Source organism: Pirellula sp. SH-Sr6A (assembly GCF_001610875.1).
GTDB lineage: Bacteria > Planctomycetota > Planctomycetia > Pirellulales > Pirellulaceae > JBKCUI01.
In genome coordinates this window covers 1,317,091-1,374,761 of record NZ_CP011272.1, presented here as the reverse complement: position 1 = coordinate 1,374,761, position 57,671 = coordinate 1,317,091, and the positions used below count along the sequence as shown (strand labels likewise).

The window sequence follows — 57,671 nt, the reverse complement described above, 5'->3', positions numbered from 1 at the left end:
GATAGTCTTCAGACTGCACCATCGATCGCATTTCGGAGCGTTCCGTCGCAGTCATTTGCCCTGGCAAAGATCTGGGACAAGACGAGACATCATCGAGTCCACATTCTTGCGCGTTCTTCCAATCGTAGTAGCGTGAAGAAGAGAGTCCAATGCAGGCAAGTAATCTCGGCAATCGAACGAAGAGGCTTGCATGGTCGATGACTCGGAGGAGTTTTTCTTTGTCGCTCCCCTGAGGCAAGCGTTGGTAGGTAAGCGAAAAACCCCATAGCCGAAACAAGACAACGCATAGTCGAAGTAAAGCTCTCAATCGTGCTGTGCGCCGCTCGAGAAGGTAGACCCGCCTTTCGAGGCTCGCGACATAATCATCTTTTGCAACCAGTGTCACGACCGGTCGAGGTCGAGCCTTAGTCCAGCCATGGATGGTAGATCGCGGCACACCGATTCGTTTCGCGGTCTCCGTTCTTCCAGATTGAAAGACCAACTCCCGCAGACGATGGTCATACGAGTTCTGTTGGCGTTTAGGTGCGATCACAGCAGAGGAAGTTGGTGCGACGCTGAGGTCGCACGGAATGGAGTTGAAGAAGACAGCTGTAACTGTCTTTTGAGCTATTTCTTTTCTGTCCATCCTTTACTTGGATGCCAGAGTTTCACAAACAATCTGCCGTGACATGCAGCTTCGGCTGGCGGTATGAACCACACTCAGGGGAGTAGCTCAGTCTTTGTTCCGGCGTTCCCGATTTAATCGAAGCTGCACGAGTTCTTCCTTGAGTGGCTTCCAATATAGTTCGTCTGCACGTCGCTCCATCTCCTCTTCTTGCCTCAGGTACTTTTCGATCTGTCCGAAATCAGTCGGTTCAACCAACGACAACCATGGACGCGATGAAGTCAGCGACATCGCGGATTCGGGAAAGCGTTGCATGAGCTGGCTTAGCATTTCTGGCGTGCGCGACTCTCGCAGCCAGAATTGAACCATCGCGTCATTGTGATCATCTTGATTCTCATCATAGTGAGCCTCGACTAAGCGGCGGATCATGGGCCAGTCTTTATCGCGTTGCGTCTTTTTTGCACAAACGAGATCTTCAATCGCGAGAACCTCATAGGCAGCGCCTGCGATCGGATCTTGGATCGTGGTTCGCCGTTCCCACAGGCGATCAAATGGGTCGCAACCACGTAGTTGGGTCATTACATCGATTCGCAAGCCGTTCACGTCGGAGTGTTTACACCGAAAGTGAACCGCGTGTCCGCGTCGGAGATACTCCGCCTTGAATTCGGGAACCGCTATACATTCTGCCTGCAATTCGGCCAAGGCCGCGTTTAGATTCTTGAAGTTGTCTTCATCGGCCAAAATCACGACATCGCAGTCGCGGCTAAACTCCGCTGCGCCGTACAACACGCATGCCTGACCGCCGATAAGCAGGTGGCGTACTTCGTGGCATGACAGCGTCGAAAGGACTTTGAGAATCGGGTTCGGGATCAAGTGAGCCTCCGGCCTCCAAGTAGAACCGCCAAAGTTTTGTGGATTCCTGCATTCTCTCAAGCGGGGTGAGGCGATACCACTCCTTCCACGAATCCGAGTCAGATCGTGCTTCTTCCAGTCTAAGGAGTCGTTCTTGTTCGGTCACTTGTCAAACTCGACATGGAGATACGGAGAACAATCGTCGGTCACTCCATCTTACCAGGGGGTTTGGATTTTTCCAAGATTGAGGGCGAGGTTGGGGCGCCAGGACTGGCTGGTTCCAGCACAGTGCAGAAACGAGATTGTGCAAGTAGTGGTTATTTCGCAGGGCGAAAAAATGGCTGATTGAATCGATCGCGGAACGTTGATTGGGAAAGTCGATACAGCAGACGTTCCATTGCAAATCGAACGAGAACCAAGTCGAAAGCTTCACTGTTCCTTTTGGAGATGTTCAGTAATCGCGCGCGAACCACGCGGATACGTCTCGCGGTGACTTACTGGTCAAGCTATTGCCTCCAGGTAAGGTCGTATCACGTTTGCCATGCGACCAACCTTGGCGGCCTCCCAGATTTCATCCATGGTGGCCTTGCGTGAACGAAGACAATCTTTGAGAGCCTCTATAGCAACGTCGAGGCCGATCTTATTGCGATACTTGAAGCAGTCCGCAATCGTCTTCGCTGGTGAGTATACCGTAATCGTCACGCCTTCGATCGTTCGATACTGTACTCCGAATCGTTTCGACTCCCCAGAGAATCGCGCCACGCGAATTGGGGGATAGCTCATCTGGGGTTTGCGGTCTTTCGCCCCAATTGCCAACCAAACTTCATGAGGTGACTGCGTTGTCATGTCGTGCATTCGCAGGGCACTTAGCAGGCAGACCGTAGCATGGGGCGAGCGTTTGCGCTTCGGCGCTGCAGAACATTTTTGGAAAAAAGCGTTCGAAAACTCGGCGCTATTAGGCGAGTTGATGGTGCGGCGAGAGTTTCTCTGAGGCCCAGTTCGTGCAATCGATGTGCTTGGACTCACTTCGGTGTAAACGGGCTATTTGTTGGGGTGTTTCTATGGTTTTGTGAGATGGTTCGACCTCGATTTTCTATCTCGCGACAGTCAATCAGTCATCCATCGATTCTTTTCGCTCGCTTGGTTGTCCTCGTTTCTTGGTACAAATCACCGGTGCGCAAGGCTCAGCTCGTTTTGTTTTGGAGTGATATAAGCGCTGGTTCGCTGGTTTTTGCTCTGCATAAATCACAGCTTAGAGCGCTGGCGGGCGAGTTCTCTGTCCGTTGCCCCGGCAGTGGCGAGCAAGAGGGTTGTGTAAACGTTGCGGAAGCTTGCCATCGTCGAAACAGTGGATTTCCTGAGAAAAGCTCGGGCGGGGCAGAATATTTGCACAGGGACGCTAGGCTTTGAGATTAGTTCCCAACTGCCCACATTCAAGTTTAGCGACCGCCGTCACGTCTCTAAAAGCGTGACAATGAAGTTCCCAGTCGCCTGTAGATGTCGCCTGAGTGGCGACCAAGACGTTTGCGATTCCGCAGACCGCGCCTTCGAACGTCGTGTTTCCGTATACCGGTTTCTACCGTCTGAAAAGAATCGGAACAAACAAATCTCTGCTTACCCCGCAATTGCCGTGTTAGCTGCAGCATCTCCAACCATTCAAGCTCCCCATGACGTTTTCGCACGGGGAGCATCGGAATCCTCCTAAGATCAGGTTATGTTAGCCTAATCAGCGGGAATTCCACTTTCTAGAGAGGCAAGACAGGTGTTGTGCCTGGAAGCTTCTCATGTCCTAAGGACCCAAATCGATTTCCGTTTACCGAATGCGATCATGGCGCGACGTATGTTCTTTGCCATTCCGGTCCAGCTGCAGACGAACCTGGAGTTATTCACGCTCCTTCGTTTCCGACATGTCATGTTTGTCAGATGTACGCACCTTGGAACGGAGGAGGTGGCTATGTACTTTTGGGTGATGGCAGCGTACGGTACGTTGCCACAACGATAAATCTTGATACGTGGGCTGCGATGAGCAGTTGTGGCAAGGGGGAGGTGTTTGCTCATGAGGATTAGTAATCGCGGTTCCATTCCATTATGGAGGCATAGTGTATTGCTGGTTATTGCTGCGATACTGCTCGGTGGGTGCAGTCAGCATCCGAAAGCAACCTCAAAAGAATCACTTGAGTTCATCAAGCAGGTTTATACCGCGTGCAACACGAAAAACCAAAAGCGACTCGCTGAATGTGTTGAGCGATTGGCGGAACTTGAGTCGGAAGGCAAGGTCAGTGGTGAAGAAATCACATCCTTCAAGAAGGTCCTTGAGATGGCGGGCGAAGGCGAGTGGGAGTCTGCGCAAACGATGGCATTGAGGTTCGCAAGCGATCAGGTTCGTTAGCTTTCTTCCTCAGAAATGAGTGATTGACTAGCGAGTTGGTTTTCGTATATTGATGTTGTTCAAGGTGATCTTGTTGGATGCCAACAAGGTGAACAGGGAACTCCGGTGCGTCTTCTTCCCGAAGGCAATTCCGGGACGGTCCGGCCGCTGTGTGCCACCCGTGATCTTAACTGATTGCAATCGTTGCTCCTTTCTTTGGAATGAGCCATTGTCCGCCTGACTCAAATCAGGGTTGAAACGGATGAGAAGGCTGTGAGCGAACGATACGGTGGTGAGTCAGAAGACCTACCTTGAGCTAGACGATGTCGTGCCTTCCTGGATTGAGGCAATCGTTGCAGTTGATCGATGCTGTTTGTCTCGTTGGGGTCGACGCCCCAATTGCCTTCTTCATTGATCTTCTGACCCGTTTATTCAAAGCCAGTAACAGCCATTCGTTGGCTAGTCCATTCGCTCAAAAGCCCCCGTGATCTGGTTGCATCAATTTGGTGCGGTCCGGATTCCGCTAGCGACTGCGCGCATGGAATGAAAGGCGTGCCATGATCCAAAAACACAAGACGCTTCTTTTAGCGTCCATCTTCGCAGTCGTTAGCATTCAAAGCGGTAGAGCAAAAGCTGATCTTGTTTTCTCAGGCCCCACTGAGACCACTCACGCGATCGATCCAGCCATTGCAGCCAATGACAGCCGATTTCGGGAGTGGGCAAATTTCATCGATCCAACTCGAACGTCATTCGCGCCCCGAGGCAGTTCGGTCATCAATCAGACAGGTGGATTCAACAGCCTCGGAGACCTAGACGCCACTCAAATCGCTAATGGTCTCTCACCAGGATTTCTAACAGTCACGTTCCCGACCGGAATCAGGAACGGTCTGGGGCACGACTTCGCAGTATTCGAAAACGGCTTTACCTTTGGCACTAACTCGAATGGTATTCCAGGCTTGTTCGCCGAGTTCGCCTACGTCGATGTTTCAACTAACGGCATTGACTTCGCAAGGTTCAGTAGCATCAGTCGAAACACGGGTCCGATCCAAGGGAGCGGAGCATTCGCTGGTTACGACGTCACGAACGTCTACAACCTGGCAGGCAAACATGCTGGAGGTTTCGGTACGCCGTTCGATCTCGCTGAATTGACCTCGCACACCCTGGTGTCTGGCGGTCTGCTCGACTTGAACAACATTCAATATGTCCGACTCTTTGACATACCAGGTAACGGAGCGTTCGTCGACAGCTTAGGCAATCCAATACGCGACAACTGGCTAACAACGGGATCAGGTGGTTTTGATTTCCGATTGGGCACTGGACTTGGCGTTGGAGTTATGAATGTCTCAGCAGTCCCAGAGCCATCGAGTCTAGCATTGCTCACCATTGCGGGCATGGGGGGCTTTGCCTTTCGTAGGCGTCGGCATTCTAGATCACGCGACACGGAAGGCAAAGCTACAGAAAGCGTATAGGGATCGTCATGGAGGGGTCAAATATGGTCCACCAAGTTGCATCGCCTTGCAATCGCCAGTGCCAACTATCGGAGATGGAAGTCTGCGTCGGTTGCGGTAGAGATCGATCGGAGATTGCACTCTGGTCATGCAGCGATGATTCGGTGAAGCAGCAAATTGTTGAGCGAGCTTTGGTCCGGCTTCGCCTTCTATGCTCGCGAGATCGCTCGGATGGCTTCACGCTTGTCGAGCTGCTTGTGACGATCGGCGTTATCGGGGTTCTTGTTGCTCTATTGCTGCCCGCAGTGCAAGCCGCCCGAGAGGCCGCTCGAAAGGTGCCTTGCAAGAATAACCTAAGGCAGGTCGGTATTGCACTTCATAACTATCACGACACGCACAAATCGTTGCCTACTGGATGCGTTGAATGGAGAGCGTGGAACGCTCCTCCGAACCGACGCCAATTCGCATGGTCTGCAATGCTACTGCCTTTTGTGGAGCAACTGAATCTTCATCAGCAGATCAATTGGAATAAGCCATTCGATGCGCCTGAGAACTCAAGCGTAGCCAAAACTGACTTGTCCATCTATTTGTGTCCGACGGAACCAGACCTCACACCCAATAAGGGCCAAATCAGCTACGGCGGCATCTTCGGTGAACTGATTGTTGATCGAGAGCAGGATGACGGGCTCTTTGTTAACGAACGAGCATTCCGTTTTAGCGACGTCATCGACGGTTTGAGCAATACGCTTGCCGTCTCAGAGGACGTTGGTGGACCAGACCGTCAGTGGATCAACGGTCGCAATATCTTTGCGGTCGCTCATGGCATCAACGACCCAACCGCTTGGGTTGGTGATAACGAAATCCGCAGTGCTCACGAAGGTGGCGCGATGTTTCTATTCGCGGATGCTCGAACGTTATTTGTTTCTGAATCAATCGATAAACAACTTCTTGGCAAGCTGATCACACGAGCCAAGCAAGAGGTTGTGGAATTGCCTTAACCATTTTTCCAACTTGGAGTACCAATATGCGTTTAGCCTTTGCAATGATACTCGTTGTGTCCCTGACGCAACTAGGTCGAGCGGACATTGTCGTCGATTTTGAGGGATTTCCGCTCAATGGATCTGGTGTTTTTAATGGCCCCACAAGCAATGCAATTTCCACACCTGGGCCCTTCGGTGGAAATGATCGAAATGGCACGTTCGCCGTCAGCGGTGTTGAATTCTTCAACAGCAACAATGATCTCTATGGCAGTTGGAGGGGTTTCGCAGTTTCCAATCACACTGACACCACGACCCCAGGTTTTTCGAATCAATACAGTTCCTTCGCTGGAACAGGTGCGAACGGCTCGTCTAAGTATGCGGTGGCATATGCCGACGGAGCATTCTTTAACTTGCCGTCCAGCACACTCTTGTCCTCTGTTTCACTGGCCAACACGACCTATGCAGCGTTGTCGATGCAGACCGGAGATAGCTTCGCCAAAAACTTTGGCGGAGTCTCTGGGAACGATCCCGATTTCTTTCGCGTCTCGCTCAGTGGATTCGACGGGCTAAACGGTACGGGCAATTCCATCGGTTCGGTTACGGTCAATCTTGCCGACTTCACTTTTGCGGATAATAGCCAGGATTTCATTCTATCGAATTGGTTAACTGTTGACCTTTCATCAATTGCGAACTCTCGATCTGTGTCATTGTCGTCCGCCTCGTCAGATGTCGGTGCCTTTGGCATTAATACACCGACCTACGTTGCATTCGACAACTTGACCATCACCGCCGTTCCTGAACCGTCGAGCTTTGCATTACTAGGCATCGCTGGAACTGGCATTGCTTTGTGGCGACGACGCCGATGCAAAGCAAATTCGCGAAGATTGTTAGAAGGACCAACGTCATGATTATTTCGAACCGAATTGCGGTCATTGCTACACTGATCGTGTTAGCTGTTCTCAGTCGCCTAATTCCGCATCCACCGAATTTTGCGGCGGTGGGAGCTGTCGGGCTATTTGCGGGCGCATCGCTGGGGAATCGTTGGTTATCGTTATTGATTCCGATTTGCGCCATGATCATTAGCGACGTTGCCATTGGATTTCAGTGGATCTGCATTGTCATTTACCTATCAATGGCTCTGTACGTCGTGGCTGGCTGGTGGGCGGGCCATCAAATCGACGCTAAGCGACTGATAGCCGCTTCGTTGGCGGCTTCGATTGGCTTTTTTGTCATTACGAATTTTGCGTGTTGGCTAACGATGTATGAGAGATCATGGGCCGGCTTTGCAAGCTGCTATGTCGCAGCCGTGCCATTTTTTCAAAACACGTTGTTATCGGATTTCGTGTTTGGTTTGGTTTTATTTGGGGCATTGCGTTTCGCAGAGTGGCGATTACCGGCCTTGCGACCGGTAGTTGCCAGTGAGGTGATCGCATGAGGTTTGTTTGACGTCAATTTAACACAGGAACTAAAGACATGGGTTGGACGGTCGAGAGTGCCGCATTGATGCGGGTCAGGAAGAGAGATGGTCGCGATGCCGAGTTCGACAGACGTCGAATTGAACAGGCAATCGAGAAGGCTTTTCGTTCGGAACTGAATCTGGCGGACGGGCAACCGCTGCCTGCGGATTCTTACCAGGACATCTTAAGCATCGTTGAGCAGGTCATTGAGCTTGCCACTGCACCGGGACGAACCGAGCCACTGCACGTTGAGCAAATTCAAGACATCGTCGAAATCGGTTTGATGCAACGGCAGCACTTCAAAGTGGCGCGCCGCTACATCCTCTATCGTTCCGAACATGCCAAGCTTCGGGCTGTTCGACAGGAAGAGTCAGTCATTGCGGACAGCCGGTCAGAGCCGGTTCAAGTCGTTCCGCAGGTTGAAATTGAGCCCGGCGTCTTTGTTCGTTTTGACGCGGGGCGAATCCGGACGTTCTTGTTGTCTTTGCCTGAGTCCAGAAGGGATGCCATTCGTCTTGAGGAACTCATCGATGAAGTCATCAAGGGATCGTTCTCCGGAATGACCACGAGTGACATCGCCCGCTCGTTGGTTCTTTCCGCGCGCAGCCGTATCGAAGTCGATCCAGCCTACGATCGCTTGGCGGCCGCACTCCAGCGAGCGATCGTTTACCGACAGTCGCTGGGATTCGCTCAGAATCGCGATGACTTTCAAGCGATCTATCGTAACAAGTTTGAACACTACATCATCGAAGGCATTCGGCACGAACGTCTTTCCCCAGACTTGCGAGGATTCGATCTCCAGCGTTTAGCCGACGCACTGCACATCCAGCGCGACAACGAATTTCGCTATCTGGGAATCCAGACGATTTACGATCGCTACTTGCTTCACATTGATGGGCGACGTATCGAAACGCCGCAGTATTTCTGGATGCGAGTCGCGATGGGCTTGGCCCTGGCAGAGCCTGGCGATGTGCAAACCGATCGAGCAATCGAATTCTATGACCTGCTCTCATCATTTCGTTATACCAGTGCAACGCCGACGCTATTCAACTCAGGCACGCGCCATCCGCAGCTTAGCAGTTGCTATTTGACGACAGTCCAAGACGATCTCGCGCACATATTCAAGAGCATCGGCGACAATGCTCAACTCTCCAAGTGGGCGGGTGGATTGGGCAACGATTGGACGAACGTAAGAGCCATTGGTGCTCGCATTCATGGCACCAATGGAGAAAGCCAAGGAGTCATCCCATTCTTGAAGATTGTGAACGACGCGGCCATTGCTGTGAATCAAGGCGGAAAGCGCAAAGGAGCGGTGTGTGCCTACCTAGAACCATGGCATTTGGATTTCGAGGAGTTTTTGGACCTTAGGAAGAACACGGGGGACGATCGCCGTCGAACACACGACATGCATACCGCCGCATGGATTCCCGATCTGTTCATGCAGCGAGTTCGAGAGGGAGGCACGTGGACGCTGTTCTGCCCGAGCGAGGTTCCCGATCTGCATGATCTCTATGGCACCGCGTTCAACACGAGGTATGAACATTACGAATCCCTGGCTGCAACAGGTAAACTTCGACAAAACCGAAAGCTACCAGCAGTTGATCTTTGGCGCAAATTGTTGACGCGATTATTTGAAACAGGGCATCCGTGGGTAACCTTTAAAGACCCCTCAAACCTCCGCTCACCCCAGGATCACGTCGGTGTAGTTCACAGTAGCAATCTGTGCACAGAAATCTTGCTAAATACCAGTGAGCAAGAAACGGCCGTGTGCAATCTCGGTAGCGTCAACTTGGGATTACATCTGCGAGGCGGTGAACTGGATATGACGCTCCTGGAGCGAACTGTAACCACGGCGGTCCGGATGCTCGACAACGTAGTCGATATCAACTATTACCCAACCCCAGAGGCGCGCGAGTCGAATCTCAAACATCGACCTATCGGCCTGGGTGTCATGGGTTTTCAAGATGCACTTCATCGGCTCGGGATTCCATACGCCAGCGAAGCGGCTATGGAGTTTGCAGATCGAAGTATGGAAGCTATCAGCTATTTTGCGATCCTTGCTTCCTCACGCTTGGCTGCTGAGCGAGGTCGATACTCCAGTTACGATGGTTCGAAATGGTCGCGCGGCATACTGCCTCTTGATTCGATGGAACTCGTTGATCAGGCACGTGGCGAACGAGTGGATATTACACGCGGGACGTCGATGGACTGGCAACCTGTCCGAGAATCGATCGCGCAAAATGGTATGCGCAATAGCAACTGCCTGGCAATTGCTCCGACGGCAACCATTTCGACGATTGTTGGCGCATCACAGTCGATCGAACCAACCTACAAGTACCTTTATGCCAAGAGCAACTTGTCAGGTGACTTCACGCAGATCAATGAGCTATTCGTCGACACGCTCAAGCTGCGGGGACTTTGGAGTCCTGAGATACTGGATGACCTCAAATACCATGACGGTACTCTTGCGGAGATAAATTCGATCCCTCCCGATGTGAAAGAGCTCTTTGCGACCGCTTTTGAAGTCGAACCGCATTGGCTGATCGAAGCAGCGGCGCGACGACAGAAATGGATTGATCAGGGGCAATCACTGAATCTCTACTTGGCAAAACCCAATGGTAAGGCGATCGATTCGATGTACCAGCTCGCCTGGCAAAAGGGACTTAAGACGACTTACTATCTTCGCTGTCTAGCTGCCACGCAGGTTGAGAAATCGACGCTGGACGTCAATCGCCACGGAATTCAACCCAAGTGGATGAAGTCCAAGAGCGAGTCAAGTGCGATTCAACTCAATCGTGTTGATGCTCCTGCGTCTACAAAGACTTGCTTGATCGATAATCCAGACTGCGAAGCTTGCCAATAGGCGGCGTGAAGTATGCATTTTTACTCCCGCGGCTTTTACTACAACTGGGTTGCACGAGGCTTCCGAGTCGTCCATCGGCCCGGAGTGTCTCGGGCGTTCGTACGAGATGAACCTCGCGGAGACTTCTTCTATTTGACTGATCTGGGGGGATTCGATCTTCCCGATCAAAACGGACCATTCCAAATCATCCATTTTTCAGCCGACAACGAAGTTCTTGACGGTCCACGCGATTTTGCGAACCGTCTTGAGCTGGCTGCTTGGCTTAGTCAACGTTCAACCATTCCAATTCCAACAGACCCAAGGACTTAACCATATGTCTATAATTACGAATAGCACCAATCAAAACGTGGCATCTCAATCTACTCCTGCTGTCGAAAGATTCAATGCGTCCGAGAAGCGATTGATCAACTGCGGACAGGTCGATGTCAATCAACTCATGCCGCTCAAGTACCACTGGGCCTGGGAACATTACCAGAACGGATGCGCTAATCACTGGATGCCGACCGAAGTTCCCATGACCAAAGACATCGAGATTTGGCGCAGTAATCGGCTGAGCGACGCGGAACGCCACGTCATCATGCGCAACCTGGGGTTCTTTTCTACGGCGGAGAGTCTGGTTGGCAACAACCTGGTACTGGCCATTTTCAAACATATTACCAACGCGGAATGCCGCCAGTATCTGTTGCGTCAAGCATTTGAAGAGGCGGTACACTCGCATACATTCTTGTACGTCGTTGACAGCCTTGGCCTCGACGAAGGTGAGGTCTTCAACATGTATCACGAGGTTCCTTCGATCGCTGCCAAAGATGCCTTCGAAACGGAACTGACGGCTGAAGTACTCGACCCTAACTTTAGTACCGCCAGCGACGAAGGTGCTCAATCGCTACTCAAGAACCTGATCGGTTACTACATCATCATGGAAGGCGTCTTTTTCTACACCGGTTTCGTGATGATGCTCTCGTTTCATCGACGGAATCTGATGACCGGAATCGGCGAGCAGTTTCAATACATTCTTCGCGATGAAACTACGCACCTCAACTTCGGGATTGATCTGATCAATGGCATCAAGAGCGAGAACCCGCATCTGTGGACGCATGATTTCCAGCAGCAGATGATCGCCCGAGTTAAGCAAGCAGTTGAACTTGAACTTCAGTATGCTGCCGACTGCTTGCCAAACGGCATTCTGGGGCTTAACGCGGATTTATTTCGCGACTACGTCCAGTACGTTGCCGACCGAAGACTTGAGCGAATCGGCTTACCGATGCAGTACGGATCGAGCAATCCGTTCCCATGGATGAGTGAGACAATGGACCTCGCCAAAGAGAAGAACTTCTTCGAGACTCGCGTCACAGAATATCAGTCGGCTGGAAGTCTGAACTGGGACTAGTGCTTCGTGAATGATCGAACCCTGCCCGAACTGCTGAAGTGGGATCGAAGCCGTCGAGTTTACGAATATGATATGAAGTAAGAAAAGTCGAATTTACAACGATTTCAAAGTTACTTCATCGAGTGGCAGCGGAAGTGGCAAATCTCGATGCGGAACGGTCTGAGCCAAGAGATTTGAAGGGTGCAAATTATTGAAAGATTCGTGCATTCTTCTCCTCCTTGCTCCCTGTGAGTTTTGACGAGCGTAAACTTAGCGGTCAATTACTCTTTAGTTACCAGCGAGTGATCAGCTAGAAATCAAAGTTTACTCGGAAACCAAAAATATCGGCGTTGCTTTTCGCTGCGTTGCGATCAAGAAAAGCATGCACATAGTTGGTGGTTACATGTAGAAACGGGTTCATGTACCAAGTCGTTCCCACTGTTAAGTCAGTGATCCGACCACCTACAACATTCCCGTCGTTGAGATCCAAGTGGGATAGTCGAGCTGCGACTTCCCATGCACCAGGACCTTCCGCGATCCTGCCTTTACCGCTCGGCACGAAGTTTCTTTTCGGAATGACGCGATCGAACACCGCATTGCTCTTTTTGAAAGGTCGATGTTCACCAGTCAAGAAATAAGACACTTGACCGTAGCAACCTTGCATCAGTGCAGTTGGCCCATTGATGACATTGACAGGAGCCCACATGTACTCGGCTTGCATTGAGAGTGGTCCTTCAACCCAGGCAGACTCTAGTCCAAATAGTTGAAAGTTCTCAGTCGCAATATTACCCGTGTCTACAAAGTTTGGCACGTTATTGACTAATACTGCTCCTACTCTTGCCTCGGGTTGCGATCGAAATCGTGAGACTCGATTATCGGCATCGCGAAAGCTGTATGAGCCACCAAAATGCAACATGCTGAGTGAATCGCAAGAGTCGTCGTACCGTAGAAGACGCGTTGCTCGACCTGTTACTGCATACTCGCCAAAATCTCCGACGTCATCACCGAATCCGTCGCTATTTGTTCTAAACCCACCGATGGCCCAAGTTCCCATTTCGTCCGACATTTCGTTCTGGGCCATAGCGCCTAGATTTCGGGCTGGGGCGAAAGCGGAATCAATTAGAGAACGTTCAAGAAAGACAGTAAAGCGGTTGGGCGTAACACGTTCGAGACTAAACGGTTCAAAAAAGTGGCCAACACGAATTGAGTCGATTCCCTCGACGTCAGTCATCCCTACCCAAACATCCAAAAAGTTGGGTCTGTTTGCCAGAGCCCAATCAAACTCTACTCGATATTGTGCAGGGCCATAGTCGCCGGTCACTCCAATTCTGGCGCGTCGAAACGCTGAGCCATCTTGGATGTCTCCGACCGTAGCGCGATTATCTGCATCCTGGCTGAACCAATAGAAGTCGGGTTGCAATTGAGTCGTGATCTTGGTGGTTGGGAGTTTCGCCGCTTTGTCTTTGCGATCTTTCTCTGCTTTACTTAATTCCGCAACCTGTTTCTTCAGTTTCTCAATCTCTTTTTCGACATCAGGCTGCTTTTCACTCGTTTTCTCTTTGGTCGATAGTTCGGACTGGCCATCGAAAGTCGACGCAGCATAACTTGCGTAGCTCGAGCCCGTTTCCTCGATTGCAAGCGATGTCGGGTCTTGCGCAGACGCAATTCCTCGCATCGCCAGCACTATGCACGCCGCCATCAATCGGAGGTACGATATGTGGTTTTTAGAAACCAACAGAAGTATCTCCTTCAAAATTGTGGGCCAATGAGTTCGTGCGGAGAGTTCTTATTGGACGAAAGACCAAACCGGCTTCTCGGTGTTTTGTCAGTATCGACTACGCCTATTTCGTCCTTTAGACTGTTTTTATCGGTTAAGATAGAATTTCTGGATTCAGCGATCGGGTAATCTTTGAGGAAAGTTCCATGTGTAGAAGTCGGACTAAGGTGCTTATTGTGATCGTGATGTTCGTTTTGCATGGATGTGCTGAGCGGAATCCTACCGAGCCAGCGGCGGGTCAAACCATGGCTCAGCCGGAAGTGAAAAGCACTACTGCCGATGGAATGGCGTCTGAAGCAGATTCTGCTAACCAGTTCAAAACGGAACGAATAACGACGTCGCTCTTGCCGAATGCTTGGCGCATTCATCCAAAAGTAATCTCAGGTGGGTTGCCCGAAGGAGACGCAGCTTTCAGGGAGTTGGCTGGATTGGGCATCAAGACGATCATCAGCGTGGATGGTGCCAAACCAGATGTTTCGTTAGCGCGAGCACATGGACTTCGATACGTACATATGCCACATGGTTACGATGGCATCTCGAATTCGAGGGGAAAGGAACTGGCGAAGGCAGTGCGCGATCTGCCCGGCCCTATTTACGTACACTGCCACCACGGAAAGCATCGTAGTCCAACAGCGGCGGCTGTAGCATGTATCGGAGCTGGACTAATTGCTACCGGCAGCGGAGAGGCGTTCCTAACGCATGCAGGTACCGGCGAGAACTATCGAGGACTTTATGCTTCTGCACGAGAGGCAATCAGATTCGAAAATGCGGAACTCGATAGGCTTGCGATCGAGTTCGAGGAAACAGTGGATGTATCGCATATTGCGGAAGCGATGGTCGAAATTGAGAATCGTTTTGCTAAACTTAAGAAACTTGAGCAACTCAACTGGGATAGAAGCGCAGTGGCAAACTTAGGCCTTGACGCCTCACACGAAGCGCTCCTACTTCGAGAGAGCTATGCGGAGTTGATTCGCGTTCTTGACTTCGCAAATGAACGGGAAGGATTTGAAGATGCGCTTCGAAGCAGTGAAATTGAAGCGAAACAATTAGAGGAATCGCTCACGGATTGGGAAAAGCAGTCAACTCAATTGCCTCCGGATTCCGTGCGCCAAGCGTTCGCGTTGGTTGCGAAATCTTGCGCCTCATGTCACAAGAAGTATCGCGATGTTCCGTTGTCGGAGAAATGAAGCTACTGCCGTGGTCGGCTAGACCAATTTGTGTGGAGGCTGCCAATATAGTGCGTTTCAATTCATGCAGATGGGTCGAAGATCGGGACAAGGTGTGATATGAAATCTTTGCAGATTGGCTTTGAATTCCCAACCTTTCTTATCCTACTGGCGTTGCTACCGGTTTTGTGGTTGGCATCCAAGCGAAGCCTCGCTGGCCTCGGTCGATGGCGTCATATCACTGCACTTTTGGTTCGCTCAATTGTATTGATGCTGCTTGTTTGTGCCATTGCTGGAATCGAATGGATCTCAATTAGTGATCGCCTGAGCGTCTTTTATCTACTAGATCATAGCGACAGTATTTCGGTGCAGGACAAGCAGAATATGCTTCGATTTGCATCCGGCAATGCCTCGCGATTTCAACAAAATCTGATGCACAGCGAGGATCGAGTGGGGATCATTGCATTCGCTCGAGAAGCGGTCGTCGAGCGGCCAGCCATGCAAGATCCTCTACCGAAGTCTGCATACTTGGAAAGCCATCTAGGTCCCACCGACGCGACAGACCTCGAGGCTGCATTGAAACTAGCAAAGGCTTGTTGCCCAGAAGATAGCGCATGTAGATTCATAGTCCTATCCGATGGGAATGAAACAGAAGGCAGTTTAGCTTCTGCTGCGAAGTCTATTACTGAATCTGGGATAGGGATCGATGTTATACCAATCGAACGCGCTGGGGAAAGTGAGGTTCTGGTTGAAAAGATTGATATTCCGGGTTCTGTTCGCCAGGGCCAGCCAGTCGAAGGTCGCGTGGTCCTGCATCGATACAACGCACCCGGTTTAGCTTCTGAGCGTGTCAGTGGTGAGTTACGAGTTACCCGTCGACTGGGAACTCAGAGTGAATTGATTGTTGATATTCCTGTTACATTAGATCAGGAGATCAATGTGTTCCCAATCCCACACAGGATTGATGTGGCCGGCGGTTACACCTACGAAGCAGAATTCATTCCCGACTCATCTGAAGCAGATGGAAATTCGAAGAACAATCGAGTAACGGCCTTTACGTACGCTCGCGGCAAAGGTCGAGTTCTTTTGATCGAAAATGTAGACCGCGTCGGGGAGTATCAGCCGCTGGTGGACGCTCTCCGTAGGGAAGAAATCGAGGTCGAACTGCGAGACTCAAGCCAACTGTTCACTAGTTTAATCGAATTGCAGGGCTACGATTGCGTTGTGCTGGCTGGTATTTCAAGAACGAGCGGCGGCGGTGATGCCAATTTTGCCAGTTTTTCAGATGCACAAATGGAGATGTTGGTGACCAGTGTTCAGCAGTTTGGCACCGGTCTGCTGATGATAGGTGGACCAGAGGCGTTTGGCGCTGGAGGGTGGTCCAATACAAAGCTTGAAGAAGCGATGCCGGTCGATTTCCAAGTAAAAAACTCCAATGTTTCTGCAGTGGGAGCTTTAGCGCTAGTTGTTGACAAGTCCGGATCAATGGCAGGTGAAAAGATGGCCGCCGCCAAGACCGCCGCGCGGGCAGCAGTAGATGCACTTGGACCACTCGACTATGTTGGGTTCTATGCATTCGACGATGGGCTTTCGACGATGGCGGCACTTGGTCGAAAGGCAGATATTGGGCGGGCGTTGCAACTGAGGATTCGTAGCCTGGCTGCAAGCGGGGGTACCAATATGGAACCTGCCGTGTTGCGGGCTTATCGCGATCTTGAAGGATCACTGGCCTCTGTAAAGCATGCGATAATCCTGACAGATGGCATGACCGCCGGGGATCGCTATTCTCAACTAGCGCGAGAGATGTCATCGAAGGGCATTAGCACTACAACTGTGGCGCTGGGAAAAGATTCGAATCTGAGGTTGCTACAAGACATTGCGTCGAACGGCGGCGGTCAGTTCTACTCGGTTTCGAACCTCCGCGTCTTGCCGAAAATTTTCATGCGAGAAGCACGACGGGTAACTAAGCCTTTGGTATTCGAGCCGGTTGGCGGCGTGCAGCCACAACTGATGAGTTCGCATGAAGCTTTGACCGGTTTCACCCAAAAGGGATTTCCGCGACTTAAGGGCTTTGTATTGACTCAACTCAAAGATAGTCCGCTAGTGGAAGTGCCCCTTGTTTCTCCCAAACCTACTGAGTCAGAGAATGCTACGATTTTGGCCACATGGACGTACGGACTTGGACGGACGGCAGTATTTACCAGCGATGTTGGGCCGAGGTGGGCGAATGATTGGCAAGCATGGAATCAATATGACCAGTTCTTTTCTCAAGTGGTTCGCTGGACAATGCGACCATCTCAAGAGAATGAAGGGTTTCATCTTGCAACTCAGGTTCGCGACGGTAAGATTGAAGTCGTTGTACATGGGATCGATCGAGAAGGACGCTTTACGAACTTTCTAGACATGCAAGGGACTGCGGTTGGACCCGATCTAAGAGTAAAGTCATTCGATCTCAAACAGCAAGCTCCCGGTCGCTACACCGGAAGTATCGATGTGTCCGACGCCGGTGCCTACGTATTGAATGTAGTGCCTTCGAAGCGACATGCTCCGCTCATCAGCGGAGTAAGTGTGCCTTACTCTCAAGAGTATCGTGTCACACACGCAAACATTCCTCTTCTTGAGCAAGTAGCTCGCATGCGTCCCGAAGGCGGTGCGCCAGGACAACTGCTTCCACGGCTCAACCAAGATAATCTGAACCTATTGTTAAATCACAATAGCTTTCGTCGCGATTTACGCGTCACGCGGTCGCAACATCAAGCTTGGCCAACCACGCTGCTACTGTGTGCCATCGCATTTTTTGTGGATGTATTTGTACGTCGAGTTGCGATCGACTTAACATCACCTTGGAATTGGCTGCGAACTCGTTTTCGAGGCGAGTTGTCGGCAGCCGATCTTCAGCGTCGTAGTTCTCTCGAGCGATTGTCGAGCACGAAGGCTGAACTGCATCCTCCTTCGAATGCACAGGGCTATGGGAATTTTGCCAGTGAAATGCCTCCGAGCGAGCGATCGGCATCGGAGATTTCACAATTTCCTGGCGACTTCGGAAACGTTACGGCAACTCGGACGCTACCCTCGACTGCCGCTGACGCTCCGAAACTAACGGATGATGATACGTCGTACACAACGAGACTGTTGCTGGCCAAAAAGCAGGCCAAAAGAACTCAAATTTAACGAGATCTGCTGATCCGCACATACAGAACCATGATCAACCATTCGTTGGCTATGCGAATTGTACAGAAACAGCAGGAATCGGGCTGGATCAATTCGACGCAAGTCGGAAGTGAGACTGAGTTTCAAACAGTCTGCCGATGCTGAATGTTTTGGACTAATTACCACCCTTGATCGGAATCGCAAAATCACCCTTAAGGCTACGCCATACGGAATGAATATGGTTAGCCTTTGTGCCTTCGACGCCGTCTTGATAGTTGACAAACTCTAAGACAAACGTTGGTCCCTGAACCCTGTAGTAGTGACCAATGCCTGGCTCGGTCGCACCCCACCAACCAAAATGAACTCTCCCAAAATTAGCTTGTCGTATCTCTTCGATATTGCCCGCTGCCACATCGTCAGTCAGATGGCTGTTGTAGGCCTTAATGAGATCCCAAAGGATTTCGCTCTGCTCTTTGTTGAGTTCTGATGCTGCAATTCCCTCAGGCGGCGTTAATGGAGGTTGAGGACTCCCGCCAGCGCGATATTCGGCAGGCGATTTGTCAGCCCGGATGGCTACTTGCTTTTGCTTTTCATCGAGGGATTTGACAAGCTTAAAGCCCAATTCTTCTTCATCCTTGAGCGTTCGAACACCAACCTCGGGTCCGCCTGTGATGTAGGTGCGCACGATTGTTGGGTTCGCTCCCCAAAAGCTAGGCGTATCACTGACGACTGCGCCATCACTTACGACGAAATTCAATGAAAGATGATGGCCTTCGAAACTGAATCCCCAAGTACCTTTTGAGGACGGAGTTCCGAAAATGCTGAGGAAGTAACGTTGAGGATCTCGCAATGGAGCTGTCTTCAACTTCTTCTCATCTTCGAAAAGGTTGTTTTCGAGCGACATGATACGAGTTGCTTTCTCATACCCGGAAGCACTGAGGCTTACTTTCAGCAACTCCTGAGTCAGGTCTTTGAGTTCGTTGGACATGTCACGCAGCGGCAGACCTTTGCGTTCGGGCTTGGGAATGTTATGCCAGTCCGTTCGGCGTGGATCATCATAGGCAAGGACAATCTTGGCCTTCTCGGCTGGAGACAAAGCGGCCACGAGAGTCGATGCGGCTTTCACCATGGCAGCACCAGTCTTGGTTTGCGAAGTATCTTCGGTTGCGAAAGATGGAGCGGCAATGGATAACGCAAGCAAGATTACGGTGATGAATCTCATAGGAGTAGCTGACTGGTTGGGAGGCAAAGGCGAGGTGTGTAGCGGAGGTCTTATGATAGTCAAAAATTCGATCTCGCACGACTGCATCGGTGATTTGTTGGTCGAATCGCACCTTTTGTTCAGGTGACCACCGTAAACCTGCGGAAGCTCTGATCTAACTGCCGCTTCAGCACTCGCTGCCAAACGGGTATCATGTGACGTTATTCTTCCGCTGATTTGAACAGCGGGTTTTTCCTTCCAGAGCTACCTTGCTGGCCGTCGTAGGCGTTGCGCAAGTTCAGGAGTCAAATTGTTATGCCTTGGTTTCATTCGGAGTCAGCGTTCATTTCTCGATCAGAGATTGAACTCATGTGTCAGCGATTACTCGATGAAGCTAGGGACCGCCTGGGTTGCGATTTTCGTAGGGTGTTACTTCTTCCGCCAGATCTCACTCGGGCTCACAGCGGCGCGGGATGGATTACCGAATGTCTTTACAAACTGTTGCCAGCCAATTGCGATACCCACGTGATTCCGACGCTCGGTCAGCACGTGCCGCACACGGAGGCAGAAAACAAATGGATGTTCGGATCTATTCCCAATGAACGAATCCACGCCCACGACTGGCGAGGCGGAGTCACACGTGTTGGAGTTATCCCTGGTGACTTGGTTGCAGATACAACTAATGGCATTGCCGATTGGGATATCCCGGTCGATCTAAACTCGATGACTGTCAACGAGCCATGGGATCTCATTATCAACATCGGTCACGTTGTACCTCATGAAGTGCTGGGGTTTGCGAACCACAACAAAAATTACTTTATAGGTTTGGGCGGAAAAGAACTGATTTGCGCTTCGCATATGGCCGCGGGGGTCTATGGAATTGAGAACAACCTTGGGAAACTGATCACTCCCTTGCGAGCATGTTACAACTGGGCTGAAGATCAATTTCTTTCGCGATTGCCAGATGTGTACTTGCAGGTCGTTATGGCGCGCAATGAAGAGAACAAGCTTGTTCACACCGGGGTTTATGTCGGAGACGATCTCGAAACGTATTTGATGGCTGCCCGCGCGAGCAAAGCTCAGAACATCACTGTATTTGAGAAACCGGTAAAGAAGATCGTCGCCGTGATGCAGGAAGATGAGTTTCGAGCCACATGGGTTGCAAATAAGGCTGTCTATCGAACCCGGATGGCCATGGCCGATGAAGGGGAACTGCTGATCATCGCCCCTGGTGTGGAAAGGTTCGGTGAGCAGCCTGAGGTAGACCGACTTATAAGGAAGTACGGATATCGCCCCAGACTCGAGATCTTAGACCTTTACAAGCATAACGCGGACATGCAGGACATTGGCCACGGTACGGCGCACTTGATTCATGGTACGAGCGACGGGCGATTCACAATCAGGTATGCGCCTGGAAAGCTATCGCGATCAGAAGTCGAACAAGTAGGGTATGCGTTCGCGGATATCGCCGAGGTTACACAGCGTTATGATGCGGGCAAAATGAAGGAAGGTTGGAACACAATGCACGATGGAGAAGAAGTTTTCTTCATCAGTACGCCATCAGCAGGACTATGGTCGACACGTGAAAAGCTCGGCCAGCGTGAGTCGATCGTCGCGTAGTTCAATAGGAACACTATTCTCGGTTACGATAAACTTTTACCGAATTACCATCTGAATTAGACTTTTAGGCTGTTGTCGACTCGATAGTACAAAACTAGATGTCGTTGCGTTTAAGATTGTTTTTGATAATTTTGCGTGTTACCAATTCCAACTTTTTTTGAGTTCGCAGAGAATCGACTAAGATTCCGCGAACTCAACTAGAAATATTCGATCAGAGAGTTTTCGGTAAGACAGCGGAGTAAAATGCGATTCAATTCCTCCGATGAACTTGCCTGGTGGATCATTCGTGAATCGGATTTCTAACCAACGTCCCAAATTACTCCCCGATAGCTCGAATCGGATGGCCTCTTGACTCGTTCGTTCAATCGCAACGAACGCTATCTCGGTATCAGGAATCATGTTGATGTTTGAATAAATCAGTAGAGTAGGTTCGTATAGAGGGTATGGATTGCTGGGTCCGACTACGAGCGGTGACTCGCCAGCAACTAATACTTTCCACTGTGAGTCTACGAACACCGCGAACCGTTCAATGGCTGCCGAATCTTTCGAGAATCGAAGTTGCCTACCAAAATCAACAATCGAACACCAGCCCATCCAAATAGACAGGCCTGCCGCCAACGTTGTGATTTGAAGGAGCATGCGCCGAATACCAGATCCAGATTGGACGCCAAGTTGATTTATCGCAAAGTGAAATAACCACGAAACACTAAACACGATCAGAATTGCTATCACCCCTACATACCTGGGCTGAATGATCTCATCGGTAACTGCGAAGCGTTTCATTTTGGTATCTGCAAATAGCACGAGGTGCGTGAGATAACCGTCTGACAAGAGCCAAAGGTAAAGGATAGCAAGCGACGAAAGCTCGCCAAGAAAACTGAACGATTGAACGGCTCGCAAGGAACTTTGCAATCGGGTCGGGTTGTCCGACGCCGTAGGTACGAACTTTTCTGAGCTGGCTCCTAGTAGGCCAAAGATAGAAGTGCGAACGCGGTACATAGATTTTGATCGTTCTCGAACCATTGTCGATTTTCGTTTTTCCAGGAACCTGATTTAGTCTGCAGCCCCGCGAGTTCCTTGGTGAGTTCTTCTCGCCAAGGATGCGCAGTACCGCTGCTATCCTTGAATTCATTAAGACCCGCCGCACTGATACCCGCCGCGAAAGTGTGAAAGTAGTAGTACAGACCCGCGCTCCCCATCCCTGGATTCTCTTTGAGCGTATAGTGTTTGCCGATCCAGTCGATTGCTGCTTTCACGCGAACATCGTCGGCATTAAGGCCTGCATAAATCATGCTCTTGAGACCAGAATAGGTCATCGATCCCGAACTACGTAGTCCACCAGAGGAAGAGGACTTGTCAGCGGATTCCAGTTCCTTCTCAGTTGGAATCTTGTAATAAAAACCTCCATCGTTAACGTTCGCTGAGAGTTCGATGTCATTGTGTTCGCTCTTCAGATTCTGACAACGCGAGATGAAAACAAGAGCACGCTGAATCGCTGGATCGTCTTGTCCAGCATCGAGAGCTTTCAGAGCCTCCATCAAATAGGTCGTATTCGATAAATCGGGGCGACCTTTGCCAGCATAACCCGCACCACCGTAGTCTAAGTTATCAGTCTCTTCACCAACCGCACCACCAAACTGCATGCCTGTGAGAAACGATTTCGCATTGGCAAGAATTTTGTTGTAGCGACCATCGCCGGCAATTTTGTTGGCCTCACTAAAGGCCAGCACCCCGACACAAGTCTCGTAGTTCATTAGGCGACCATTCCCGTAGATGCCTCCATCCGGTTTGACAAAACCTTCAAGAGCCTTTAGACCTTTTGCGAGTGCAGGGTCATCGAGACCGACTTTGTGCCGCAACATTGCAGTGAGCACCAATGCCGTGACGCCTGGGCCAGCTTCAATACTAAAGGTCCCGTCGGCGGCTTGGCCTTCAATTCTGAGATACCGTAGCGCCCTTTCAACAACAGCTTTTTTATCTGGAGTCACACCGGTCGAAACGACAGATTCAGCCGACTCTTGAGCACCTTGGCTGTGCGTTCCAATGTTGGTGATGCTTATCCCAACACCGATCGCTATAAGCATGTACGTCTTAAAGATTGGAAGTCTCAGCATTGGCCGCCCCTCATTTTGCACGCGGAAGATACGTAAAAGTAGTTGATGCGATTCTACGCAAACACGAGATTTATCGTGATGAATGACTGAAAATTGTCCTGACCGCAGTCGTGTGGCGGATTTTTGTCCACCTATAGTTGGCAATGCTGTGCTTCGGCGCTGCAGAACGTTTTGGAAAAAGGCGTTCGAGAGCTCGGCACTATTAGGCGAGGTGATGGTGCAGCGCAAGTTTCTCTGAGGCCTGGAGTGCCCCATTTTTTGTTCAGTTACCATGAGAGTGATGGTTGAAAGCTCTCCGAGTAGCCATTTTCCCAAGGGCTGCCGGGTAAATGTACCGGGGTTGAACTCCAAGCTTGATCAGCCAATCTCGAATCGCCTTGGCAATGAACTCAGGACCGTTGTCGCTGCGCAAATGCTCTGGCGACGTATTGTCAATTGTTGTGTTCTAGGATTTGGATCTAGGCGGCAACCTGCAGGATTCCATTTACGAATTTCTTTCCTTCGAGCAGCGATACGATGTGCTAATGACCATCGAGTCGCCGCCATTTCTTTGCAGCTGCTTCGGCAAGCTTGAACATCATCACCAAGCTCGCTTGACGCGTTCCGCTTCCCTTCGTCTTGCGATGCCTTAACCGTATCGTTGAGAAGGTGGACTCAATTGGGTTGGTCGTGCGAAGGTGCTTCCAGTGCTCAGCAGGGAAATCATAAAATGCCAGGAGCTCCTCCTTGTCTTTGGGAAGACATTCCCATGCCTGCGGGTATTTCGCTTTGTACATTTCTCCGAAGCGATCAAACGCCTTGTAAGCATTCTCTCGTGTTTCTGCCATCCAGATTTCATGGAGGGCTTCCTTGGCGCGTGGCTGCGCACTTTTGGGGAGCTTGTTCAAGATGTTTCCGCTCTTGTGAAACCAACAACGCTGCTCTCGTATCTTGGAAAACACTTTGCGTACGGCAGCCCAAAAGCCCAACGCTCCATCACCGATGGCAAGCTGCGGATCCACTTTGAGGCCGCGGCTTTTAAGGTCACTAAGAAGCTCCGTCCAACTTGATTCGCTTTCCCGATATCCATCTCTCACGGCGATCAGCTCCTTCTCTCCTTCCGCAGTTGCCCCCATCAAGACCAAGAGGCATTGCCTTTGATTTTCTTGGTCTTCCAATCGAACATTGACATGGATGCCATCTGCCCAGATGTACGCATAACGCTTTTCCGAGAGATCGCGGCTGCTCCAAGTTTCATACTCTTTCGTCCAAGCTTCCTTCAAGCGAACGATTGTCGAGGCGCTCACCGAATCCACGGGAGCGCCCGTCAACGATTGCAAGGCTTCCGAGAAATCGCCGGTGGAAATGCCTTTGAGGTAAAGCCATGGAATGAGCTCGTCGATCGCCTTCGAACGACGCAGGTAGGGCGGAAGGATGCTGGAGGAAAATCGAACGCGATCATCTGCCTCGGGCGATCTATCGCGAACACGAGGCTGCTGGATCTCGAGTGTTCCTGCACCCGTCACCAACTCGCGGGAAGGTAAGTATCCGTTTCGGACGACTTGTCGCCTTCCCTCCTCGTCGACCTTGTTCGAGTGCCGTTCGAGGAATGCTTCGACCTCGTTTTCCAAAGCAGCTTGCAGCATCCGTCTCGCCCCGTCTTGGATGATTTGGTCGAGGACGCTTCTGGCGTTATCAACGGGTCCAAACTTCAAAACTTCGTTCCCACCCACTGGTTCAGAAGCATCGAATACCTTATTTTTCATCTCGGCATACTCCTTGTGCCCTCGCTGGGCCGCTAGCGAAACTTGATGTTTACACCAGCAGGATAAGCCACCTTTTTCTCAATTCACAGAATCCAACATTTGGTTATATCTCCTTGCTCATTTGAAAGTCCTTCTGCTCCGAATCGAAACGTTACACTCTCGTAACATATGGACCTGATTTTGGGGAGCACTCCATCTGTCGTTTACGTTGTGGTGTGCTCCAATTCACCTGTTTGACCAGAAACGACCTCTAGATAGTGTGCCGCCAACCCTACAGAGTCAGCAAATTGGCCAGTCTCGAATTTCGAAACCACTTTGCCATCTTTCAGCACCACCACAACATTTGAATAGATGGCCACGCTGGGTTCATGGGTCACTGTAACAATCGTTCGACGTTCCTTTTCAGATATTTTATGCAACAATTCGCAGATTGCTTGGCTATTCTGCGAGTCGAGACTTCCTGTTGGCTCATCCGCAAGGACGATCGCAGGTTGCGTTATCAGCGCGCGTGCAATCGCGACTCGTTGTTGTTCACCACCGCTTAGAGCATCTGGACGATGAAAACGGCGATGTTCAATCCCCAAGTGATCAAGCAATTCTTCTAACTGCGATGAATCGCAGCGTTTGCCCCCAGAAAGCAGCGGAAGTAAAATATTGTCCTCAGCAGTCAATGCCGGGACGAGATTGAAGGATTGAAACACTAGACCAATTCGATCGCGTCGAAATTTGGTGAGCTGGCTATCCGAGAGCGAGAAGACGGATTGCCCGTCGATTACGACTTCACCGCTGTCTGGGCGAGTCAGGCCGGCGATCAGGTGGAGCAACGTGCTTTTTCCAGAACCGCTGGCTCCCATAATGGCTACCGATTCACCTCGGTTTACGGTTAGGTGCAGGTCGGAAAGGGCTCGTACATCTCGATCCCCTTGCTTGTAAGTCTTGGTAAGACTACTGACCTGTAAGACAGTTGAGCTGTCATTCATTATTGGTGCTTTCATCGAGTAGTTGATACTGTCTGTGACAAGTTACTCTGGTACGCTCGCGACTTCGCCGCCGGATTTGGTCCAAATCGCATGCCAAGTAACAGCATCGATAGAATCTGAAACGAAGTGAACACTTCCATCGCAGTAAGCAGCATTGACGCCTCCCGAGTGATTACTTCGAGCCGCGGTAACCTTGGCAGAACCAAACGTAATATCTGGGACCTTAGCATTTGGAACGAGTCGTCCATTCATAACAGGGCCCGTAGGCGACGAGCCGCGCAGCCACATATAGTTACGCGTTGCATCCCAACCTGAGACGGCAGCCACGATGCCGGTTACGTTGCCAGCATCTAGAAGTGCCAAGTTTGCGTCTGTCGCACTGGCACGACCTCGATAGGATTGTATTTCTTTGCGAGTTGGCGTCACCGATGTAGGACTAATTCCATTACCTCGCAAGGTTTCCGTAAACACCAGTGTATTACTGGTACCATCGGTGATATGCGCCAACTTTGTCTTGCCATCGATCCAACACAACCCGTCTGATGCACCGAATCCTGGGTGGAACGCTTTGTCCATTCCACTTCCTTGGTTCATGGAGTAGTTCGATCCAGCTACAGTAATGACTGCTGTAGACGGTAACGTCAAGTTGTGCGTTGGATTTTCGCCATCGCTCGGACAAATGAAAAATGGAACGACTGTAGCTGCGGCAGGTTGTAGCGCGGCTGGCAGATCCGCGGTCCCTGGGTGTCCCATATAGATCGAGAAATCAATTAGACTATGAAGGTTATCCTGCTCGGAATAGGGAAGCACCTTAGCTAATGGCGAGTAATCGTTCGGATACCCTCCCGTGCGACTCCATCCGGCGTTGGGTAGCATTTCACGATAGGTTGATGCGTAGTTGTGCAGCGCTAAACCTAACTGCTTGAGATTATTGCTGCATTGCATTCGACGCGCTGCTTCGCGGGCCGCTTGTACTGCGGGCAGCAGCAATCCCACTAAGATTCCGATAATCGCGATGACAACGAGAAGCTCCACAAGTGTGAATCCACGCTTCCGAGTTTGACTAATTTGTTTTTGCTTCGTCATTGGGGTTCATTCTGTGAGATAGAGTTGAAGTCTTGATCTGTAGTTGAAAGCACTTTGCGATTTCTGCCCGTCTGCTTTGTTCCCTTATGGACCATATGTTTTCATACCTAAAGAGCATCTTTGGTCTGTTGTAGCAGCGATAATGGGGATGCTCGACCAATCACCAAAGCAGGTGCCAGCGCGCACAAAAATCCGATTGCAAGGGCGAGGCCCACCCCAAGAACCACTGGCAATAGAGGGATTACCAACGGTGGATGGAGTCCACCGAAGAAACTAATGTACTGGGCCAAACCGCAACCGCACCAACCAGCCAATACGCCGAACGACACACTGAGAACGCAAGCCACAATCGCAATCAATACTCCTTCAGCTAAGATAGCGCGGGTGATCTGTGATCGATCGATTCCGATCGACCGCAGCACGCCAAATTCCCATCGCCGGGAGCGAACAGAAGCCAACAATACGTTCAAGACTCCGATGGCTGCAATTACGAGTGCAAGGAGCGGAACTTGGCTAAGCATCCACAGCCATCGACTGGCCATGTTTCGAAGTTGATTCCGAATGCTGGCGACCGGGATGACTCTAGATTGAACTGATGACTCACCAGAACTTGACGCGTGCGTCTGGGCAAGCAATGACTTCAATCCATCGCTGATTGCGTCTGGGTCAGATTGCCTTTGAGTGTAATCAAACCAAACGTGGGTCGCTTCCGGCAATTGAAAATCTCGCGAGACCTGTTTCAGGTCGGCGAAAATCAGGGCTGCTGCGCGATGTGTGCGGGGACGCAGTCCCGTCGTCTTGGTTTGCCAATGCCAGCCGTGAAGATCGACGGCACCTACGATAGTGTAGCTCACAGGGGTCGCCGAGGACTCTGGCGGAACGACTTCAATGAGGTCGTCTAACTTCAAGCCAGTTTCTCTGAGAAAGTGGACTGGAACGACACAACTTCTTTCGCTTTGCATTTTCTCAATGGCCCGCGACGGATCTCCTTCAATCCATCGAAGCTTCAAGAGTGGATCGTCGCCTCCAAAGGCCACGCCGGGATCGAGTCCAGCCAGGATGATATTATCTTGACGCGTGATCGTTGCGCGCGTTGCACTGCCAGTAAGATCTTGTAAGAGTCTTGGCTGTTCCACCACGACTAGCGTGGATCGCTGCGTATGGATTCCCTCGATCTCTCTGACGTTATTCAATTGATTGAGGGCAAGCCCCGGAGAAACCGCAGCGAGCGCATCAGGCGCCCACGGACCCGGGACGAATGCCTCCAGCATGGTCCAGCCCCAAACATGAATTCCAAGGAAAAGCCCAAGCCCAAAAGCAAGCGAGACGGAAGCACCCACCGAACGCCACACTCTGGAAGAAATTTGGCTCGAAAGTAATTTTTGATCCGTCGCGAACACTCGAGCTAATAGCGGGCTTCCGAATTGGTCAACCCAACAAACAACTAATGGCGCTAGTAGTGTAAAGCCCACAGCCATTGTTACGAACCCAACAGCCATTCGCACGTAGGTTGCTGGCTCTGAACCAGGAGGAAGGAGAAAAGTCAGAATCGGATTGATGGCCACCAAAATACTTCCGATTAGAAGCGACAAACGAACAAAGCGAGGCTCGTCGACAATTTCGGGCCGAGGTGCCATAGCATCCATTGGACGAAATCGCATCACTCGAATCGCAGGAATTAGTGAGGCAATCAAGGCTCCGCCCAACATCGATATACTTGCCAGCGTTACGCTCCATGTCCCTATGGAAATTCCGTGATAGAGAACCTTGGCGAATAGCCACCCAACAATCGTAAGCAGTAGCCAGCTAGCCAGTAGCCCGAACAACAGTCCTCCGAGCCCCAACAAAAAACCTTCCATTACGATGACAAAAGCTACTTGGATTCGTGAAAAAGCGATTGCTCGAAGCACAGCGTATTGTCGAATTCGCTCATTGACACCCATACTTAACGAACACATGACGACCAATGCTGAAACCAGCAGCGCGATTCCGGTTGCAGCAAACGATTGCATACGCAGATTTTGAGCCGCAGCCGCCTGATCCAGCGCCTCCTCGATTTCAAACGCTTCTTGAAATTGCACGGGCGTTTCATAGCGGTTAAGTCTAGGAGCCCAGCCGAATCTAAATTTGTCTATGTCTGCACCGTTATCTACAGCGACACCGATCAAGCTAATCCTTTCTGATTGTCCAAAAATCTCCTTAGCAAGATCGATCGTCACAAATGCATCTGCCGAACTTGGTGTAAGAAGAGGAATGCCCATCGGCCCAGCCCCCGGCAGGCTTGGACCATTGAAAATCCCTGCGATCTGCAATGTGCGAGCAGTCGAACCGACCTTCACCTCGATCGGATCGCCCAATTTCCAGCCCCGGTCTTTGGCAACATCTGCCCTAATAGCGATGCTGTTCGGGCCACTTTGATTTCCGGAAATGCTGTTGATCCAACTACCACTTTGCATGTCGTGAGGAGGCGAGTCTGCGCTGCTTGCAACCATCAACAGTTCAGGTAAAAAAGGTCGACGTGATCGTGGCCCTGGTTTGCCTTGGTTGGACTCCTCAGACTGCAAGCCGCTAGTATCAGTTGGAACAGATACGGAACCACGCTCACTTTGCGAACCTGGAATTCCTGACTCCCTAGGACCTGCCAATGGAATGACGGCGGATGCTCCTGCAAGCGGCATGCGAACAGCCCACATAGCATCTGCCGAGACCACCGTCGGATCTTTTCGAAGGTCTTCGAGCACTTGTCGTGGCACCTCGAGTTCGCCCTTTGACCCGATCGGCGCAACCGCTAGTTGGTATCGACCCAGCGCCAGGTTCGAATACTCATCAAAGGTCTTGTGCAAAGCATCGTAACTGCTTGCGATCCAGATCACTAAACACGTGGCTGCTGCGCCAGCCGTGGTCGTCAAGATTGCCCGCAACGGATGTTCGGCGAGGAACGAAATCGCGACTTGCAGCACTTTCATACGAGCGATTCCCCAAACAGCGCCTGCTGGTAACGCTCGGTAATCTCATGCGGATGATGCGACCCGGTTGTAGCGAATTCAGTTAGCAGCTTGCCGTCACGCAACACCAAGACTCGGTCCGCCCACATGGCTACAGTCGGCTCATGGGTTACCACCACAATGCTCCGATGCTCTTCATCACACAGCTCGCGAAGCAACTCGCACAGCTTTTGCCCTGTTGTAGAGTCCAGACTTCCCGTCGGCTCGTCAGCAAACACAATCGCCGGTTCGGTAATAAGAGCCCTTGCAATAGCAACACGTTGTTGCTCTCCGCCAGACATCGCACCTGGTTTATGGTTCCTGCGCGGCGAAATCCCCAAGCGATCCAATAACTGCTCGGATCGATTAATTGTCTCTTGATCCGAGTTCGCTGGCAGCAGGATATTGTTTACAGCGGATAGGCTAGGAATCAGATTGAATGATTGAAAAATCAATCCGATCTTTCTTCGACGAAACTGAGTGAGTTGGCGGTCGTTCAGTTGAGCAAGATCCTGTCCACCGACGCGAACGATACCTTCATCGATCTCCGTTAAGCCGGCCATGGCGTGTAAAAGCGTGCTCTTCCCGGAGCCCGACGCACCCATGATGGCCACAAACTCGCCTGAAACGATCTCCACCGACACGCCATCAAGCGCTGTGACCGCAGACCTGCCTTGACGAAAGCGCTTGACGACATTGGACACTTGAACTGGTTTACTATCGGACATTTTTTCCTGATCTTGGTTTGCGATTGGAGAAGAACTCATCTCTGGCTATGTGCTATGAGCGTGCTATCGGCACCTAACGCGCGCTGCGGCCAGCGGCAAGTAGTGACAAGGGTTCAGCGCGGCCGATTCGAAACGCGGGCCAGGCCGCCGCTATTGCGCATAGGCTAAGAGTAATAACGAAGCCAAATCCTAGTTGCTGCCAAGGCACAAGAAATTCAGGCGTGCCGAAGTACTGGCCCCAATTTCCGTATAGCGCCATTCCAACCCCACACCATCCAGCGATCAATCCGAACGACAAGCTGAGCATGCAGGCAGATAGACCGATAAGAAGTGTTTCCGCAATAACTATCTTGACCAACTGTAGTCGGGTTGTTCCGATTGATCGAAGAATGCCAAACTCCCATTGACGGGAACGAACCGACGCGATCACGGCATTCACTACTGCAAGTGACATAATGAACAGAGTGATGAGCGGTAGTTGGCTCATGCCCCAAATCATGTCTTTGGCTCGAATGGTGATTGACCTTCGGACAGTTTCAGTGGCCGTCGCGCGTGCGAAAGGGCGATACGAAGTCACCGTACCTAGTCCGTCCGCTTGAATATTGCCGGTAGCGAACTGCTCGGCTATTTTCTGCATAGCCGCTTCAATCTCGGGCAGCTTTGTACCGGGCTTAAGATTAAGCCAGCAGAATTCGGTTCTGTTTAACTGAAAGTCTTTCCGAACTGTCTGGCGGTCAACGAACATCATGCTGGCGGTTCGAACAAAGTGGCGTCGAACTCCGGAAAACTTCGTTATCCATTGCCAGCCGGGCATTTCTACTACTCCAACGATTTCATATTCAACACGTTGGCTTGGAGCGTTGGGTGGAATGAACTTTACTTTTTGACCGACTCGCAATCCGGAAGTCACTTGAAAATCTCGCGAAACCACGCAAGTTCCACCGCTCTTCAATCGCGAAACTACATCATCTCGATTCCCCTGCACAAAATTAACGGGAACAAGCGGGGCATTTCCGGTGAGAATCTCCTGAGCATCAATACCAAACAGAACAGCATTGTCGTGCGTTATACGCCCCGGAGCCTCGTCGTCTCCCCAATCAAACTTAGCTTGTTCGATCGCGAGCGGCGTTACGCTCGAATTTTCGACTCCCTCAGCCTTGCGCACCGCATCAAGTCCCTGATCATCCAATCCTCCTGGCTGAAAGGAGACAAGCATATCGGGCAACCAATCTCCGGGCATGAACGGCTTAAGCATTGAAAAGCCCCAGGTTTGCGTAGATGCATACAAGCCAAGCCCAACCGAAAGCGCCAATGTGGCCCCTATTGTTCGCCAAAGGTTCGTCGATAGTTGGGTATGAAATAAACGAGGGTCGATTCCGAAGAGTTTGGAGAGCGGACTTCCGAAAAGCCGTTCCGACAATCGCACGACGATTGGCGTCAGTAGCACCATACCGATGAGCAATGCTGGATAGGTCACCATGGAATAGCACCACACTCGCCATTGGTCGGGAAGAGGCAACAAAAAGACTGTAACAGGCGCAGTTATAGCGAGCAGTAACCCCACGACTGTCATTGTGCTGTAGTGCCATGTTCCAGGCGCCGCAACACGGGAAACTGAGATTGCTTCCAGAGGCCTGATGCGCGTTGCACGCCACGCAGGCAGCACGGCAGCTCCGATGGCACCTAAAAGGACAGTTGCAGCCGTTAACTTGAATGTCGTCCAGCCAAGTGTTGCCCCGCTTGCAAAAAGTCCTGGCATCCAACGGCTGCCGATAAACAGCAAGCAGAAACCCAGCACCAGTCCGCAGAACCAACCGATTGCTGCCAGTATGAAACTCTCGATCCCAACGACTCCAGCGATCTGAAGTCGACTAAACGCAACCGCGCGGAGTAAAGCAAACTCGCGAGTACGTTCACTAACTCCCATGCTCAAGAGTGAGAAAATGATGAAGACTGACGCCAGCGATGCGAAACCCGTGGCGGCGTAGGACTGCGATCGTTGTGACGAAACGCTCATGCTGTTCGTCAACCCAGCGCGAACGGTGCTGAAGTCAACGATGGTCATTGCCGGGAGAGCCGCTGCGAGAGGCTCTTTCCACTTGGACGAAAACTGGTACACCACATACGAATCGCGAAGAGCGACCTGTAGAACCGTTGGCTCAGAAGAAAAACCGTTGATCTTTTCAGCAAGCTGCGGACGGACGTAGATAGCATTGGTTGCCACTCCCTGAACAAAAGCTGCAGGGATTCCAAGCTTGGTGGCAGTATTCTCTACCGAATCAGCTCTGTCAGCGACCGTACCCTCGGTTGGACCTGGACCCGCTCCACGTCCACCGCCCTGACCGCCACGACCAGGACCGCCACCGCCAGGACCACCTCTTCCAGATCCGCGCCCACCACTTCTGTTACCGCGACCGCCAGGTCCGCCACCGAGCGACGGAGTCTCCGGCGCTTGCTCGACGACCCCAATAACGGGCAATCGCATTTGATTCGCCATCGTCGTAACTAAAACCTCATCTCCGACCGTGATGTTTAGTCGCTTGGCAGCGCCGGAACTAATAACAACACTGTCATCCTTTAGCCATGCGCCTTGCTGAAGTTCGTATGGCGGCTCTTCGGCAGCTGTCCCGACAAGCACTGGGTCAATCGGCGGCGCTCCATTGACTGGTGGTCGTGTGCCGATGAGCAATCCAAGCGAAGACTCATCCGTGCCTTCGCCTGGCTTACTAACGCGAGCGATCGAAACTCGCGACTGATGAACTGGATTGAGTTCTAGAACGCCTGGATCTTCACGCATCATTTCGATTACCTTAGGATCGACATAACTGACTGCGCCAGGCTGGCCTTGAGGAATCAACAAGATGTCATAGCGCCCTAAGTACTTGCCAGCGTTTTCATCGAACTGGGAAACCAGCGCGTCGTACCCACTAACTACCCAAACAACTGCACACGTTGACGCGATAATTCCAAAGACCGTTACTATCGCTCGGCCTGGATGAATCGCCGTCTGTCGTAGAACCAACTTGAGAATTAGCTTTAGGCTTTGCATGGGAAAAATCGGTCCATCGACGTAACAAACGACAGTATCTTGATTTCGCTGATCTCGACACAGCTGTGCAGAATCGCTGCTGCTACGGTAACTGTACTAGAAGCATTCGATGACTCGATCATAGCGCTAGTAAAGAGAGGCACAAGATGTGAACAAAGATTATCCATATATGAATAAGATTCGATCAGCAGTAAATGAAGTAACGGTATCAACGGAAAATCGTATTGGATACAAAGAAATCGACGTGTTGCTCACCTGAACTTTGAGAGCGTGAAGAGCTGTTCAATTGGTTTGCGATGAAAACTTGACCCGCCCTGAGCAAAAAGTAGATCGCATCGACTAAGGTGATTTTCCTTCCGGCGCTGCAGAACATTCTGGAAAAAAGCGTTCGAGAACTCGGCGCTATTAGGCGAGTTGATTGTGCCGCAAGAGTTTCTCTAAGGGCCACCTCGTGCAATCGATGAGCTTGGGCTCACTTCGGTGTAAACGGGCGATCTGTTGGGGTGTTTCGATGGTTTTGTGAGATGGTTCGACGTCGATTTTCCTGCTTGTGACGATCAATCAGACATCCATCGAGCTTGTCGCTCGCTTGGTGATCCTCGTTTCTTGGTACAAGACGCACTTGCACAAGGCTTAGCTCGTGTTGTTTTGGAGTGATACAAGTGCTGGTTCGCTGGTTTTTGCTCTACAGAAATCACAGCTCAGAGCGCGATTGTGCGCTAACCTCGCAGTTCTCGCTGTTGCACGCTTCTCTTTAAGGTCCACCGGAACATTCGCTCCGGTCCCAAAGTGCATCTCGTCGGGTGTCTGCCCTTGGAAGGCAAAATGGGGCACGACCGAGTTGTGCTGCTCGACGTAAAAGGCAACAAACTTGCGAACCGAATTCGCACTTTCAAGTTCGTTCAAATACAACCACTGGTGCTTCAGCTGACGCCACCATGCTTCGATCATACTGTTCGATTCCACAATATCGACCTGCGCAAGAATGCGCTGGATGGTGCCATCAGAAACAAGCTCATTTACTGCGCCATTCACGTTTTCAACGCCCAAGTCCATGACAGCAGAGGGTACTGTGTTTTCGGGGAGTCCCTTCGCTGCTTCCTTAAGGAGTTCCGCTGTCGTACCTGTTTCAAAGGTGTAATTCAATCTCCATGCGAGAATGCGGCGCGAGAAGTTGTCGAGAATTGCGTGAAGGTACACGCGGCTGCCATCGAGCAATCGAACAATGGTTGTATCGACATGCCAATATTCGTTCGGCTTCGTAGCTCGTAATCCGACGCGCGGTTTCGGTGGGTAGATGCGTTTGCGAGACCGGATCCAATTTCCATTTTGAATTGCTCGGTACCAAGTCGAGGTGCAAGCGTAGACCTTTCCTAAACGTGAGGCCAATCGTGCAATCGATCCGACGCTGAGATGACGATAGTCTTCAGACTGCACCATCGATCGCATTTCGGAGCGTTCCGTCGCAGTCGTTTGCCCCGGCAAAGACCTAGGACAAGACGCGACATCATCGAGTCCACATTCTTGCGAGTTCTTCCAATCGTAGTAGCGCGAAGAAGAGAGTCCAATGCAGGCAAGTAATCTTGACAATCGAACGAAGAGGCTTGCACGATCAATGACCCGGAGGAGTTTTTCTTTATCGCTCCCTTGAGGCAATCGTTGGTAGGTAAGCGAAAAACCCCATAGCCGAAACAAGACAACGCACAGTCGAAGTAAAGCTCTCAATCGTGCTGTGCGCCGCTCGAGAAGGTAGACCCTCTTTTCGAGGCTCTCGACATAATCATCTTTTGCAATCAGTGTCACAACCGGTCGAGGTCGAGCCTTAGTCCAGCCATGAATCGTAGATCGAGGCACACCGATTCGTCTCGCGGTCTCCGTTCTTCCAGATTGGAAGACCAATTCCCGCAAACGGTGATCATACGAGTTCTGTCGGCGTTTAGGTGCGATTTAAAGTCATTCCTGTAAACTTGCATTACCCAGTTCATTCGAGAGCAACTACTTGTTTTTGCAGGGGCTTGGTACTGGTTATTGCTGAGGCGATTCCTTGGAAATAACGTTGACGATATCTTGCGCGAGCCAATCTCGCTCTCGCTCTCGTCCAGTAATCTCTCTGACTATACCGAGACGCTCCAAACGCTCCATGTCCTTTCCTGCTGTCGTTTTGGTGGTTTGTGTATGTTTCATAAGATCGGCAATATTCATTGCTGGCGAAGCAAATAAGGATTCGACGACTGGAAACAACCTAGTTGGTGCCCCATCGGTTTTAAGAAGGTCTTGAAAGCGAACTTGCAGATTAATCAATTCTTCACTTCGCCAGATGGCATCAAGCGTCTGAGTTCGAATAGCCTCCAAGAAGAACCCAATCCAGTCAGACCAAGCTTGACCACCTTGTTGACTGATTCGTAAAAGAAGGTCGACGTATTGCTTACGATTTTCGTTGATGTAAGCACTCATGTAGACAACAGGGTGCTCGAGCAGTTTCTCCTTCACTAGGGATCGTGAAATGAGAACGCGCCCTATTCGCCCGTTCCCGTCACTGAATGGATGGATGGTTTCGAATTGGTAGTGAGTGATTGCAACGGCAAAGAGAGGAGGGATATGGTCATGAGAGTTGTTTACGAAGGCTTCAAGATCGCGAATTGCATTGAGCAACTCATCTCCCGGAGGCATGGGAATAAAGCGAGCGTGTTGAGCTCCAGGTAGCGGCCCGCTCAAGTAAACTCCTTTATCGCGAAACAAACCTGGGCGATGATTTTTGCCGCGAACGCTCTGTAACAATATGGCGTGCATTTCCCGAATGAGTCGTGATGACCATGGCAAGTCAGAATGGATCCCATGTTCGAGCGCTCGGACATAGTTCCAGCTTTCAAGACTGCTATCACGCGGATGCAATAAACGACCAGCCCCAGCCAACACAAGCTCTTCTGCCGTAGTGTGAATATTTTCAACTTCGGAGGAAAGCTTCGCTTCTCGCATCCACAAGGTTCGCAACATTGCTGCCGCATTCCCAACACGCTTGTGCAAACCATTGATCTTCCCCAGCGCCAAGAGCGTTTCGGAATAGCGGTCGAAATGCTCTATCTGCAATGCCTTCCAATCAATTTTGGGAGGAAGAGGGTCGGGTACGAATGCCAACGTTTTTGTCTGAGTTGGGGGCGCCATTGGCCCATTCAAATACTCAGTGAGATAAGTGGCGACCAGTTTTCCAGGGAAACCCTTTTGGTAGTCTGCTTGATTCACTAGTCCAATCCTCGAAACCAACCCGCCTCGCTAGTCCATAAATCTGCGTTTTTGTAGACTAGCGGCTGGGTTTAGTCAAGAAGCCTGGACTTAGCTAAACGTTGCGGAAGCTTGCCATTGCCGAAAGCAGTAAGTTCGAGGGAAATCGTGAGTGGAGCGCACTTTTTACACTCCGAGAGGCACCTTTGAGAAAAATAGCAGCAAGCAGAAACTCCAGTTTGCATTGTCGGCGGCGACTCAGAACGCGATTCACCCGCAGGCTAAAGGTCCATTCCGCGACTCTTTGGCTGGCCCTGGCCGGTCTCGAACTGGCTTGTCTGTTAAGCTGATTTTCCGTAAAGCGGCACGCAGACATGAAAACACCGAGTCGGTCTTGAAAACGCACAACTCCCACGCTAATCCTAGGTTAGCGATCAACGGCTCTCCGAGAAGGTTCCTTATCAGGGTTGATCCGGGGAGCCTTAGTTTTTTCTACGGAAGAAACGCCAAAAAGTTAACGCCGGACGACGAGAGATCGACGCCCGGCGTTTTTCGTGTGCGTCAGGCATGACGCGGAGCGTCATTGACTGACGCTCGCAACTGGCAAGCGAAAGTGAACCAGGAAGTAACTTGTCGGGTGCAAGTCCCGATGGAGGCCTTGATGACAGGAACTCCTAGTCGACTGCAAGGGTGTCAGGGGCAACTCTGAATCTGAAGGAAGCAGCAGGCAAACTCTCGGTTCGAGGTACACGAACCGTATACGAGGCGACGACCCGGTGGGCGAGAAGGCACGAAGATTCAAAGCCCAATGTCATTCGGACCGAGTCGGCGTATATGCGGCGAATATACGAGAGGAAAGTTACGCGTCTTACCCTGAGAGATCTACGGGGATGCTGCAAAGCTAGTTGCCTCGCAAGAGGTTACGATGTCACCGTAGAAGTCAGCAGAGGCCATAGTAGTCGGAGGCTTTAGCTGACGAAGGGCCGAACAAGTTTAACCGTTTGGTGCAAAGTATTCGTGATGTGAGGTAGACGCAGAGATGACGGCTGAGAAGCCTGAGCGGCGAACAAGAGTATGCGGCGGAACCGCTGAGGGTAATTCGTACGCGCGTCAAACACTTCCGGCATGCAATGAGAACACTGAACATTCAGTCACCGTCACGATGGAGGAGGTGCTAAGCCGCAGCAATATGTTGCAGGCGTTGAGCCGTGTTGTCGGTAATAAAGGAGCCGCAGGCGTTGATGGGGTGACCGTCGATGAACTGCCAGGCTACTGCCGAGAGCATTGGGAACGCCACCGGGAAGAACTGTTCAGCGGAACGTATCGTCCGAGCCCTGTGCGAAAGGTAGAAATACCTAAACCCGGTGGCAAAGGGATGCGCATGCTGGGCATACCGACAGTGCTAGATCGCTTGATCCAGCAAGCTTTACTGCAAGTGCTCACGAGGCTCTACGATCCAATGTTTTCGGATTCTAGCTTTGGGTTTCGCCCAGGCCGGAGTACGCATCAGGCGTTGGATCGTGCCAAGGAACACATTGCTTCAGGGCATCGCTGGGTTGTCGACATGGACTTGGAAAAGTTCTTCGATCGCGTCAATCACGACATCCTGATGAGTCGCCTTGCACGTCAGATCCAAGACAAACGCATCCTGAAACTGATCCGCTTGTATCTGCAAGCTGGCATCATGGAAGGCGGCATCGTGAGTCCACGCAGCGAGGGAACGCCGCAAGGCGGTCCCTTATCACCGCTTCTGTCCAACGTCCTGCTCGATGAGCTGGACAAGGAGCTGGAACGCCGAGGCCACAAATTCGTTCGCTACGCTGATGACTGTAACATTTACGTTCGCAGTCACCGCGCCGGTGAGCGAGTGCTTAATGGTGTCGAACGCTTCCTGAGCGAGAAACTGCGACTGACAGTGAATCGAGCCAAGAGTGCCGTGGACCGCCCCTGGAACCGCAAGTTCCTGGGCTATACGTTCACGCACCATCACCAACCGAAGTTTAAGGTGTCTCCTGAATCGGTCAAACGCTTCAAGGGTCGCCTACGCGAGGAACTCCGCAAGGCACGAGGTCGCAATGTGCGTACGGTGCTTGCTCAGTTGCAGCCGGTCCTGATCGGTTGGGTGTCGTACTACCGGAAGAGTGAAGTGAAGAAAACGTTCGAGGAACTTGATAGCTGGTTACGCAGGAAGTTACGCGCCATCTACTGGCGCCAATGGAAGCGTCCGCCCAAACGAGCCCGCGAACTGACTCGCCTTGGCATTGACCGCGTGCGAGCGTGGGTCTGTGCTGGCAATGGTCATGGCCCCTGGTGGAATGCTGGCGCTAGCCACATGAATCAGGCCCTGCCTACTCGCCACCTCACGCAACTTGGGCTGATAAGCCTCGTCCAGAAAGGCACTGAGCTGAATCGTCGTTAGACCTGAACCGCCGTATACGGAACCGTACGTACGGTGGTGTGGGAGGACGGCGGGAGTAATCCCGCCTCCTACCCGATTTCTATCCCACGTTTTGGGCCTTTTCCGCGTCCACAACACCCGCCCCAAATATCTCGGTTAGGAAAGAGAGATACTGGGCAACGACAGAAACGCGAGCCGTCCCCTCCGGCACCCACGATCTCTACTGAGAACTCTCAGGATCTCCGTTTCCAAAGTTGGGTTTGACTAACACAGCGGTAGCAAATCCTAACGCCCAGAAACCTTCTCCAATTTTGGTCCACCCACGCGTCTGATCCCCCACTCCACCAGCGATCCCGTCGCAATGCCGACCGAATAGCAAACGAGATCAGTCCAGAGAAATCCGAACCCCAATACCAGCCCGCCTAACGTGGTCTGCCGAATCGAGTCGATCCACGGGGCGTGATAAAGCTGGCTGATCTCGACTAGGAAAGCGAGAGCCAGCGAAATTCCTGCCCTCGTTAGGATCAGCCGACCAGCCAAAAGCGTGCTGACCAACAAGAACAGCATCAGCGCCCACAGCGTGTCGCCGGCATATTCAGCCAGGAAGGCTGGCAACTGTCCTCGGTTTCTGCGTGATGCCAAGCCGGCAATAACGACAACTATGGCGGCGAGTAGGTAAGCGAATCGAGTTCGAATCAATCAATAGGCTCTTTCTATTTCGGTTGAGCGGGCGGACATTCCTTCGAACGCTTGGCATTCAGTTCAATGTAATGCAGCCACTGCGTTGGCACATTGTCTTCATAGAAAATGGCTTCGACAGGGCACTCAGGAATGCAGGCTTCACAGTCGATGCACTCATCGGGATGAATGTAGACCATATCGGCATCCTCATAAAAGCACTCACATGGGCAAACCTTCAAACAAGCCTTGTCTTTGCAGCCTTTGCATGGCTCAGTTACGACCATAGTCATATTGGAGATCCTCAGCCTAGAATTGTGGAAAACAGAGTGGGTACCGGAGGAGGTGAGAATCTGGACGACAAAGCGGACGTCAAAATTCAAAAAGTTTCGGATTCGAATCTGACGAACCGAGCCAGCCGTGAACTCGTCGAAATGTGGCGGTCGGGTTCACAGGATGCTGCCCGCGTACTTTTGGCCCGGTACGAGGTCCGTTTGGTTGCGTTGGTTGCGTCTAGACTCAATCGCAAGTACCGCGGCGGCATTGCTCCTGAAGATTTGGTTCAGTCTGCTATGGGCAGCTTCTTCCGAGTAACCAGAGCAAATGCCAGTCCATCCATTAAGCTTGAGAGCACGGCGTCCGCTTGGAACATCCTGGCAACATTCGTTCGGAGAAAACTGGCGAGGGCATTGGAACGCGAAACAGCGGCCAAACGCGGTGGCGGACGGACCAGAATATCGCTCGATGATCTTGAGACTGATCTAAGCACGAACCCTTCCGTAACCGAAGCCAATGAATTGTTGGATGAGATCCATTCAATGCTAAATTCGGATCATTCGCGACTTCTCGAACTTCTCTTGGAGAACAAGACTCAAAGGGAAATTGCGGAACAGCTAGGAGTCGACGAACGGACTATTCGCCGACGCATTAAGTCGATGCAAGACATCGTCAGGGGGCAACTCGCTTCCGTCGATCAGCGAAATGGAGTACTGCTCGATCCAACAATTGAGACCATCAATCTTCCCAACATCAGTTACCGACAGTTTGTACTTGGGAAACTCGTTGGCACTGGGGCACTCGGAAAAGTATATCGAGCGATATTGAAGAGCGATGGACAGGTCGTCGCTGTGAAGTTCATGCACAGGCATCTATGGACTAACCCTCATAGCAAACTATCGTTTCTGCGAGAAATCGACCATGCATCGAAGATCAACCATCGCGGCGTTGTAAAATATCTTGGCTGGGGACATTCGCCACATGGTGGGCCTTATCTTGTCAGTGAGTATGTAGATGGACAATCCCTTGCCAACGTTAAGCCAAACGACTCGTCGACCGCAGTGGAATGGCTAGCTCAGATCTGCAAGGCTGTTGCGGCGGCGCATGACGCAGCAGTTGTACACGGAGACTTAACTCCCAACAACATTCTGCTTGATAGCGAAGGACGAATCGTTGTTACCGATTTCGGTTTCTCAACGTACTCGCAAAAACCAATAATAGATGATGCTGAATGTGAGTTGATCGCATCACTTGGTGGAACGCTTGGCTTTGCCGCTCCCGAGCAGATCTCACCAGCCTTCGGCACGATTGGCTTTACTACCGACATCTACGCGATCGGCGGATTAGCCTTCTATCTGCTTGCTGGTCAAAGCCCTCATGATTCCGGCTCACTGCTCGATACTGTTGCCGACGAAGACTTGATACTACCCAACATTCCAGTTACGCCGGCAGAAGCACAGTTGGCAGCAGTTGCCAAAATTACTTTGAAAAAAGCCATCTCTTCCAGGCCTCATTTGGTAGCTGAATTGTTTACGCTGCTTACCGACTAAGTGGAACCTTTTCGAAGTTTCTCTTCGTCCACTCGCCTAGTTTGCGTGTAACCCTACAGATAGCGGCAACTTGGTCCAGCACGTGCTTCGGTTCGAGGTTGTAGGCTCGGCCACCCGCTTCGTTGACTGCGTTAGCTCGCGGCAATCGCCTAGTAAGGATTGCAAATAGCGACTTATTGGCCATGACGGAGTTGTGAAGTTTGAAAGAGTACGATATTCAGCTTTTGGGAAAACCTAAAAGTGAGTGCGATATGAAGAGCGATTTACCTGACCGAACGTTCGCGTTTGCAGAGGGAATAGTGTGACTTTGCGTTTACTTGGATCAGAACGAGCGAGTATGTGTTCCGAAAGTCGTTTTACTCATTCCGCATTTCAAGAAAGTTCAAATCACGAAAATCACCATTGACACATTCCGTAATAGGAATATGATATTGGCATGCCGCCGACATCGAAATCTAACGACATTTTCAGCGCGATCGCTGAACCGAACCGACGAGGGCTTGTATCGCTCTTGGCTCGCCTCGGTCCGATGACCGTTGGTGCCATCGTTGAGTCGACGGAGCTTTCACAGCCATCGGTTTCTAAACACTTGAGCGTGCTTTTCGAAGTCGGCGTAGTGTCGGTCGATCGGCAGGGCAAGCATCGGATCTACAAACTGGAGGCCGCAAAATTAAAAGCCGTATATGACTGGTCCAAGAGTTTTGAATCACTTTGGGATCACCAACTGGCACGAATCAAGACGAAGGCAGAATCCCGCGCCTTTGAGGCTCGAAAGAACAACTAACTGAGACCTTACATTTTTGGAGTATCAATGGTAAGCGGCACTAAACCACAGAATAGCTTTGAGACTTCTGTAATCGAACGAGTTGTCGAGATCGACGCGCCAATTGAATTCGCATTTGCAGCGATTCTCGATCAGTTGGGGCGGGATTGCGAGATGCCGGGCGGAAAGGCGTTTCCGATGCATCTGGAAACTTGGCCAGGCGGTCGTTGGTTCCGCGACCTCGGCGACAACACCGGGCATCTATGGGGGCACGTCCAGGTCATCAAGCCACCGACACTAATCGAAATCACAGGTCCGTTGATGATGTCCTATGCAGCCATCAATCATCTCTCGTATCGACTTAGTAAAGAAGGAATGGCGAGCAAGTTGATCTTTCGCCATCAAGCTGCCGGCCTACTCAATACCGAACATCTTGATGGACTTTCATTGGGGTGGGAGTACTGGATTGACCGCGTCCGCAAACTAGCAACCGTTAAAGCGAAGGATGCATCATGAGTCGCTGTTGCAAAGAACGATCGTCACATCGAAATCGAACTTGGCTAAGTCGAACGAGTGCTGCAATGCAGTGGGTTCTTCCGAGTATTGTCCTCGCGTTCGTTCCGAAGTGCCCGACTTGCGTGGCTGCTTACCTCGTTTTATGGACGGGACTTGGTGTCAGTTTCACTTCCGTAACTTATCTGCGATGGTTCATCATCGGGACGTGCGTGACTGCGTTTGCACTCGCTGCTTGGATGCAATTAGGTGTTCTACGAAAGATTCTTTTGGTGTTTATTCGTCGGGTAACTTGGAGGTAGAGACATGCAACGTGATATCGTAAGTCGGGATGTTTGGATTGAAGCAAGGAAAGGTTTGCTAGAGGCAGAGAAGGAACTTACGCGTCGCAGCGACGAAGTCGCCAAGCTGCGTCTTCAACTGCCCTGCGTACGCATCGATAAAGATTATAAATTCGAAACTGATTGTGGTGCTTCATCACTCGCAGATCTTTTTCAGGGGCGAAGTCAACTGTTGGTGTACCATTTCATGTTCGGTCCCGAGTATGAAGCCGGATGTGTTTCCTGTTCTGCAATTGCTGATTCCTTTAACGGCTTGCACTTGCACCTTGCCGGTCACGACGTAACGTTGTGCGCCGTGTCGAGCGCACCAATTGCAAAGCTTGCCGCCTATAAGAAGCGGATGGGTTGGACGTTTCCGTGGGCCTCCTCAGGTGGTAGCGACTTCAATCAAGATTTCGGTGTTGGATTTACTGAACAGCAGCAGTTTGAAATCGGGCTAAACTACAACTATCGCGACGAACCTGTATGGCTTCAGCGAAGTGATGAAGGCATGGCCAGCCGAATGCAAAACTCGCCCGTTGGAATCAACGCCGCGATGACTGGAACGGACGTTGCAACTTACACACGTGAGCGTCCGGGGATGAGTGCATTTCAAATTGAAAGCGGAGTCCTCTATCACACGTATTCAACATTCGCACGCGGGCTGGATATTCTATGGTCGCAATATCAGTGGCTCGATCGCGCGCCCATGGGGCGTAACGAAACCGCGGTTTGGTGGCGACGACACGATGAATACAAAAAATCTCAAGGCGAAGTCTCATGCTGTTGCGTGTCTTAAAGTTTGTCTTGTCAAGGAACTACGTTCGCTAATGAAAGTGTACCTACGCGTTTAGAGCTGTATTAAGTCCAAGCTGCTTTTTAATCGAGTCACATTGGCTGGACAGAAGGAACGAAAGTGATTCGAATTTGTCCACCCGATTTGCAAACCCGCAGTAGTTTTAATTGTGAAGTTCGAAGTCGGAGAGGGAGTTCATAGTTGGTCCCCCATTTCAAACTTCACACTTCTTAAGCCGATGCGAGCATACATCAGCGTTTGCATGGCAGTAATCACGACCGCGATGCCTCCAAGCAAAGGCACGCTGGCAGGTTCGGTTTTGCGGCGTGTTGGATTCGGGGTGCACAATCGGCTGCGTTTGTCATGCTGCGAGGGAGTCGATTTTTTGCCATGCTGAAGTTGCGGTGGGCGATTCGATCGTTTACGCTTGGCCATCGTTGGCTCTCCCGGGGTCAGTTATGTGTGGTAACTAACTTGTCCCTTGAGGGCCATTTTCGTTTCAAGAGCAATTCTTGCTCAGGCTTGCATTGCTCTCAGGTCTTTGCCTAAAGTGCAGTTACTCTGTTAAAATACGGAAGAGATGAAGAGTTGGCGGCTATGCTGAGGCACGTCTTCCGAAGCGTCGCAGGTCAGTTCGAAGGCAACCGGGCATCGACGTTGCTCGACACGATAAGGAAGTATTTTATGTCCGTGAATCCGATCGTAGGCGAAAACGAAGTCCAAGGGATATTTGCGAAATTCTGGCCGTAAAGCCCGAACCAGGCTCCGTCGCAGACCAATTGCTCACGAAAGGGCGACAGGAGGGACGACGGGGGGGCGAGATCCGAGGCGCGATCAAGGGTGAGATCAAATTGATCCGTATGCTCGAATCGATTCTAGGTGTGCAGCCAGAGGCAACGGACCTTTCTGGTAAGAGCCTTGAGGAACTGCAAAAGATCACAGAGTCCCTCCAAGATCGCATCCACCGGCGTGGCGGGTGAAGATTGATCAAAGGGCTCTTCCACGCAATTGCCTCACTACTAGGAAATCTCCTGGCTCGAATCGAACCTCCCCACTGTTAAGCTGATATTCCGTGACGCGGGACACATAGAAGAAGACACCGGGCCGGTCTTGAAAACGCACAACTCCCACGCGAGTATTGGGTTAGCGATCAACGACACTCCGGGAAGGTTCCTTATCAGGGTTGATCCGGGGAGTCTCTTCTTAACCAAGCGATTGCCGCGTTAGATGCGGCTTCTCCAACCATTCATGCTCCCGATGACGTTTTCGCCCGGGGAGGGTTTAATCGCGTCCACAATTGGCAAAATTTGCCAATTGTGCTAAACTGGACCAATGACTGAACTCAGGCAATCTTGGCCATCGGAGAGAGAGAGTAAATGGCAACGAAGAACATTAGCCTAACGGAACACTACTCGGAGTTGGTTGACTCACTTGTGACTTCGGGCAAGTACAAGAACGCAAGCGAAGTGGTTCGAGAAGGGTTGCGATTGCTTGAACAGCGGACCTCCGAGGATGAGCGACGAATTGAATTGTTGCAGCAACTGGCCGACGTAGGATTTCGACAACTTGATCAAGGCGAAGGAGTTGTACTGAACGCCGGCAGCCATTTAGCTACCCATATCTCGAAATTGGGCCGTCAAGCAGAGAAGCTCGCCAAAAGCCGAAAGAGTGGTTGATCCAAATGCCACTTGTAGTACTTGCTCCGGCTGCTGAGGAAGACATCGTCAGAATCTTAGCGTGGAGCCACGAGCACTTTGGCGAACAAGCTAGATTGCGATATGAAGCATTGTTGACCCAGGCAATTGTCGACATTGCGGAAGATCCAGAACGCGTTGGTAGTGTACCGCGTGAGGAACTGGCTACTGGTGCTCGCACCTACCACTCATGGCACAGTCGACAACGAATCGCCAAATCGGTTGGCACGGTCGGCACCCCAAGACATTTCCTGTTACTTCGCATTACAGCTGAGGGCCAAATTGAAATTGGTCGAGTGCTGCACGACAGTATGGATCTTGCCTCGAACCTTCCTGAAGTCTACTTGCCACGGCCTTGAAGCTTAGGTGTCGCTGACCGGAAGCGAGACGAGTTTACCAACCTATGTGAGTTGGCCGAAATCTGCTTACAACCGGCCAAGCATGTTTCAACCACATTCCTCATTTTTCAGTGGTAGAACGGCTCACACTGCTAGGAATGCCAAAAGCCCACTATTCCCCGGCGATCGTCCGGGCCTTACTATCGCTTTTCGCGACGGTGAGGTTCGCACGATCGAGAATCCGTTTCATTCTCAATTCACCAATGTGAATGAGTCGAATCGTCATGGGCGGCGAGCTCTCAAGAGTACGTTCGGAAAACCAAACACAACGTCAACGCTTCCGTGGACCACCTTGCAGATGGACCGAGCAAACATGACCGTGCAAACAAAACTCGGGAATGAGTAACGCCATCGCTGCATTTCGTGGTGGCTTAAATCATCAGCGGTGGTCGGCCGGCGGCGCGACGGCAGTCGGCGAGCTGGCCACGATGGTGCATCCAGTGCATGGCTCGCATCAAGAACATGTGCCGCCACGTCCCAAAATAGAGCTCGAACTGCGGAGGTACTCCCTCGAGTACTTGATCAAGTTCCTCTTCACTCGTGCTATCAAGCCAAGCCATGAACTCCTCGTCCATTGATCGCAAGCGACCCAATAGCTCTTCGTAAGGCGGGTACCCAGCCGCATTGGCATCTGGCTGCGATCCTCCGCCAAACTTGTTTTGGAGCGATTGGCAGGGATTCGAAAATCCCTCCATCATCTCGCGGTAACGGCCTTCGGAAAAAACCAAATGGCCCAACAGCCAATGGGCATGATTGCCAGAACCGGCAATCGGAGAAACCAACGCCGCGGACCGCAAGTCGTCAAGTAACGGAAATACAAGCCCAGCGCATTGACGATTCGCCAGGATGAGAATTGGTTTCGATTGCAAAGCTAAACCTCGTCGGAAATTTTCATGTTAGAGACCATGGTCCATTCAGCGACACCGAGCAACACGCTGATCGAGTAGCAAGCGGGTTCTGGCTCGAATAACCCATGGCTGAAGGTGGAGAAGTTTCGTTGGGGTACCCACCAGCAGCAGCTCGGCAGCGGTAACAAGATCGATCCTTCCAGCTCTCCCGTTAGTACTGCTTCATAAGAATAACACCCGCTATGACTAGGGCGACTCCAAAAACTCGTCCAAGATTGATCGGCTGCGGGGCGGCGACGAGCACGTTGAAGTGCTCTAGCAGCAATGCTACTACCATCTGACCTGCCACAACCAGACTGAATGTAAGCCCAGGTCCTAGCTTTGGAAAAACGAAAATCACGATCGAGACATAAATCGCACCAAGGATACCTCCAGCCAAATATCCTATTGGCAGTTGCCGGAGCCCGGTCCATGTGACTGGTTGTTTCGTCAGTATGCAGTATACTAGCAGTCCCGCCGCTCCAATCAAAAACGATATGAGTGCTGCATGCAACGGGCTCGTCAGGGTCTTGCCGAGCTTTGTATTGATTCCGCCTTGAATGGGCAATGCTGAGCCCGCGACTAACGCCATTACTATCAACAGAATTTTGATCATGACGTACCTCTATATCTTTGTAGGTGCGATTAAAAATGTTTCTTAACGTACTTTTCGATCGGCAGGCTAACGAGTAGCTGAGAGCTCTGGGTAATCCGTGTATCCATGCGGGCCGACAGAGTAATAGGTGGCAACCTCGGGCGCATTGAGCGCTTGATTTTCTTTAAATCGTCGTGGCAGATCTGGATTCGCAATGAACAACTGGCCAAAAGCGATAGCGTCTGCTTCTCCATCCCTAATGGCCTGGCTGGCTGAGTCTCGGTCGTATCCGCCATTGGCGACGAGCACACCCTCATACGCTTTGCGAATGTGCGGCGTTACTCGTGGCGCATCCGCGTTGAACAGACGGCCAGGTTTGATCGCTTCCGCAACATGGAGATAGGCCAACTGAAAGTCATTCAGTGCCCCTGCCGCTTGAGTAAACAAAGCAATCGGGTCACTATCCGCCATCCCTTGACCCGCCATGGTCGGGCTGAGTCGCACACCAGTTCTATCGGCGGACCAGGCAAGTGTTACTGCGGAGACGACCTCTCGCAAAAAGCGGATACGGTTGGCAATTGTTCCACCATACTGATCCGTTCGCTGATTCGATGCATCACGCAGAAACTGATCGATCAAATAACCATTGGCCGCGTGGATTTCGACGCCATCGAATCCTGCGTCGCGAGCATTGCGAGTCGCAATCGCATAGTCCTCGATGATGGCGGCGATTTCAGATTGAGTAAGCGCATGGGGAATGACAAACGGTTTCTTTCCGGTCGGCGTGTGCGCTTCGCCAGTTGCCGCAATGGCGCTCGGAGCCACGGGCAACGATCCGTTTTGGTAGTCAGGATGCGAAACACGCCCCATATGCCAAAGCTGTAAAAAGATCTTGCCTTGCTTCGCATGCACGGCGCTAGTGATTTTTTTCCAACCCTCGACCTGGGCGGGAGAGTAAATGCCAGGTGCACCGTGCCAGCCGTATCCCTGCTCACTAATGGCTGTCGCTTCCGAGATGATCAAGGCGGCGCTTGCACGCTGAGTGTAGTACTCTGCCATAAGCTCGTTAGGGACGCGGTTCGACGAACGAGCTCGTGTCAGCGGCGCCATCACGACGCGATGAGGCAGCTCAATCGCACCTACTCGCAAAGTTTGGAACAATGGGTTGTCGTATCTCATGATTTGTTTCCTTTTCTGACTTGAAGTCATCTTTTAGTACGTGTTCAACATCGTCAGATTCTAGCGCCGTCTTTGCTATTCGCAAAATCCATAATTGTTGTTGCAGTAATCGCGTTCGTGTATAAATAAGGGATGGAACTAAGACATCTCAAGTACTTTGTGGCCGTTGCCACCGAGCTGAACTTCTCGCGGGCTGCGGCAACGCAATTGGTCGCACAGCCAGCTCTGAGTACCCAAATTGCCGACCTTGAACGTGAGATCGGAGCACAGCTCTTGTTTCGCACGAAGCGTGTGGTGCGATTGACGGCGGCCGGAGTTGTATTCCTGGAGGAGGCTCGCCGCATCTTGGTAGCGGTAGAAGATGCAAAAGACCGCGCCTTGCGTGCTGCCAGTGGAGAAGTCGGCGAGTTATCGATTGGTTTTTTTACAGCGCCGACAATGCGGTTTCTTCCCGATCTTATTCGGCGATACCGTTTGGCATTCCCTAACGTCTCGTTGCGCATGCTGGAACTTACGCCAGACAAACAATTGGAGGCCTTTAAGCAAGGCGAGATCGACGTAGGTTTCACGCGACCATTGCCTCCAGGAACTCGAGGCCTAGCCATTCAGAAACTCTTTGAAGAGCAACTGGTGGTTGTACTGCCCGAATCTCATCGCTTAGCCAAGCACCGTCGTCTCAAGCTTGAGCAGCTTGCCGATCAACCATTCGTGCTACTTGAGCGAAGTGTGGCTCCCGGGCTTCACGATCAAATCACTTCCGCTTGTCGAAATGCAGGCTTCACGCCGCACGTTCAAAACGCACCAACTCTCATGACTAGTGTCTTAATGCTGGTGGCTGCCGAGCAAGGCTTGAGCATTGTTCCCGAGGGGGTGAAGAATCTACGGAGTGATCGACTCGTTTTCATTCCGATTTCACCCAAGCTTGATCCCGTGCCGCTACTCATGTGCTGGAGCGAACAGAGCAGTTCTCCAACGTTGACGGAGTTTCGAAAGCAAGTGAATTCGCAGTTGCATCTCTTCAAGGCAGATTTCGATGTAAAATAGCTGAAACGATACTCAGGCAGTTGTGAGGAACGGTTCGTTACCATTCATCGTGCCGACGATCTCAATCGAGTGTCTTGGGTACTGAAGAGTCACCGGCGCGCCGGTTCAACAGCATGGAACCGGTATTGAAGAGCGATGAACCCTACGCAGTGGGACAAGAGGTTTTTGTAGGTAAGGCAATGTTTTTGGATTCCATGCATTTTCCGACATCCCCTTTGTCCACTCGCCCTGATGGCGTGTTGCTCCACAGATAGAACCCTGTTTCGTTCGGTCTTGCGCGGTAGGGCCCCCCAATCTCGGAGATGCCCAGAAGGCGTTCGTGCTATCCCATCCACTAGCATTTCTGGGGATTGAGACTGAGTGACTGATAGCGATGGAGTCGTATGAGTCTCGAGGCGACTACTCGGCGTGGATCCAGTGAGTTTGTCTGGCCGCTACTTGGCGTAGTTGGCCACGAATTGGCGGAGGAAGAGAGGGTAGGTAGAATTTTTACAATCGTGAGCGAGCCACGGGTGGCATGTGCATTTGCCAATCCTTACCTGTTGCATTCGTGACGTGGAGCGGCGATCGTCGGCGTGCCGATACCGCGTCACTTCTCTATGCGCAAGACTGCGTTGGTGCGTGGGGGTGCCATGAACGATTCGGATCCCACGCAGGGAGTTGGGTGCGAGGAAAACGGTCTCATCTCCCTTTAATGTTACTCTCCTATGATTCTGACACTGAAGTGAGCAGAGCATGCCAATTGTTGGTTTGCTTTCACTGGTAACGCGATGACAAAGGAGCAAACGATGCGACGAGCGTGGAAAAAACCGATTCTGCTGGGGGGAGTTCTGGTTGTTGGAATGGGAATGACCATTGGCGGATTATTGGGGGGAGGCGATCTTTTGGCTCAGGTGGCAATTCCATCGACAGAGGAAGGTTCGACGATGAAAAAGCAGGCGAGGATAACGGCGTTTCTCAAGAATGATCATGACGATGTAGATGGCCTGGAACTGGATAGCGGAGATCGCGTTCACTTCCCACCACACATGGCCAAGAAAATCATGGCTATTGCTAAAGTCGGTGATTCGGTGGAGATTGAAGGCCGAACCAAGATCAGGCCAAAGGGGGATCAAGTCCTCGAGATCCATCGATTAACATGTGGCAATGAGATGGTCCGCGTTGTCCATCCTCGCCCTAAGCATGATGAGAGGGTTAAGAATGACGAACCGTCCATGAGCGTGGAAGGCAAAGTGACCGCCTTGGCGAGAAATCCACATGGCGACATCGATGGCTTGATGCTCCAAGAGGGGACGATCGTCAAATTTCCTCCTCACCAATCCAGTGATTTGCAGGAGCTTGTACAGGTTGGCGATGAAGTGGAAATCGAAGGCCGACGCCATGTAACTCCACACGGTGAGGTTCATCTGCACGCGGACATCATTCGTGCCAACGGTAAGACCGTTGAACGAGAAGGTCCCAAGCGTGGCCCGAAGCCACCCAAACACAGCACATGGGCCGATGATTCGAAGGAGCCCACCAACGTCGAAATTCTTCGCGAACTCCGAGAGATTCGCAAGATGCTCAGCGAGCGTCGGTAATACTTCACTTTTTGCATCGATTAAGTCCTGTGAGAGCAGGACGAAATCGTAAACGTTTAAACTGGTAAATTCCTAAGTAGAGCACCATGCGAATACTAGTTATCGAGGACCAACCCGAGCTTCGACGCTTGCTGTACGCGATGCTTGATGAGGAAGGCTATGCGGTAGATCTTGCAGCTGACGGCGAAGAGGGTCGGGCGAAGGCGACGACTTGGAGTTACGACGCAATCGTACTCGATTTGATGTTGCCGAAACTGGACGGCTGGAAGTTGCTTGGTCAACTGCGAGAGACGCACAAGGTTCCTGTTCTCATTCTGTCCGCACGAGATGGGCTCGACGATCGAGTGCGCGGTCTTGATTTAGGGGCCGATGATTACTTGGCCAAACCGTTTGAACGCTCGGAGTTGATGGCCAGGCTCAGAGCCTTGATCAGACGTTCTGCTGGACAATCTTCATCGAGTCTACGAATTGGGAATATAACCATCGACCTGCGTGCCCGACAAGCATGCGTGGGTGACGAGCTCGTGAGTCTTACTGCTCGGGAATTTGGGCTGCTCGAATATCTTGCCGTACATCGCGGCAAGGTTATCTCAAGGCGTGAGATCTACGAGCATTTATTTGATGAACTCGATGATCCCGCGTCTAATATCGTCGACGTGTACATCTCGTATCTGCGTCGCAAACTAGGCACCGAGCTGATCGAGACACGTAGGGGGCAAGGCTATGTCATCAGCTAAATCACCGCATTTTCGACGGGGACGCTTTTGCAAGTTGCGATCGCAGATTCTCAGGGCCAACTTGATACTGGCAGGACTGATTGTGGCAACTTTCAGCGTATCCATGTTTGCGCTATCGCTGCATGCCACCTACAGGCGCGCCGAATCGGACCTCCTGGCCGCCGCCCAGGAGCTGAATCAGCAGCTGAAGGATCAACCAGATTCACCTTCGTTAGAAGTTTCCGACCTGTATCGTCATCGATTTGGTATGGCCCCACGGGATCATGCCTACATCGCCATGTGGGATCAAATGGGCAGAATACAATTCGCGACGCCTGATCTCCCCGCTCATGCGGTCCCTGCAGATCGTCTGCCGGGTTCCGGCGGTCCGCATCCTTTCGTCGCACGCGCGACCGGTCGATCTCTCGATCTGATTGTTCGAACGCCGCAACGAGGCCAACTTTTGATCGGTCGGCGGTTAGCCAAGGAGTGGGATGGACTCCTTTGGCTAGTTGTCCGATTGCTGGGGCTCAGTGTTTTATGTCTGGCGGGTGCAGCTCTGCTTGCCATTTGGTTGGCAAAGAAAGTGGCTGCTCCGATCGATGAATTAGCAAAAGCGGCCCAGCGCATGACCGATCGGAACTTGAACGAGAGGCTCTTCGTCAACGAGAAATCTTCGATCGAAGTGTTGCAGCTTAGCGATTCACTCAATCAGTTGGTCGAGCGGTTGAGGTTGGCACTTGAACGACAGACGCGATTTGTGGCCGATGCTTCGCACGAATTGCGCACGCCGGTTGCAGTCATTCTGTCACAGGCAGAGCACACGCTTCACAAAGAACGCGATACGGAGACATACAAGGATTCGCTGCGTATGTGTCTTCAATCCGCACGCCGAATGAAGCGGCTTACCGATGATTTACTCTTCCTAGCTAAGGCCGATTCTCAAATGCTTTGCCTTCATTTGGAGCCCCTGGATCTGGGGCAATGCGCCGCGCATACCATCGAATTGCTACGGCCGCTGGCAATGTCGCATTCGGTTCAGATCGAGTGCGAGCTACAGCCTGTGACCATCTACGGCGATCGCGACAGGTTTACTCAAGTGCTTACCAACTTGATTACCAACGCGATCCGCTATAACCGGCTACAGGGTCATGTCACCCTGCGAGTGTTTGCTCGAGATGCAGATGCGGTCATCGAAGTGCAAGACAACGGGATTGGGATCTCCAGTGTCGATTTACCTCATCTATTTGAAAGGTTCTACCAAAGCGATCAGGCCCGTACTCATCATGCTGAGATGGGAATGGGATTGGGGCTGAGTCTCGTTCATGAAATTGTCGTAGCCCATAATGGAACAATCAGTGTTCAATCGGAACCGGAGAAAGGAACGACTTTTACCGTTGTTATTCCTCGAGAGACATGCGTCTAAGTGGAAGAGTCATTCCGGGTGTACCCGGACTGTTGATCGACAATACGCGGAGGACCACGTGTGTTGGTTGGGGTGGGAGCTGGGAGGAGCGGTTCGATTCTCCATCCGTCGAAGGAAGTCGGCGCGAGCTCTCAGTCCGTCGTCACCTTGGTTGGGTCTAGTCAGCGGCAAAGCGCCGAATTGATCAGAACACGAGCGAGCCTTTCCAGGTTACCAGGCAAAGTAGCCCAAGCAATCGTGTCCTATTGAATCACTCTCGCTATTCGATTAATATGCAACCGAAAGGTTGCGGGTAGGGGTGACCACCACGCGACAGAACTTAGGCTTGCATTGAGAGAGGATTTCCATGACGACGAGTAGCACGGACCAAATCAGACGACAGATTGAATTGAATGCTCCGCCAGCGCGCGTTTGGGAAGCACTGACCGACTATCAGAAATTTGGAGCGTGGTTCTGCGTGAATCTGGAGGTTCCATTTGTCGTTGGCAAAAAGGCATACGGACAAATGACTTATCCGGGCTACGAACATTTCAGATTCGAGGTTGAAGTGGTTGCAATCGAGCCCATGACACGTTTCGCTTTCACGTGGCATCCCTATGCCGTGGATCACAATGTGGACTATTCCAATGAAGCGCCAACCACGGTAGAGTTCCAGTTGGAGCCGTCCGGTGTCGGAACCCTTCTGACGGTGGTCGAATCCGGATTCGATTCGGTCCCGGAATGGCGGCGTAGCGAAGCATTTCGCATGAACGAAGGGGGGTGGAAATCGCAAATGAAGAATATTGAGAAGTATCTTGAAAACAAGTAGTTCAACGTGGAAACAGTTTGCCAAGAACGCGCCACTTTTTGCTGCTTTGGGTGATGATACTCGCTTGTCGTTGCTACTTCAGTTGGGAGAAGCAAATCTTGCATCCATCACCCAGCTTTCTGAAGGTCGACCACAAACACGCCAAGCGATCCGTAAGCACTTGCAAATCCTCGAAGACGCTTGTCTCGTCAAGGGCGTTCGTCGCGGTCGAGAGAATCTCTTTCAGGTGAACCCAAAGACGATGGCTGCAGCTTCGCAATCGCTCGCTGCTATCTCACGGCAATGGGATGATGCTCTAGCAAGATTGAAATCGTTCGTGGAAGAATAGCGATGTTAGCCATGGATGCTCCTTGCTTTGCCGTCCCGCAGTGAGTCCATCGGAATGACAGTCCAACTATTTTGATGGCGCGAATGGGGAAACGCTCGATCTTTTAATAGAACGAGCTGAGAACCGGACCGTGGATAACGACGAGCTATTCCAACTGATTGCAACAGGTGAGCTACCTGAGCACGAACAACTGGTTGTCGTACTTGGGCAAAAATCGACTGAAGCTCAGCATGGCCTAACCAAAAAGCCCGCGAGTCGGAAATACGACCCGCGGGTGTTGCGTTCCCATTTGCCGACATTGGATTGGAGCCCAACTCGCGCGAGCAGTGGGATCGTTTCCGATGCAGTCACGAATCGCTGGTGGTTGGCGACTTAGGCTTCCCAAAGTTTCCTCACAACGGTCGAATCGTCTCGAGGTGCTCGGACCTCGCTGTTAACGAAGGACAACCATGATGATTAGGACGCCCGACCGCTCCCATTCTAAAAGTCGGAAGAACGCCTTCTATGTCATGCCGCGTCGATCTCAGGGACACTGATGAACATGGCGTACCTTAACTTGGTGTACCTTCCACAATCCATCCACGATAGATCGCGCCACGTTTCCGGAGGTTGACGGCATCCTGGTATGCAGGGCTATCGTACCATTGGCGGGCAATCTCAACACTTGGGAACTCTACGATCACCACTCCTTCTACGTTGGGGCCCTCGAGAGTTGTATGGGGACCATATGAGGAAAGCACCTTGATGGGAACACCTTCGAGTGTCGCAGGAGCTTTGGACCAATATGATTCGAGTTCAGCGCGATCGATCGTTTTTTCACGAATGAATATCATGTATGCAGGCATAGAATTGTCCTGTGATGGATGAGCTTTGATGGATAAGATGAGCGGTCATAGACCGCCTGTGGCGTGTATGAGTTCACCTGTCAGCCAACTAGATTCTTCGGATGCCAGAAAGACTACCACTCTCGCTATGTCGAGGGGGGGACCAATACGTCCCAGTGGAGTCATACTAACCAACTGTTTCTCGAAGTCGCTGTCGACGCCATAGAGTCCCGATTCTTTGGTACCCTCGCTTAATGTTGCACCTGGGTTGATGGAGTTGACTCTTATTCCTCGCGGTCCTAGCTCCTTTGCAAGAGCGATTGTGACGGCGTTCAAGCCACTCTTGCTGGCTGCATAAATCGAATACATGGGAGCAGGCATCCGAGAAATCGCAGAGCCAATATTGATAATGCTGCCACTAGGACGGAAGTGTTTGAGCGACTCTCGAATCATCAGCAAGGGACCAAGCAGATTTATATGCATTTCGCGGTGGAACTCGTCTTCCGTAACATCCTCGATCGCCATAGCCTGATACACGCCGGCATTATTGACCAGAATATCGATCGCTCCGAATGAATTGGCGGTTTGGTCAAAGATGCGCTTCACATCGACGGCGTTGGAAACGTCACCTTGAATCGGTATGGCCTCGCCGCCTTCGGCAAGGATGGAGCGAACCGTAGCTTCTGCGCCCGTTTTGTCAGAAGCATAGTTAACCACTATCGATGCTCCGGCTTTGGCTAGTTCTAGAGCGATACCCGCTCCAATCCCCTTGGATGCGCCCGTGACCAAGGCTGTTTTTTTGTTCAATTTAGACATGGTATGTCCTCCTGTCCCTTTTGACACCATGGAGGAGGGACTGTGACAAACCCGACGCAAACAATTCTCAGTTGAGATCCAATGAGTCACGAAGACTACGATGTTCGAGCATTTTCCGAAGCCAAGAAATTTGATCCTTGGGTTCGAGGAACGGATGATCGCGAAAGATCGCCGCGTGTTGGTGATCTAGTGACGTGTCGATTTGAGTGTAGGCATCAGCAGCTACCTCTCGTATCTGGCTCAAACGCGGTAGCGAAAAAATCATGTTGTGGGGATCGACATGACCGGCATCGATGAACCCTCTCGTCTTCTTTGGACATCGGCAGGGGATTTTTTCATTGATCAAGCCGCACTGGTTATTCATGAACTGGTACAAATCTCGCCGCGCTCGCGAAAGTGACTGCCGAAAGTTATCGGGTGTCATCTCCAGGATCTCGCTACCGACCGAGTCGCTAACGCCAAATATTTCAGCCAGGACAAATATCAGTCGTTGTCTTCGATCGAGGCACAGAAGCATGCCCATGGTGCAAGAGATCTTCGCTTCTTCCACCAAGAGTGGCACATCCACAGGCACCGACTTCGGATCTGGAAGATTGAGATCAGGTGTTCCGTTGATTGCATCCGCATAGCTTGAAAAAGTGAAGCTCTCGCGATCAGCACCGCGGCGTTTCATGTTCAAAATGTGATTCGAGGTGATCCGATAGAGCCAAGTTCGAAACTTGCTCTCGCCATGAAACGTGCTCAGCCCTGTGATCGCTTTGACGAGGACCTCCTGAGTGACTTCTTCGGCATCATGAGGATGGAAGACCATGCGCACCGCAATGTTGTAAATCCAGGCTTGATGACGAAGAATCAGTTTTTCGAGCGCAGCTTGGTTTCCGCTCTTCGACTGTTCAATCAATTCCCAATCGGTCGACTCGTCGACGGCCTCTGCAAACGGGTTGTGCATCTTTTCTATCCTTCACACTTTATGAGCCCAAGGGGATAAAACGTCGGTCGATCCTTGGACACCAATTTTTGCAGACCGTGACAGAGCAAGCCGTGATTGGGGGGAAGAAATCATCAGTTCTCGGTTTATTCAAAGAATTCCCCATCCAGGATGGCCCGGACAAAGAAATGAATTTCCGAGCTTCCATGGAATTCAGTTGTGCCGGTTCCCTGCGCGATTGATTCCAGTTTATTGGAGAATCGATGGCAATCGGTAGAGAGGACGCAACAGATCGAGTGCATCTTCGCGTCATCGAAGCGACGTAGATCCATGGTATTCAATCCCTCGCACTTTCTAGAACAGGCTTGGATACATTTTTGGGAAGGCAATTGAAATT

General features: G+C 51.4%; 51 protein-coding genes, 2 pseudogenes and 1 riboswitch (2 of these 54 only partly in view). Of the genes and pseudogenes, 26 read left to right on the top strand and 27 right to left on the bottom strand.

The features are described from left to right. The 3 genes from VN12_RS05280 to VN12_RS05265 all read right to left on the bottom strand — a co-directional run. Nucleotides 1–625, bottom strand: partial view of a DDE-type integrase/transposase/recombinase gene (locus VN12_RS05280; RefSeq protein ID WP_146675841.1) — the start only. It extends 785 nt beyond the left edge of the window; 625 of the gene's 1,410 nt are visible here — the first part of the coding sequence; its start codon is at nucleotides 623–625; its stop codon lies off the left edge, out of view. Nucleotides 626–712: 87 nt separating this feature from the next. Next, on the bottom strand, nucleotides 713–1,477 hold the full coding sequence (locus VN12_RS05275; RefSeq protein ID WP_146675840.1) for a hypothetical protein: 765 nt from the start codon (nucleotides 1,475–1,477) through the stop codon (nucleotides 713–715). A gap of 480 nt (nucleotides 1,478–1,957) precedes the next feature. Further along, the gene (locus tag VN12_RS05265) at nucleotides 1,958–2,302 is read right to left on the bottom strand and encodes a hypothetical protein (RefSeq protein ID WP_205855197.1); all 345 of its coding nucleotides are present in this window, start codon (nucleotides 2,300–2,302) and stop codon (nucleotides 1,958–1,960) included. Nucleotides 2,303–3,379: 1,077 nt separating this feature from the next. Here VN12_RS05265 and VN12_RS26765 point away from each other — a divergent pair. From VN12_RS26765 to VN12_RS05225, 8 genes are all read left to right on the top strand, one after another. Further along, entirely contained in the window at nucleotides 3,380–3,523 is a 144-nt protein-coding gene (locus tag VN12_RS26765) for an H-X9-DG-CTERM domain-containing protein (protein WP_409994270.1), read from the top strand. Beyond that, a complete protein-coding gene (locus tag VN12_RS05260) occupies nucleotides 3,513–3,845 on the top strand; it encodes a hypothetical protein (protein WP_146675839.1) in 333 nt (110 codons plus the stop codon). Before VN12_RS26765 ends, VN12_RS05260 begins: the two co-directional genes overlap by 11 nt. A gap of 45 nt (nucleotides 3,846–3,890) precedes the next feature. Further along, a riboswitch (cobalamin riboswitch) is annotated at nucleotides 3,891–4,153 on the top strand. A gap of 228 nt (nucleotides 4,154–4,381) precedes the next feature. Beyond that, nucleotides 4,382–5,293, top strand: coding sequence for a PEP-CTERM sorting domain-containing protein (locus VN12_RS05255; RefSeq protein WP_146675838.1), 912 nt, complete (start codon nucleotides 4,382–4,384; stop codon nucleotides 5,291–5,293). Between the two features lie 23 nt (nucleotides 5,294–5,316). Further along, complete coding sequence (locus VN12_RS05250; protein WP_240491328.1) at nucleotides 5,317–6,270, top strand: DUF1559 domain-containing protein; 954 nt, start codon at nucleotides 5,317–5,319, stop codon at nucleotides 6,268–6,270. A gap of 26 nt (nucleotides 6,271–6,296) precedes the next feature. After that, nucleotides 6,297–7,160: a DUF4465 domain-containing protein gene (locus VN12_RS05245; RefSeq protein ID WP_146679797.1), complete on the top strand. Its 864-nt coding sequence runs from the start codon at nucleotides 6,297–6,299 to the stop codon at nucleotides 7,158–7,160. Then, a complete protein-coding gene (locus VN12_RS05240; RefSeq protein ID WP_146675837.1) occupies nucleotides 7,157–7,687 on the top strand; it encodes a DUF6580 family putative transport protein in 531 nt (176 codons plus the stop codon). The genes VN12_RS05245 and VN12_RS05240 overlap by 4 nt, the downstream gene beginning before the upstream one ends. Before the next feature lie 38 nt (nucleotides 7,688–7,725). Then, complete coding sequence (locus VN12_RS05235; protein ID WP_146675836.1) at nucleotides 7,726–10,572, top strand: ribonucleoside-diphosphate reductase subunit alpha; 2,847 nt, start codon at nucleotides 7,726–7,728, stop codon at nucleotides 10,570–10,572. A gap of 313 nt (nucleotides 10,573–10,885) precedes the next feature. Further along, nucleotides 10,886–11,959, top strand: a complete 1,074-nt coding sequence (locus VN12_RS05225; protein WP_146675834.1) for a ribonucleotide-diphosphate reductase subunit beta — start codon at nucleotides 10,886–10,888, stop codon at nucleotides 11,957–11,959. Between the two features lie 289 nt (nucleotides 11,960–12,248). Here the strand turns inward: VN12_RS05225 and VN12_RS05220 are convergent, their stop codons facing one another. Next, nucleotides 12,249–13,673: an OprO/OprP family phosphate-selective porin gene (locus VN12_RS05220; protein WP_146675833.1), complete on the bottom strand. Its 1,425-nt coding sequence runs from the start codon at nucleotides 13,671–13,673 to the stop codon at nucleotides 12,249–12,251. A gap of 188 nt (nucleotides 13,674–13,861) precedes the next feature. Here VN12_RS05220 and VN12_RS05215 point away from each other — a divergent pair, with 188 nt between their 5' ends. Both VN12_RS05215 and VN12_RS05210 read left to right on the top strand, forming a co-directional pair. Beyond that, a complete protein-coding gene (locus VN12_RS05215; protein WP_146675832.1) occupies nucleotides 13,862–14,902 on the top strand; it encodes a cytochrome c in 1,041 nt (346 codons plus the stop codon). Nucleotides 14,903–15,001: 99 nt separating this feature from the next. After that, the gene (locus VN12_RS05210; protein WP_146675831.1) at nucleotides 15,002–18,052 is read left to right on the top strand and encodes a VWA domain-containing protein; all 3,051 of its coding nucleotides are present in this window, start codon (nucleotides 15,002–15,004) and stop codon (nucleotides 18,050–18,052) included. Nucleotides 18,053–18,206: 154 nt separating this feature from the next. On the opposite strand, the gene VN12_RS05205 is transcribed toward VN12_RS05210, so the two are convergent. Beyond that, nucleotides 18,207–19,436: a DUF3500 domain-containing protein gene (locus VN12_RS05205; protein ID WP_146675830.1), complete on the bottom strand. Its 1,230-nt coding sequence runs from the start codon at nucleotides 19,434–19,436 to the stop codon at nucleotides 18,207–18,209. 165 nt (nucleotides 19,437–19,601) lie between these two features. Here VN12_RS05205 and VN12_RS05200 point away from each other — a divergent pair, with 165 nt between their 5' ends. Beyond that, on the top strand, nucleotides 19,602–20,852 hold the full coding sequence (locus tag VN12_RS05200) for a lactate racemase domain-containing protein (RefSeq protein ID WP_240491327.1): 1,251 nt from the start codon (nucleotides 19,602–19,604) through the stop codon (nucleotides 20,850–20,852). A gap of 177 nt (nucleotides 20,853–21,029) precedes the next feature. Here the strand turns inward: VN12_RS05200 and VN12_RS05195 are convergent, their stop codons facing one another. From VN12_RS05195 to VN12_RS05145, 11 genes and pseudogenes are all read right to left on the bottom strand, one after another. Then, nucleotides 21,030–21,851: a hypothetical protein gene (locus VN12_RS05195; protein ID WP_146675828.1), complete on the bottom strand. Its 822-nt coding sequence runs from the start codon at nucleotides 21,849–21,851 to the stop codon at nucleotides 21,030–21,032. Then, nucleotides 21,815–23,239, bottom strand: coding sequence for a prenyltransferase/squalene oxidase repeat-containing protein (locus VN12_RS05190; protein WP_240491326.1), 1,425 nt, complete (start codon nucleotides 23,237–23,239; stop codon nucleotides 21,815–21,817). Before VN12_RS05190 ends, VN12_RS05195 begins: the two co-directional genes overlap by 37 nt. A 2-nt stretch (nucleotides 23,240–23,241) precedes the next feature. After that, nucleotides 23,242–23,387: pseudogene (locus VN12_RS05185) on the bottom strand (DDE-type integrase/transposase/recombinase); the annotation flags it as partial. A gap of 103 nt (nucleotides 23,388–23,490) precedes the next feature. Then, a pseudogene (locus VN12_RS05180) lies at nucleotides 23,491–24,711 on the bottom strand (IS256 family transposase); the annotation flags it as partial. Nucleotides 24,712–24,914: 203 nt separating this feature from the next. Next, complete coding sequence (locus VN12_RS05175) at nucleotides 24,915–25,691, bottom strand: ABC transporter ATP-binding protein (RefSeq protein ID WP_146675826.1); 777 nt, start codon at nucleotides 25,689–25,691, stop codon at nucleotides 24,915–24,917. 42 nt (nucleotides 25,692–25,733) lie between these two features. Continuing rightward, nucleotides 25,734–26,777: a DUF1559 domain-containing protein gene (locus VN12_RS05170; protein WP_146675825.1), complete on the bottom strand. Its 1,044-nt coding sequence runs from the start codon at nucleotides 26,775–26,777 to the stop codon at nucleotides 25,734–25,736. Between the two features lie 107 nt (nucleotides 26,778–26,884). After that, a complete protein-coding gene (locus VN12_RS05165; protein WP_146675824.1) occupies nucleotides 26,885–29,743 on the bottom strand; it encodes an ABC transporter permease in 2,859 nt (952 codons plus the stop codon). After that, a complete protein-coding gene (locus tag VN12_RS05160) occupies nucleotides 29,740–30,528 on the bottom strand; it encodes an ABC transporter ATP-binding protein (protein WP_240491325.1) in 789 nt (262 codons plus the stop codon). Before VN12_RS05160 ends, VN12_RS05165 begins: the two co-directional genes overlap by 4 nt. A gap of 34 nt (nucleotides 30,529–30,562) precedes the next feature. Continuing rightward, complete coding sequence (locus VN12_RS05155) at nucleotides 30,563–33,538, bottom strand: FtsX-like permease family protein (protein ID WP_146675823.1); 2,976 nt, start codon at nucleotides 33,536–33,538, stop codon at nucleotides 30,563–30,565. A gap of 633 nt (nucleotides 33,539–34,171) precedes the next feature. Then, complete coding sequence (locus VN12_RS05150; RefSeq protein ID WP_146675822.1) at nucleotides 34,172–34,987, bottom strand: DDE-type integrase/transposase/recombinase; 816 nt, start codon at nucleotides 34,985–34,987, stop codon at nucleotides 34,172–34,174. 576 nt (nucleotides 34,988–35,563) lie between these two features. Further along, on the bottom strand, nucleotides 35,564–36,778 hold the full coding sequence (locus tag VN12_RS05145; protein ID WP_146675821.1) for a Fic family protein: 1,215 nt from the start codon (nucleotides 36,776–36,778) through the stop codon (nucleotides 35,564–35,566). A 1,141-nt stretch (nucleotides 36,779–37,919) separates the two neighbouring features. Here VN12_RS05145 and ltrA point away from each other — a divergent pair. Continuing rightward, entirely contained in the window at nucleotides 37,920–39,176 is a 1,257-nt protein-coding gene (gene ltrA / locus VN12_RS05140; RefSeq protein WP_205855087.1) for a group II intron reverse transcriptase/maturase, read from the top strand. Between the two features lie 264 nt (nucleotides 39,177–39,440). Here the strand turns inward: ltrA and VN12_RS05135 are convergent, their stop codons facing one another. Together VN12_RS05135 and VN12_RS05130 are read right to left on the bottom strand one after the other, a co-directional pair. Further along, nucleotides 39,441–39,854 (bottom strand): DUF2809 domain-containing protein, encoded by a 414-nt coding sequence (locus VN12_RS05135; RefSeq protein WP_146675819.1) that lies wholly within the window; start codon nucleotides 39,852–39,854, stop codon nucleotides 39,441–39,443. A 14-nt stretch (nucleotides 39,855–39,868) separates the two neighbouring features. Beyond that, nucleotides 39,869–40,126, bottom strand: coding sequence for an indolepyruvate ferredoxin oxidoreductase subunit alpha (locus VN12_RS05130; RefSeq protein ID WP_146675818.1), 258 nt, complete (start codon nucleotides 40,124–40,126; stop codon nucleotides 39,869–39,871). A gap of 36 nt (nucleotides 40,127–40,162) precedes the next feature. On the opposite strand from VN12_RS05130, the gene VN12_RS05125 reads away from it, so the two are divergent. The 5 genes from VN12_RS05125 to VN12_RS05100 all read left to right on the top strand — a co-directional run bounded on the left by VN12_RS05125 (nucleotide 40,163) and on the right by VN12_RS05100 (nucleotide 44,054). Continuing rightward, entirely contained in the window at nucleotides 40,163–41,659 is a 1,497-nt protein-coding gene (locus VN12_RS05125) for a protein kinase domain-containing protein (RefSeq protein ID WP_205855196.1), read from the top strand. 436 nt (nucleotides 41,660–42,095) lie between these two features. Beyond that, nucleotides 42,096–42,443, top strand: coding sequence for an ArsR/SmtB family transcription factor (locus tag VN12_RS05115; RefSeq protein WP_146675815.1), 348 nt, complete (start codon nucleotides 42,096–42,098; stop codon nucleotides 42,441–42,443). A 27-nt stretch (nucleotides 42,444–42,470) separates the two neighbouring features. Next, complete coding sequence (locus VN12_RS05110; protein ID WP_146675814.1) at nucleotides 42,471–42,938, top strand: SRPBCC family protein; 468 nt, start codon at nucleotides 42,471–42,473, stop codon at nucleotides 42,936–42,938. Continuing rightward, nucleotides 42,935–43,237, top strand: coding sequence for a hypothetical protein (locus VN12_RS05105; RefSeq protein WP_146675813.1), 303 nt, complete (start codon nucleotides 42,935–42,937; stop codon nucleotides 43,235–43,237). The genes VN12_RS05110 and VN12_RS05105 overlap by 4 nt, the downstream gene beginning before the upstream one ends. A gap of 4 nt (nucleotides 43,238–43,241) precedes the next feature. After that, nucleotides 43,242–44,054: a DUF899 domain-containing protein gene (locus VN12_RS05100; RefSeq protein WP_146675812.1), complete on the top strand. Its 813-nt coding sequence runs from the start codon at nucleotides 43,242–43,244 to the stop codon at nucleotides 44,052–44,054. Nucleotides 44,055–44,246: 192 nt separating this feature from the next. On the opposite strand, the gene VN12_RS05095 is transcribed toward VN12_RS05100, so the two are convergent. Next, on the bottom strand, nucleotides 44,247–44,486 hold the full coding sequence (locus VN12_RS05095; protein WP_146675811.1) for a hypothetical protein: 240 nt from the start codon (nucleotides 44,484–44,486) through the stop codon (nucleotides 44,247–44,249). A gap of 941 nt (nucleotides 44,487–45,427) precedes the next feature. Here VN12_RS05095 and VN12_RS05090 point away from each other — a divergent pair. Together VN12_RS05090 and VN12_RS05085 are read left to right on the top strand one after the other, a co-directional pair. Further along, a complete protein-coding gene (locus VN12_RS05090; RefSeq protein WP_146675810.1) occupies nucleotides 45,428–45,727 on the top strand; it encodes a type II toxin-antitoxin system ParD family antitoxin in 300 nt (99 codons plus the stop codon). 5 nt (nucleotides 45,728–45,732) lie between these two features. Further along, nucleotides 45,733–46,104, top strand: coding sequence for a type II toxin-antitoxin system RelE/ParE family toxin (locus tag VN12_RS05085; protein ID WP_146675809.1), 372 nt, complete (start codon nucleotides 45,733–45,735; stop codon nucleotides 46,102–46,104). 410 nt (nucleotides 46,105–46,514) lie between these two features. Here VN12_RS05085 and VN12_RS05080 read toward each other — a convergent pair whose 3' ends face one another. From VN12_RS05080 to VN12_RS05070, 3 genes are all read right to left on the bottom strand, one after another. Continuing rightward, nucleotides 46,515–47,012 (bottom strand): DinB family protein, encoded by a 498-nt coding sequence (locus VN12_RS05080; protein ID WP_146675808.1) that lies wholly within the window; start codon nucleotides 47,010–47,012, stop codon nucleotides 46,515–46,517. A 190-nt stretch (nucleotides 47,013–47,202) separates the two neighbouring features. Continuing rightward, entirely contained in the window at nucleotides 47,203–47,646 is a 444-nt protein-coding gene (locus tag VN12_RS05075) for a DMT family transporter (protein ID WP_146675807.1), read from the bottom strand. A gap of 66 nt (nucleotides 47,647–47,712) precedes the next feature. Further along, entirely contained in the window at nucleotides 47,713–48,804 is a 1,092-nt protein-coding gene (locus VN12_RS05070) for an alkene reductase (RefSeq protein ID WP_146675806.1), read from the bottom strand. A gap of 132 nt (nucleotides 48,805–48,936) precedes the next feature. Here VN12_RS05070 and VN12_RS05065 point away from each other — a divergent pair, with 132 nt between their 5' ends. From VN12_RS05065 to VN12_RS05035, 7 genes are all read left to right on the top strand, one after another. Beyond that, a complete protein-coding gene (locus VN12_RS05065) occupies nucleotides 48,937–49,848 on the top strand; it encodes a LysR substrate-binding domain-containing protein (RefSeq protein ID WP_146675805.1) in 912 nt (303 codons plus the stop codon). 788 nt (nucleotides 49,849–50,636) lie between these two features. Continuing rightward, nucleotides 50,637–51,428, top strand: a complete 792-nt coding sequence (locus VN12_RS05060) for an OB-fold nucleic acid binding domain-containing protein (RefSeq protein WP_205855194.1) — start codon at nucleotides 50,637–50,639, stop codon at nucleotides 51,426–51,428. Between the two features lie 86 nt (nucleotides 51,429–51,514). Beyond that, a complete protein-coding gene (locus VN12_RS05055) occupies nucleotides 51,515–52,165 on the top strand; it encodes a response regulator transcription factor (protein WP_146675803.1) in 651 nt (216 codons plus the stop codon). Between the two features lie 103 nt (nucleotides 52,166–52,268). Then, on the top strand, nucleotides 52,269–53,570 hold the full coding sequence (locus VN12_RS05050) for a sensor histidine kinase (protein WP_168164228.1): 1,302 nt from the start codon (nucleotides 52,269–52,271) through the stop codon (nucleotides 53,568–53,570). 346 nt (nucleotides 53,571–53,916) lie between these two features. After that, nucleotides 53,917–54,378, top strand: coding sequence for an SRPBCC family protein (locus VN12_RS05045; RefSeq protein WP_146675801.1), 462 nt, complete (start codon nucleotides 53,917–53,919; stop codon nucleotides 54,376–54,378). After that, nucleotides 54,365–54,706, top strand: coding sequence for an ArsR/SmtB family transcription factor (locus tag VN12_RS05040; RefSeq protein ID WP_205855193.1), 342 nt, complete (start codon nucleotides 54,365–54,367; stop codon nucleotides 54,704–54,706). Before VN12_RS05045 ends, VN12_RS05040 begins: the two co-directional genes overlap by 14 nt. 130 nt (nucleotides 54,707–54,836) lie before the next feature. Then, the gene (locus VN12_RS05035) at nucleotides 54,837–55,082 is read left to right on the top strand and encodes a hypothetical protein (RefSeq protein WP_146675800.1); all 246 of its coding nucleotides are present in this window, start codon (nucleotides 54,837–54,839) and stop codon (nucleotides 55,080–55,082) included. 175 nt (nucleotides 55,083–55,257) lie between these two features. On the opposite strand, the gene VN12_RS26760 is transcribed toward VN12_RS05035, so the two are convergent. The 5 genes from VN12_RS26760 to VN12_RS05010 form a co-directional block, all read right to left on the bottom strand. Next, a complete protein-coding gene (locus VN12_RS26760) occupies nucleotides 55,258–55,539 on the bottom strand; it encodes a DUF1330 domain-containing protein (protein WP_409994271.1) in 282 nt (93 codons plus the stop codon). A gap of 57 nt (nucleotides 55,540–55,596) precedes the next feature. Next, nucleotides 55,597–56,346: an SDR family NAD(P)-dependent oxidoreductase gene (locus VN12_RS05025; protein WP_146675798.1), complete on the bottom strand. Its 750-nt coding sequence runs from the start codon at nucleotides 56,344–56,346 to the stop codon at nucleotides 55,597–55,599. A gap of 67 nt (nucleotides 56,347–56,413) precedes the next feature. Further along, the gene (locus tag VN12_RS05020) at nucleotides 56,414–57,295 is read right to left on the bottom strand and encodes an RNA polymerase sigma factor (RefSeq protein ID WP_146675797.1); all 882 of its coding nucleotides are present in this window, start codon (nucleotides 57,293–57,295) and stop codon (nucleotides 56,414–56,416) included. 125 nt (nucleotides 57,296–57,420) lie between these two features. Then, nucleotides 57,421–57,606 (bottom strand): hypothetical protein, encoded by a 186-nt coding sequence (locus VN12_RS05015; protein ID WP_146675796.1) that lies wholly within the window; start codon nucleotides 57,604–57,606, stop codon nucleotides 57,421–57,423. 64 nt (nucleotides 57,607–57,670) lie between these two features. Continuing rightward, a protein-coding gene (locus VN12_RS05010; protein WP_146675795.1) for a TetR/AcrR family transcriptional regulator crosses the window boundary here: on the bottom strand, nucleotide 57,671 shows a 1-nt sliver of it. 590 nt of this gene lie beyond the right edge of the window; only 1 of the gene's 591 nt is visible here; its start codon lies off the right edge, out of view — the gene reads right to left on this strand; its stop codon straddles the right edge of the window (only 1 of its three bases is visible, at nucleotide 57,671).

What these genes read in the sequence shown, in the direction of transcription:
- VN12_RS05265 (WP_205855197.1), bottom strand. Translation starts at nt 2,302, where the DNA reads ATGACAACGCAGTCACCTCATGAAGTTTGGTTGGCAATTGGGGCGAAA.
- VN12_RS26765 (WP_409994270.1), top strand. Translation starts at nt 3,380, where the DNA reads ATGTACGCACCTTGGAACGGAGGAGGTGGCTATGTACTTTTGGGTGAT.
- VN12_RS05260 (WP_146675839.1), top strand. Translation starts at nt 3,513, where the DNA reads ATGAGGATTAGTAATCGCGGTTCCATTCCATTATGGAGGCATAGTGTA.
- VN12_RS05255 (WP_146675838.1), top strand. Translation starts at nt 4,382, where the DNA reads ATGATCCAAAAACACAAGACGCTTCTTTTAGCGTCCATCTTCGCAGTC.
- VN12_RS05250 (WP_240491328.1), top strand. Translation starts at nt 5,317, where the DNA reads ATGGTCCACCAAGTTGCATCGCCTTGCAATCGCCAGTGCCAACTATCG.
- VN12_RS05245 (WP_146679797.1), top strand. Translation starts at nt 6,297, where the DNA reads ATGCGTTTAGCCTTTGCAATGATACTCGTTGTGTCCCTGACGCAACTA.
- VN12_RS05240 (WP_146675837.1), top strand. Translation starts at nt 7,157, where the DNA reads ATGATTATTTCGAACCGAATTGCGGTCATTGCTACACTGATCGTGTTA.
- VN12_RS05235 (WP_146675836.1), top strand. Translation starts at nt 7,726, where the DNA reads ATGGGTTGGACGGTCGAGAGTGCCGCATTGATGCGGGTCAGGAAGAGA.
- VN12_RS05225 (WP_146675834.1), top strand. Translation starts at nt 10,886, where the DNA reads ATGTCTATAATTACGAATAGCACCAATCAAAACGTGGCATCTCAATCT.
- VN12_RS05215 (WP_146675832.1), top strand. Translation starts at nt 13,862, where the DNA reads ATGTGTAGAAGTCGGACTAAGGTGCTTATTGTGATCGTGATGTTCGTT.
- VN12_RS05210 (WP_146675831.1), top strand. Translation starts at nt 15,002, where the DNA reads ATGAAATCTTTGCAGATTGGCTTTGAATTCCCAACCTTTCTTATCCTA.
- VN12_RS05200 (WP_240491327.1), top strand. Translation starts at nt 19,602, where the DNA reads ATGTGTCAGCGATTACTCGATGAAGCTAGGGACCGCCTGGGTTGCGAT.
- VN12_RS05195 (WP_146675828.1), bottom strand. Translation starts at nt 21,851, where the DNA reads ATGTACCGCGTTCGCACTTCTATCTTTGGCCTACTAGGAGCCAGCTCA.
- VN12_RS05190 (WP_240491326.1), bottom strand. Translation starts at nt 23,239, where the DNA reads ATGGTAACTGAACAAAAAATGGGGCACTCCAGGCCTCAGAGAAACTTG.
- VN12_RS05175 (WP_146675826.1), bottom strand. Translation starts at nt 25,691, where the DNA reads ATGAATGACAGCTCAACTGTCTTACAGGTCAGTAGTCTTACCAAGACT.
- VN12_RS05170 (WP_146675825.1), bottom strand. Translation starts at nt 26,777, where the DNA reads ATGACGAAGCAAAAACAAATTAGTCAAACTCGGAAGCGTGGATTCACA.
- VN12_RS05165 (WP_146675824.1), bottom strand. Translation starts at nt 29,743, where the DNA reads ATGAAAGTGCTGCAAGTCGCGATTTCGTTCCTCGCCGAACATCCGTTG.
- VN12_RS05160 (WP_240491325.1), bottom strand. Translation starts at nt 30,528, where the DNA reads ATGAGTTCTTCTCCAATCGCAAACCAAGATCAGGAAAAAATGTCCGAT.
- VN12_RS05155 (WP_146675823.1), bottom strand. Translation starts at nt 33,538, where the DNA reads ATGCAAAGCCTAAAGCTAATTCTCAAGTTGGTTCTACGACAGACGGCG.
- VN12_RS05150 (WP_146675822.1), bottom strand. Translation starts at nt 34,987, where the DNA reads ATGCGATCGATGGTGCAGTCTGAAGACTATCGTCATCTCAGCGTCGGA.
- ltrA (WP_205855087.1), top strand. Translation starts at nt 37,920, where the DNA reads ATGGAGGAGGTGCTAAGCCGCAGCAATATGTTGCAGGCGTTGAGCCGT.
- VN12_RS05130 (WP_146675818.1), bottom strand. Translation starts at nt 40,126, where the DNA reads ATGACTATGGTCGTAACTGAGCCATGCAAAGGCTGCAAAGACAAGGCT.
- VN12_RS05115 (WP_146675815.1), top strand. Translation starts at nt 42,096, where the DNA reads ATGCCGCCGACATCGAAATCTAACGACATTTTCAGCGCGATCGCTGAA.
- VN12_RS05110 (WP_146675814.1), top strand. Translation starts at nt 42,471, where the DNA reads ATGGTAAGCGGCACTAAACCACAGAATAGCTTTGAGACTTCTGTAATC.
- VN12_RS05105 (WP_146675813.1), top strand. Translation starts at nt 42,935, where the DNA reads ATGAGTCGCTGTTGCAAAGAACGATCGTCACATCGAAATCGAACTTGG.
- VN12_RS05100 (WP_146675812.1), top strand. Translation starts at nt 43,242, where the DNA reads ATGCAACGTGATATCGTAAGTCGGGATGTTTGGATTGAAGCAAGGAAA.
- VN12_RS05095 (WP_146675811.1), bottom strand. Translation starts at nt 44,486, where the DNA reads ATGGCCAAGCGTAAACGATCGAATCGCCCACCGCAACTTCAGCATGGC.
- VN12_RS05090 (WP_146675810.1), top strand. Translation starts at nt 45,428, where the DNA reads ATGGCAACGAAGAACATTAGCCTAACGGAACACTACTCGGAGTTGGTT.
- VN12_RS05085 (WP_146675809.1), top strand. Translation starts at nt 45,733, where the DNA reads ATGCCACTTGTAGTACTTGCTCCGGCTGCTGAGGAAGACATCGTCAGA.
- VN12_RS05075 (WP_146675807.1), bottom strand. Translation starts at nt 47,646, where the DNA reads ATGATCAAAATTCTGTTGATAGTAATGGCGTTAGTCGCGGGCTCAGCA.
- VN12_RS05070 (WP_146675806.1), bottom strand. Translation starts at nt 48,804, where the DNA reads ATGAGATACGACAACCCATTGTTCCAAACTTTGCGAGTAGGTGCGATT.
- VN12_RS05065 (WP_146675805.1), top strand. Translation starts at nt 48,937, where the DNA reads ATGGAACTAAGACATCTCAAGTACTTTGTGGCCGTTGCCACCGAGCTG.
- VN12_RS05060 (WP_205855194.1), top strand. Translation starts at nt 50,637, where the DNA reads ATGCGACGAGCGTGGAAAAAACCGATTCTGCTGGGGGGAGTTCTGGTT.
- VN12_RS05055 (WP_146675803.1), top strand. Translation starts at nt 51,515, where the DNA reads ATGCGAATACTAGTTATCGAGGACCAACCCGAGCTTCGACGCTTGCTG.
- VN12_RS05050 (WP_168164228.1), top strand. Translation starts at nt 52,269, where the DNA reads ATGTTTGCGCTATCGCTGCATGCCACCTACAGGCGCGCCGAATCGGAC.
- VN12_RS05045 (WP_146675801.1), top strand. Translation starts at nt 53,917, where the DNA reads ATGACGACGAGTAGCACGGACCAAATCAGACGACAGATTGAATTGAAT.
- VN12_RS26760 (WP_409994271.1), bottom strand. Translation starts at nt 55,539, where the DNA reads ATGATATTCATTCGTGAAAAAACGATCGATCGCGCTGAACTCGAATCA.
- VN12_RS05025 (WP_146675798.1), bottom strand. Translation starts at nt 56,346, where the DNA reads ATGTCTAAATTGAACAAAAAAACAGCCTTGGTCACGGGCGCATCCAAG.
- VN12_RS05020 (WP_146675797.1), bottom strand. Translation starts at nt 57,295, where the DNA reads ATGCACAACCCGTTTGCAGAGGCCGTCGACGAGTCGACCGATTGGGAA.
- VN12_RS05015 (WP_146675796.1), bottom strand. Translation starts at nt 57,606, where the DNA reads ATGGATCTACGTCGCTTCGATGACGCGAAGATGCACTCGATCTGTTGC.